This is a genomic window from Brevibacterium sp. UMB1308A (assembly GCF_030230605.1).
GTDB lineage: Bacteria > Actinomycetota > Actinomycetes > Actinomycetales > Brevibacteriaceae > Brevibacterium.
Genome location: NZ_JASPDO010000015.1, coordinates 1 through 56,911, shown reverse-complemented (window position 1 = coordinate 56,911; position 56,911 = coordinate 1). Strand labels below are relative to the sequence as shown.

General features: G+C 56.5%; 55 protein-coding genes (1 of these 55 cut by a window edge). 17 read left to right on the top strand and 38 right to left on the bottom strand.

Going from position 1 to position 56,911, the window contains the following annotated elements; genetic code table 11:
* The 3 genes in view from qcrA to ctaE are tightly spaced (at most 38 nt apart) and all read right to left on the bottom strand, a layout consistent with a single transcriptional unit that may run on beyond the window.
* A protein-coding gene (gene qcrA / locus QP868_RS07810) for a cytochrome bc1 complex Rieske iron-sulfur subunit (RefSeq protein ID WP_284926038.1) crosses the window boundary here: on the bottom strand, positions 1-377 show its 5' end (the start). Its footprint begins 673 nt before the window's first position; 377 of the gene's 1,050 nt are visible here — the first part of the coding sequence; the start codon lies at positions 375-377; its stop codon lies beyond the left edge, outside the window.
* A gap of 38 nt (positions 378-415) precedes the next feature.
* Positions 416-1,201 carry a cytochrome bc1 complex diheme cytochrome c subunit gene (gene qcrC / locus QP868_RS07805; protein WP_284926037.1) on the bottom strand — a complete coding sequence of 262 codons (786 nt, stop codon included), beginning with the start codon at positions 1,199-1,201 and terminating at the stop codon, positions 416-418.
* A 38-nt stretch (positions 1,202-1,239) separates the two neighbouring features.
* A complete protein-coding gene (gene ctaE / locus QP868_RS07800; protein ID WP_083801478.1) occupies positions 1,240-1,914 on the bottom strand; it encodes an aa3-type cytochrome oxidase subunit III in 675 nt (224 codons plus the stop codon).
* A gap of 188 nt (positions 1,915-2,102) precedes the next feature.
* Here ctaE and trpD point away from each other — a divergent pair, with 188 nt between their 5' ends.
* On the top strand, positions 2,103-3,182 hold the full coding sequence (trpD, locus tag QP868_RS07795; protein ID WP_284926036.1) for an anthranilate phosphoribosyltransferase: 1,080 nt from the start codon (positions 2,103-2,105) through the stop codon (positions 3,180-3,182).
* Here the strand turns inward: trpD and QP868_RS07790 are convergent.
* The 3 genes from QP868_RS07790 to QP868_RS07780 are packed head-to-tail and all read right to left on the bottom strand — an operon-like array spanning position 3,132 to position 6,075.
* Positions 3,132-4,853, bottom strand: coding sequence for a DEDD exonuclease domain-containing protein (locus QP868_RS07790; protein ID WP_284926035.1), 1,722 nt, complete (start codon positions 4,851-4,853; stop codon positions 3,132-3,134). The genes trpD and QP868_RS07790 overlap by 51 nt on opposite strands.
* Positions 4,854-4,909: 56 nt before the next feature.
* The gene (locus tag QP868_RS07785; protein WP_284926034.1) at positions 4,910-5,323 is read right to left on the bottom strand and encodes a hypothetical protein; all 414 of its coding nucleotides are present in this window, start codon (positions 5,321-5,323) and stop codon (positions 4,910-4,912) included.
* Positions 5,320-6,075 (bottom strand): alpha/beta hydrolase, encoded by a 756-nt coding sequence (locus tag QP868_RS07780; RefSeq protein WP_284926033.1) that lies wholly within the window; start codon positions 6,073-6,075, stop codon positions 5,320-5,322. The genes QP868_RS07785 and QP868_RS07780 overlap by 4 nt, the downstream gene beginning before the upstream one ends.
* Positions 6,076-6,132: 57 nt before the next feature.
* On the opposite strand from QP868_RS07780, the gene QP868_RS07775 reads away from it, so the two are divergent.
* A complete protein-coding gene (locus QP868_RS07775; protein WP_040348593.1) occupies positions 6,133-6,840 on the top strand; it encodes a lysophospholipid acyltransferase family protein in 708 nt (235 codons plus the stop codon).
* A 235-nt stretch (positions 6,841-7,075) separates the two neighbouring features.
* Entirely contained in the window at positions 7,076-7,639 is a 564-nt protein-coding gene (locus QP868_RS07770) for a MerR family transcriptional regulator (RefSeq protein WP_284926032.1), read from the top strand.
* A 79-nt stretch (positions 7,640-7,718) separates the two neighbouring features.
* Here QP868_RS07770 and QP868_RS07765 read toward each other — a convergent pair whose 3' ends face one another.
* The 3 genes from QP868_RS07765 to QP868_RS07755 form a co-directional block, all read right to left on the bottom strand.
* On the bottom strand, positions 7,719-8,807 hold the full coding sequence (locus QP868_RS07765; RefSeq protein WP_350309988.1) for a ParA family protein: 1,089 nt from the start codon (positions 8,805-8,807) through the stop codon (positions 7,719-7,721).
* Positions 8,808-8,892: 85 nt separating this feature from the next.
* Positions 8,893-11,868, bottom strand: coding sequence for an AAA family ATPase (locus QP868_RS07760; RefSeq protein WP_284926031.1), 2,976 nt, complete (start codon positions 11,866-11,868; stop codon positions 8,893-8,895).
* A complete protein-coding gene (locus tag QP868_RS07755) occupies positions 11,865-12,971 on the bottom strand; it encodes an exonuclease SbcCD subunit D (RefSeq protein ID WP_284926030.1) in 1,107 nt (368 codons plus the stop codon). The genes QP868_RS07760 and QP868_RS07755 overlap by 4 nt, the downstream gene beginning before the upstream one ends.
* A 160-nt stretch (positions 12,972-13,131) precedes the next feature.
* Here QP868_RS07755 and QP868_RS07750 point away from each other — a divergent pair, with 160 nt between their 5' ends.
* Positions 13,132-16,533 carry a pyruvate carboxylase gene (locus QP868_RS07750; protein WP_284926029.1) on the top strand — a complete coding sequence of 1,134 codons (3,402 nt, stop codon included), beginning with the start codon at positions 13,132-13,134 and terminating at the stop codon, positions 16,531-16,533.
* Complete coding sequence (locus QP868_RS07745) at positions 16,526-17,020, top strand: peptide deformylase (RefSeq protein WP_284926028.1); 495 nt, start codon at positions 16,526-16,528, stop codon at positions 17,018-17,020. The genes QP868_RS07750 and QP868_RS07745 overlap by 8 nt, the downstream gene beginning before the upstream one ends.
* 13 nt (positions 17,021-17,033) lie before the next feature.
* On the opposite strand, the gene QP868_RS07740 is transcribed toward QP868_RS07745, so the two are convergent.
* Positions 17,034-18,266: an aspartate aminotransferase type Ic gene (locus QP868_RS07740; RefSeq protein ID WP_284926027.1), complete on the bottom strand. Its 1,233-nt coding sequence runs from the start codon at positions 18,264-18,266 to the stop codon at positions 17,034-17,036.
* 49 nt (positions 18,267-18,315) lie between these two features.
* Here QP868_RS07740 and QP868_RS07735 point away from each other — a divergent pair, with 49 nt between their 5' ends.
* Positions 18,316-19,293, top strand: coding sequence for an endonuclease/exonuclease/phosphatase family protein (locus QP868_RS07735; protein WP_284926026.1), 978 nt, complete (start codon positions 18,316-18,318; stop codon positions 19,291-19,293).
* Positions 19,293-20,021, top strand: a complete 729-nt coding sequence (locus QP868_RS07730; RefSeq protein ID WP_284926025.1) for a class I SAM-dependent methyltransferase — start codon at positions 19,293-19,295, stop codon at positions 20,019-20,021. Before QP868_RS07735 ends, QP868_RS07730 begins: the two co-directional genes overlap by 1 nt.
* 47 nt (positions 20,022-20,068) lie before the next feature.
* Here QP868_RS07730 and QP868_RS07725 read toward each other — a convergent pair whose 3' ends face one another.
* From QP868_RS07725 to QP868_RS07710, 4 genes are all read right to left on the bottom strand, one after another.
* On the bottom strand, positions 20,069-20,485 hold the full coding sequence (locus tag QP868_RS07725; RefSeq protein ID WP_284926024.1) for an Hsp20/alpha crystallin family protein: 417 nt from the start codon (positions 20,483-20,485) through the stop codon (positions 20,069-20,071).
* 201 nt (positions 20,486-20,686) lie between these two features.
* On the bottom strand, positions 20,687-21,484 hold the full coding sequence (locus QP868_RS07720) for a septal ring lytic transglycosylase RlpA family protein (RefSeq protein ID WP_284926023.1): 798 nt from the start codon (positions 21,482-21,484) through the stop codon (positions 20,687-20,689).
* Positions 21,485-21,518: 34 nt separating this feature from the next.
* On the bottom strand, positions 21,519-22,175 hold the full coding sequence (locus QP868_RS07715; RefSeq protein ID WP_284926022.1) for a transglycosylase family protein: 657 nt from the start codon (positions 22,173-22,175) through the stop codon (positions 21,519-21,521).
* Between the two features lie 272 nt (positions 22,176-22,447).
* Entirely contained in the window at positions 22,448-22,723 is a 276-nt protein-coding gene (locus tag QP868_RS07710) for a hypothetical protein (RefSeq protein WP_284926021.1), read from the bottom strand.
* Positions 22,724-22,832: 109 nt separating this feature from the next.
* On the opposite strand from QP868_RS07710, the gene QP868_RS07705 reads away from it, so the two are divergent.
* Positions 22,833-23,174, top strand: a complete 342-nt coding sequence (locus tag QP868_RS07705; RefSeq protein WP_005884750.1) for an RNA polymerase-binding protein RbpA — start codon at positions 22,833-22,835, stop codon at positions 23,172-23,174.
* On the opposite strand, the gene QP868_RS07700 is transcribed toward QP868_RS07705, so the two are convergent.
* Both QP868_RS07700 and QP868_RS07695 read right to left on the bottom strand, forming a co-directional pair.
* A complete protein-coding gene (locus QP868_RS07700; protein WP_284926020.1) occupies positions 23,158-23,910 on the bottom strand; it encodes a polyprenol monophosphomannose synthase in 753 nt (250 codons plus the stop codon). The two genes, QP868_RS07705 and QP868_RS07700, sit on opposite strands and share 17 nt — an antisense overlap.
* Before the next feature lie 10 nt (positions 23,911-23,920).
* A complete protein-coding gene (locus QP868_RS07695) occupies positions 23,921-24,838 on the bottom strand; it encodes an amidohydrolase family protein (protein ID WP_284926041.1) in 918 nt (305 codons plus the stop codon).
* 49 nt (positions 24,839-24,887) lie between these two features.
* On the opposite strand from QP868_RS07695, the gene QP868_RS07690 reads away from it, so the two are divergent.
* Positions 24,888-26,498, top strand: a complete 1,611-nt coding sequence (locus QP868_RS07690) for a 5'-3' exonuclease H3TH domain-containing protein (RefSeq protein ID WP_284926018.1) — start codon at positions 24,888-24,890, stop codon at positions 26,496-26,498.
* Positions 26,498-28,750, top strand: a complete 2,253-nt coding sequence (gene secA2 / locus QP868_RS07685; RefSeq protein ID WP_284926016.1) for an accessory Sec system translocase SecA2 — start codon at positions 26,498-26,500, stop codon at positions 28,748-28,750. The genes QP868_RS07690 and secA2 overlap by 1 nt, the downstream gene beginning before the upstream one ends.
* A 29-nt stretch (positions 28,751-28,779) precedes the next feature.
* Here the strand turns inward: secA2 and QP868_RS07680 are convergent, their stop codons facing one another.
* Genes QP868_RS07680 through dop form a run of 11 tightly spaced genes read right to left on the bottom strand, consistent with a single transcriptional unit; the run spans position 28,780 to position 40,029 of the window.
* Entirely contained in the window at positions 28,780-31,464 is a 2,685-nt protein-coding gene (locus QP868_RS07680) for a DEAD/DEAH box helicase (protein ID WP_284926014.1), read from the bottom strand.
* A 24-nt stretch (positions 31,465-31,488) separates the two neighbouring features.
* Complete coding sequence (tatC, locus tag QP868_RS07675) at positions 31,489-32,235, bottom strand: twin-arginine translocase subunit TatC (protein WP_284926013.1); 747 nt, start codon at positions 32,233-32,235, stop codon at positions 31,489-31,491.
* Between the two features lie 35 nt (positions 32,236-32,270).
* Positions 32,271-32,525 (bottom strand): Sec-independent protein translocase subunit TatA, encoded by a 255-nt coding sequence (gene tatA / locus QP868_RS07670; RefSeq protein ID WP_284926012.1) that lies wholly within the window; start codon positions 32,523-32,525, stop codon positions 32,271-32,273.
* Positions 32,526-32,553: 28 nt separating this feature from the next.
* Positions 32,554-33,429 (bottom strand): helix-turn-helix transcriptional regulator, encoded by an 876-nt coding sequence (locus QP868_RS07665; RefSeq protein ID WP_284926010.1) that lies wholly within the window; start codon positions 33,427-33,429, stop codon positions 32,554-32,556.
* The gene (locus QP868_RS07660; RefSeq protein WP_284926009.1) at positions 33,422-34,393 is read right to left on the bottom strand and encodes a helix-turn-helix transcriptional regulator; all 972 of its coding nucleotides are present in this window, start codon (positions 34,391-34,393) and stop codon (positions 33,422-33,424) included. Before QP868_RS07660 ends, QP868_RS07665 begins: the two co-directional genes overlap by 8 nt.
* Positions 34,393-35,328, bottom strand: a complete 936-nt coding sequence (locus QP868_RS07655) for an FKBP-type peptidyl-prolyl cis-trans isomerase (RefSeq protein ID WP_284926007.1) — start codon at positions 35,326-35,328, stop codon at positions 34,393-34,395. Before QP868_RS07655 ends, QP868_RS07660 begins: the two co-directional genes overlap by 1 nt.
* 23 nt (positions 35,329-35,351) lie before the next feature.
* Positions 35,352-36,812, bottom strand: coding sequence for a Pup--protein ligase (gene pafA / locus QP868_RS07650; protein ID WP_284926006.1), 1,461 nt, complete (start codon positions 36,810-36,812; stop codon positions 35,352-35,354).
* Positions 36,809-37,540 (bottom strand): proteasome subunit alpha, encoded by a 732-nt coding sequence (gene prcA, locus QP868_RS07645; RefSeq protein ID WP_284926005.1) that lies wholly within the window; start codon positions 37,538-37,540, stop codon positions 36,809-36,811. The genes pafA and prcA overlap by 4 nt, the downstream gene beginning before the upstream one ends.
* Complete coding sequence (gene prcB / locus QP868_RS07640) at positions 37,537-38,334, bottom strand: proteasome subunit beta (RefSeq protein ID WP_284926004.1); 798 nt, start codon at positions 38,332-38,334, stop codon at positions 37,537-37,539. The genes prcA and prcB overlap by 4 nt, the downstream gene beginning before the upstream one ends.
* Positions 38,331-38,519 (bottom strand): ubiquitin-like protein Pup, encoded by a 189-nt coding sequence (locus QP868_RS07635; protein WP_005884723.1) that lies wholly within the window; start codon positions 38,517-38,519, stop codon positions 38,331-38,333. The genes prcB and QP868_RS07635 overlap by 4 nt, the downstream gene beginning before the upstream one ends.
* 1 nt (position 38,520) lies before the next feature.
* Positions 38,521-40,029 carry a depupylase/deamidase Dop gene (dop, locus tag QP868_RS07630; RefSeq protein WP_284926002.1) on the bottom strand — a complete coding sequence of 503 codons (1,509 nt, stop codon included), beginning with the start codon at positions 40,027-40,029 and terminating at the stop codon, positions 38,521-38,523.
* Between the two features lie 49 nt (positions 40,030-40,078).
* Between dop and QP868_RS07625 the strand changes: the two genes are divergently transcribed.
* Complete coding sequence (locus QP868_RS07625; protein WP_005884719.1) at positions 40,079-40,462, top strand: DUF3054 domain-containing protein; 384 nt, start codon at positions 40,079-40,081, stop codon at positions 40,460-40,462.
* A gap of 33 nt (positions 40,463-40,495) precedes the next feature.
* Here QP868_RS07625 and arc read toward each other — a convergent pair whose 3' ends face one another.
* From arc to QP868_RS07610, 3 genes are read right to left on the bottom strand one after another with little or no spacing between them, the layout of a single operon-like run.
* Positions 40,496-42,046 (bottom strand): proteasome ATPase, encoded by a 1,551-nt coding sequence (arc, locus tag QP868_RS07620; protein WP_284926001.1) that lies wholly within the window; start codon positions 42,044-42,046, stop codon positions 40,496-40,498.
* On the bottom strand, positions 42,043-43,059 hold the full coding sequence (locus QP868_RS07615; protein WP_284926000.1) for a tRNA (adenine-N1)-methyltransferase: 1,017 nt from the start codon (positions 43,057-43,059) through the stop codon (positions 42,043-42,045). The genes arc and QP868_RS07615 overlap by 4 nt, the downstream gene beginning before the upstream one ends.
* Before the next feature lie 44 nt (positions 43,060-43,103).
* Entirely contained in the window at positions 43,104-44,258 is a 1,155-nt protein-coding gene (locus QP868_RS07610) for a site-2 protease family protein (RefSeq protein WP_284925999.1), read from the bottom strand.
* 78 nt (positions 44,259-44,336) lie between these two features.
* Between QP868_RS07610 and QP868_RS07605 the strand changes: the two genes are divergently transcribed.
* Positions 44,337-45,173, top strand: coding sequence for a RecB family exonuclease (locus tag QP868_RS07605; RefSeq protein ID WP_284925998.1), 837 nt, complete (start codon positions 44,337-44,339; stop codon positions 45,171-45,173).
* Here QP868_RS07605 and QP868_RS07600 read toward each other — a convergent pair.
* From QP868_RS07600 to QP868_RS07585, 4 genes are read right to left on the bottom strand one after another with little or no spacing between them, the layout of a single operon-like run.
* Positions 45,124-45,789: an HAD family hydrolase gene (locus QP868_RS07600; RefSeq protein WP_284925997.1), complete on the bottom strand. Its 666-nt coding sequence runs from the start codon at positions 45,787-45,789 to the stop codon at positions 45,124-45,126. The two genes, QP868_RS07605 and QP868_RS07600, sit on opposite strands and share 50 nt — an antisense overlap.
* The gene (gene mshC / locus QP868_RS07595) at positions 45,786-47,021 is read right to left on the bottom strand and encodes a cysteine--1-D-myo-inosityl 2-amino-2-deoxy-alpha-D-glucopyranoside ligase (RefSeq protein ID WP_284925996.1); all 1,236 of its coding nucleotides are present in this window, start codon (positions 47,019-47,021) and stop codon (positions 45,786-45,788) included. Before mshC ends, QP868_RS07600 begins: the two co-directional genes overlap by 4 nt.
* 57 nt (positions 47,022-47,078) lie before the next feature.
* On the bottom strand, positions 47,079-47,852 hold the full coding sequence (locus QP868_RS07590; RefSeq protein ID WP_284925994.1) for an SCO1664 family protein: 774 nt from the start codon (positions 47,850-47,852) through the stop codon (positions 47,079-47,081).
* The gene (locus QP868_RS07585) at positions 47,853-48,416 is read right to left on the bottom strand and encodes a DUF3090 domain-containing protein (RefSeq protein WP_284925993.1); all 564 of its coding nucleotides are present in this window, start codon (positions 48,414-48,416) and stop codon (positions 47,853-47,855) included.
* 37 nt (positions 48,417-48,453) lie between these two features.
* Between QP868_RS07585 and QP868_RS07580 the strand changes: the two genes are divergently transcribed.
* Entirely contained in the window at positions 48,454-48,762 is a 309-nt protein-coding gene (locus tag QP868_RS07580) for a hypothetical protein (protein WP_284925992.1), read from the top strand.
* A gap of 38 nt (positions 48,763-48,800) precedes the next feature.
* Here the strand turns inward: QP868_RS07580 and QP868_RS07575 are convergent, their stop codons facing one another.
* Positions 48,801-49,697 (bottom strand): aldo/keto reductase, encoded by an 897-nt coding sequence (locus QP868_RS07575; protein WP_284925990.1) that lies wholly within the window; start codon positions 49,695-49,697, stop codon positions 48,801-48,803.
* 67 nt (positions 49,698-49,764) lie between these two features.
* Here QP868_RS07575 and QP868_RS07570 point away from each other — a divergent pair, with 67 nt between their 5' ends.
* Complete coding sequence (locus QP868_RS07570) at positions 49,765-50,589, top strand: undecaprenyl-diphosphate phosphatase (protein ID WP_284925988.1); 825 nt, start codon at positions 49,765-49,767, stop codon at positions 50,587-50,589.
* Positions 50,590-50,601: 12 nt separating this feature from the next.
* On the opposite strand, the gene QP868_RS07565 is transcribed toward QP868_RS07570, so the two are convergent.
* Positions 50,602-51,219 (bottom strand): histidine phosphatase family protein, encoded by a 618-nt coding sequence (locus tag QP868_RS07565; RefSeq protein WP_284925987.1) that lies wholly within the window; start codon positions 51,217-51,219, stop codon positions 50,602-50,604.
* Positions 51,220-51,268: 49 nt separating this feature from the next.
* Here QP868_RS07565 and QP868_RS07560 point away from each other — a divergent pair, with 49 nt between their 5' ends.
* Positions 51,269-52,225 carry a DMT family transporter gene (locus tag QP868_RS07560; protein ID WP_284925985.1) on the top strand — a complete coding sequence of 319 codons (957 nt, stop codon included), beginning with the start codon at positions 51,269-51,271 and terminating at the stop codon, positions 52,223-52,225.
* Here the strand turns inward: QP868_RS07560 and QP868_RS07555 are convergent.
* Positions 52,169-53,488: a M20/M25/M40 family metallo-hydrolase gene (locus QP868_RS07555; RefSeq protein ID WP_284925984.1), complete on the bottom strand. Its 1,320-nt coding sequence runs from the start codon at positions 53,486-53,488 to the stop codon at positions 52,169-52,171. The genes QP868_RS07560 and QP868_RS07555 overlap by 57 nt on opposite strands.
* A gap of 171 nt (positions 53,489-53,659) precedes the next feature.
* Between QP868_RS07555 and QP868_RS07550 the strand changes: the two genes are divergently transcribed.
* Together QP868_RS07550 and QP868_RS07545 are read left to right on the top strand one after the other, a co-directional pair.
* Positions 53,660-54,868, top strand: a complete 1,209-nt coding sequence (locus QP868_RS07550; RefSeq protein WP_284925983.1) for an NAD-dependent epimerase/dehydratase family protein — start codon at positions 53,660-53,662, stop codon at positions 54,866-54,868.
* A gap of 12 nt (positions 54,869-54,880) precedes the next feature.
* A complete protein-coding gene (locus tag QP868_RS07545) occupies positions 54,881-56,041 on the top strand; it encodes a glycosyltransferase (RefSeq protein ID WP_284925981.1) in 1,161 nt (386 codons plus the stop codon).
* Here QP868_RS07545 and QP868_RS07540 read toward each other — a convergent pair whose 3' ends face one another.
* Positions 56,042-56,656 (bottom strand): hypothetical protein, encoded by a 615-nt coding sequence (locus QP868_RS07540; RefSeq protein WP_284925980.1) that lies wholly within the window; start codon positions 56,654-56,656, stop codon positions 56,042-56,044.
* Between the last annotated feature and the right edge of the window lie 255 nt (positions 56,657-56,911).

The following is a 56,911-nucleotide window of genomic DNA, read 5'->3' as shown; positions in this document are numbered from 1 at the left end:
GCCTGGTCTTCTTCAGACCCAGCGATGCTGTGACGTTCCTCAACGACTTCTACGTCTGTGATCAAGTTTTTAGCCCACAGGACGATACCAATACCAATACCGGCAAGCGCAAGAGTTGCTCCCAGCCCCAGCATGGTGTTCTGCAAGCGCAGTGCTTCCATCGTCCCATCGAGTGGGAACAGGAAGTACGACACGATAAACCAAATGGTTCCAACCATCGAGGCTAGGAACCAGAAGGCAATCTGCCGTTCCGCTACCTTTTCAGCCCGTGGATCACTGTCTACAAGACGCGGCTTGTGTTCAGGCAGTCCAGGGTTTTCAAACCCATTTACCTGTTCCAGCTGGCCTGTTGTGCCAGTCAAATTCTTCGAGGTCATTCGCTTCCTCGTCTAGATCTCAATACGGTTTTCTTCGATCACTTTGCGCGGGCGGTTAGCCACACAGTGATCCCAACTACAGCTCCAAGGCCGAAGAACCAGATAAACAGACCTTCGGCGACTGGCCCAATCGAGCCTAACTTGAATCCACCTGGTGAGGTAGGTTCAGACACTGAGCGAACGTATGCGATCACGTCACGCTTTTGCTCAGGCGTCAGGTTCGCATCGTTGAAGATAGGCATGTTCTGCGGGCCGGTTTGCATTGCCTGGTACAGGTGCTTTTCGGACACCTCAGACAGGTTCGGAGCGTACTTACCGCGGGTCAGTGCACCACCCGCACCTACGACGTTGTGACACATCGCGCAGTTGGTGCGGAAAAGACCTCCACCGGCAGCAGGGTCACCCTTGGAAGCGTCCAAGTACTCTTCGTCGGGAAGCGCGGGTCCAGGACCGAGAGAAGCGACATATGCTGCCATCTGGTCAATTTCGTCCTGGCTGAACTGCGGCTTCTTCACCTGGCCTTGGGGCCCATGCATCTGAAGTGGCATACGACCGGTACCCACCTGGAAGTCAACAGCGGACGCACCTACACCAATGAGGCTTGGTCCGTTGGGGGTACCTTCTGCATTTGCGCCGTGGCATGTTTTGCAGTTTGAGATGAAGAGCTTTTCACCAGCTTCGATATCTTTGGTCGATGCCTGCTGAGCTGTTGCGGTTGAGTTGTTAGTGAACAGTGCATATGCACCCCCGGTCACTAACAGGCCTACGAGCAACAGGACGACCAGCGCCAGCGGGTGGCGACGGCGTTGCGCTAGAAGCTTCACGTTACGAGTCCTTTTCTGTCTGAGCTAGGTGAAATCTATTAGTGCAGGAGATAGATCACTGCGAACAGGGCAACCCACACGACGTCAACGAAGTGCCAGTAGTACGACACACAGACGGCGAAAGTTGCTTCACGGTGCCCAAACTTCTTAGCACCGTAGGCGCGACCAACAACCATCAAGAAAGCGATGAGTCCACCGATCACGTGAAGGCCGTGGAACCCTGTCGTGAGGTAGAACACCGATCCGTAGGCATTTGAGTTGAGAGCTACGCCTTCACTAACAAGAGTCGCGTACTCAAAAACCTGCCCACCGATAAAGATGGATCCAAGGAAGAACGAGAGGAGGTACCACTCGATCATTCCCCACTTGCCGATCTCAAAGATGCCACCGGTGCGAGCTGGCTTGAAGTGCTCAGCCTTGTGGACTCCGAATTGACAGGTAATGGATGAGATCACCAGGACGGTCGTGTTAGCCAAAGCGAAAGGCACAGCCAGCTTAGGCGTTTCTTCTTGCCACATTTCTGGGGCGACAGACCGGATGGTGAAGTACATGGCGAAGAGCGCGGCAAAGAACATCAGCTCACTACCAAGCCAAACAATGAACCCCACGGTTGAGGTATTGGGCCGGTTGATCACTGGATGAACTGGCGCTGAATGAGATGCAGTTGCTGTTGACACAGGCCTATTATTACCCAGTTGGCAGGGTAATTTCATCTTTTACTCAGGAAACGAGCTTGCTTCGCCTCCCACGTGACCTGGAAAGTCGCGTAGATAGAGGCTAAGAGGCACTTTTGAGAAAAGTGGGTGGGCGTGTCGAAAAATGGGTGCAGACTCATTAGCATTTAGACGTTGCTTCCCAACCCGGAAGCTTTCACATACAGATGACGATCAGAGGAGAGCGTATGAGTACAGCACAACCGGCCACAATGTCAGACGTGCGTAACTGGCCGGACCTGCTTGTTGGTCTCATGCGTGGCGATCATATGGACTCTGACACCTCGGCCTGGGCCATGGATCAAATCATGTCCGGTGTTGTGCCTGATGTGACGATGGCGTCGTTCTTAGTCGCTCACCACGCAAAGGGTGAAACTGTCGACGAGATCAACGGACTGGTCCGTTCAATGTATGAACATGCCGTGCGCATTGATGGTCTCGAAGACTCTGTCGACATCGTCGGAACCGGAGGGGATCGCGCCAGAACGGTCAACATTTCTTCGACTGCCTCGTTCATCATCGCTGCTTCGGGGCAACGTGTGCTTAAACACGGAAACCGGGCAACCTCCTCGGCGTCCGGATCTGCTGACGTCCTTGAGACCCTTGGCCTTCAGCTGGAACTTGGGCCGGAAGCCGCAGCTGAGCTTGCCCACCGCGAGAACATGGCGTTTCTTTTTGCGAACGTCTACCACCCTTCGATGCGATTCATTGCGCCGGTTCGCAAGCAGATCGCAGTGCCGTCCGCGTTTAACATCCTGGGCCCTCTTACCAACCCTGCCCACACCACGATGACAGCGATTGGTGTCGCTGATCCTGCGATGATCGACCTGGTGACCGGCGTTCTAAACAACCGAGGTGACCAAGCCGTAGTGTTTCGTTCCCGTGATGGGCTCGACGAACTGAGCAACACTGCCGTGAACGACGTGTGGGAAGTCCGCAACGGGACCATCACTCACTGGGAGTTCGACGCGACCGCGTTGGACTTGCCGCGTGTGACTAAAGATGACTTGCGTGGGGGAGACCCAGCGTTTAACGCCTCGGTCATGGAGCGCACGCTGTCAGGCGAGCGCTCACCTGTGCGTGACGTAGTGCTTCTCAACGCGGCGGCAGCCTTGGTGGCTGCTGACAGTGCCTCCGAGGGGTCGTTTACGGACAGGCTGGCTGCGAAGTTTGACACGGTCGCCGAGGTCGTAGATTCCGGGGCTGCACGCGCCAAGTTAGATGCGGTGATCCGTGCGTCGCAGGATCTTCGGAGCGCCCAGGGCTGAATCACTGAGGGCTCGCTGATATCCAATGGAAGGTTGACTGATTGGAGAGCCAAGATCCAAGAGGGTCACGCCTTCATTGGACAGCCAGTGGTAAATGAGTGAGCGTTCTTCCGCAAGTCCGCGGTAGTTGTGTGGAAACTGAGCCGCGGTAAGTCCCAAACTACGGCTCACTTCCTCCAGGTCAGCACCCCACGGGACGTGTTCAGTGGCCCCCAAAAGCCCGCGGTGGATTATTGCAACATCAAAACCGTTGTCGGTGATTAGGGCGGCGGCAAGGTGTTCAGTTTTCTCCACACTCTCGTTCTGCTCACCACGAGCTCCGGCCCGCAATACACTGATAGCCACGTCACGTGCCGTGGCGGCTTCTTCATAGCGCTCTTGGACAGCGAGCTGTTTCAGGTGCGTCATCGTGTGGCCGACGAATGCTTGCGGAGTTCCCTCCAACAGGGCTACTACCGGAGCAATTCCGCGCACATAGTCCTCCGGACGGGTAACACCGCTACACGGCCCGCCACACTTTCCCATTTCTCCAGCTGGGCATGGCCGGAAGTCAGCGCGTTCTGGCTTTGCTGTGCAGCGTTTCAACGGATACATGCGTTCCAGAAGGTCTTTCGCGGCGCGAGCTGATGCGTTCTTTCTAAACGGACCCAAAGCCAGGTCCTGTTGACTCGGTGGCGTACGCACTATCGATAAGCGCGGGTATTTCTCGTTTGTCAGCTTGAGCCACGTCTCACGTGAAGCACCTTTTGAACGCCGGTTATAAGGCGGTTGCAGCTCATCAATCAAACGAACTTCACGGACTCGCGCTTCGAGTTCAGTTGGGCACACGATCACACGGATACTCTGTGCCGCCGTCACCATCTCCGCCATGCGACCGCGAGATTCTGCTGCATTGAAATATGACGTGACACGGGAGCGCATGTCACGGCTACTGCCCACATAGAGAACCCGGTCGGACCCGTCCACAAACATGTACACGCCAGGCGCATGTGGAACATCGTTCGCTAAATGCTTTTTCGACTGCCGTACCTTCCACCCTTGTTGCTTGAGGCCTTGAAGATCTTCAAAAGTCGTCACACCCACTGCGCCAAAACGTTCAAACATGGACTGCAGAATGTGATGTGTTGCGCGGGCATCATCGAGGGCGCGGTGTGTTGGGGGAGTAGGCGCGTTAAAAAACGTCGCAAGCGTCCCAAGTTTATGGTTGCGTACCTCTTGCCGGGTCACACATAACCGCGCCAACCGCACAGTATCCACGACCTCGTATCCCGGCCATGGATAATCCAATCGCGCACACGCTTCTTTGAGGAATCCAACGTCAAAGCCCGCATTGTGCGCAACCAAGATACTTCCATGCGCGAACTCAAGAAACATGGGAATAACCGAAGCCAGTTCTGGGGCAGTCGCCACCATCGAGTTGGTGATACCCGTTAAACGCTCAACGAAGGGAGATATGACCGAACGGGTGGGCCTCACCAGCGTTTGAAACTCACCAATGATCTCACCGCCTCGGCTCTTGACTGCACCGATTTCCGTGATGTCACCTTGCGCGGAGTTTGCTCCCGTCGTCTCAAGGTCAACAACAGTGAACGTGACGTCGTGTAGATCAGTGCCAAGATCGGCGAATGTCATGGGGCCCCTGGTTTCGGGGCGATCAAACTGAAAAGTCATGGCCTACATGATTCTAGATAGCACTGACACAGCCTGAAGTATGTGCGCAGATTCATCTACACCTGGGCTCCACCGTCGTCATCCGCGCGCCTGTCCTTGGGCAATGTGAAGATCGCTCCCACACCGCCTCCAGCCGCCACTGCAACACACGCGACTGTTCCCCACAGAGGGACGGGACGCACAAAAAGTGCCACAACAATGATTGCCAGAATTCCACCAACCAGAGCGACGAGGGATACAACGCGTGCAGGTTGGGCATCACGGAGATCTACCTTGTCAACTACTGGTCCTTCCCAATCTTCACGTTGTTCAAGGTATTCAGTCACTTCTTCTGCTGAAACTTCTGAGTTGTACGCAGTTGAACGTCCAAAGTCAGCGACAATCGCGTCCCAGTCTTCGTCGCGTACACGTTCGTCTTCGCTCAACCGCTCCCACTCAGGAACCGCGTCGTCACTATCGCTATTTTTCATGCTTCTTCAACTGTCAGAGCACGCTCGATCTGCTGAATGATCGCAGGCGCATCATAGTCCAACGTGGCCACGTGAAAACTGTGACGCATAATCACACGCGTCACGTTCTGTGCTGTGCGCGCAATAAAGTCACTCGACCGCGAAGCAACCACGCTGTCAGTCGAAGACGACATCAGCGTCACAGGCGTTTGCAATGACCAGAGCCGAGCACGCACGCGCTCACATCCTCGGTACAACTGGGCAACTCCGCTCAACGGCGTGCGCGGGTAGGCGTATTCGTCCATGCCAGGACGTGCAATATCGCCACCGATTGACTTCACATCGGTAATGAACGGCGACAGCACACTCGCAAACCTCGCAAAAGGCGAATCAACGAACACAGCCGGATTGACTAGCACGCCGGAAGCCACCTCGGGCCGGGAAATCAACGTCTCCAACGCGAGCGTGCCACCCATCGACAACCCCGCGACGACCACGTGGTCATGACTCGCAAGCGCTGAATCGACGGCTTCCAGAGCGCAGTCCACCCAGTCTTCCCACGTGCAGTCAAGCATGTCCGTCCACACTGTGCCGTGCCCTGGCAAAAGAGGAACAGCCACCGAAGCACCTGTTGACGTGTGAACACGATGAGCGATATCGCTCCACACGTAGGGTGAGCCCGTAAAGCCATGCAGCATCACGACAGCTGCAGACGACTCTCCGCGCAATGAAATGGGGGACGACACAGTTTCAGTTGCCGTTAACTCAGTCATGTTTCCAGCATGCCACAGTGCCATATAGTTGATGCGGAACCGTCGAAAGGTGAGCGAGTGTTTTATTGGGTCCTCAAACGGATCTTGGTTGGACCGTTGCTTAAGATCCTCTTCCGCCCATGGGTCCGAGGAATCGAGAACATTCCAGAAGAAGGTGGCGCGATCATCGCTGGCAACCACCTTTCGTTCATGGACTCCATTTTCATTCCGCTCGTGGCCCCGCGGCCGGTTGTGTATTTGGCAAAGAAGGACTACTTCACGGGCCCGGGCATTAAAGGCCGCCTTGTTAGGTCGTTCTTTTTGGCAACTAACCAGCTTCCTATGGACCGAGGTGGTGGCTCCGCATCCGAAGCGTCGCTGAAGTCTGGTCTGAAGGTCCTCAACGACGGCAAGTTGCTTGGCATCTACCCTGAGGGGACGCGTTCCCCAGATGGTCGCCTGTACCGAGGTCGTACCGGTGTTGCGCGGCTCGTACTGGAGTCTGGGTGCCCCGTGGTTCCAGTTGCGCTTATTGGCACTGACAAAGTTCAACCGCAGGGAAGAATGGTTCCCAAGTTGCGCAGGGTCGGGATTGTGTTCGGTAAGCCTATTGACTTTTCTCGCTACCAAAACGTTCCCGAGGATCGGTTTCTTTTGCGTTCGATCACTGACGAGATTATGTACGAGATCTTGCGACTTTCTGGGCAGGAGTACGTGGACACATACGCTTCCACGGTCAAGACGCGATTGCTGGCAGAAAAGAAGGAACCCGAGCAGAACGGGTAGCCGCCTCCACGACGCGACCCGCGGTTCTTTGAGCTGACTGCACGCCAGGAAGCGTGTTCGATAATTGAGGTAACGGCGACACGCCAAATCGTTACCTACATGGTTGTTGAGTCGGAAACGTTGAGCGCATAGTTTCATACACGAAGATCATCCCGAAAGCCATGCGCGTGTAGAATGGAATAATTCCGCAAGCGCTTGAGCCCCGCTTCCCCCTGGGGTGTAAGGAGTAGTTGGTGTGAACCAGAGCCCAGAAGTAGCAGCGTCTCAATCTCGCGAGGCACAAGGACTGCTATTTAACGACGACTTACCCGAACTGAACGAAAAAATTGGGTACCGCGGTCCTGTTGTCGCGAACGTCATTGGCATTACGTATCGTCAGCTCGACTACTGGGCACGAACCAACCTGGTTCAGCCGTCCATTCAGACTGCTTCGGGTTCAGGCTCCACACGTCTTTACTCTTTCCGCGACATCCTGGTTCTCAAGATCATCAAGCGTCTTTTGGACACGGGTGTTTCCCTCAACCAGATCCGTGTCGCTGTGGCATCTCTGCGCGAACACGGCATCGACGATCTTTCAGAGATCACGCTGATGAGTGACGGCGCTTCAGTTTTTGAGTGCACCTCGGCCGATGAAGTGATCGACTTGCTTCAAGGTGGCCAGGGAGTGTTCGGTATTTCCGTTGGGCGCGTGTGGCGCGATGTGGAGGGAACGCTGGCAGAACTTCCTAGCGAAAGCCCCGAAGCTCCCGTTGCGCCTGTTGATGAACTTGCTCTTCGACGCGCTAAGAAGATTGGGTAGATCGAACCTAACGAGCTCTTATTTGGGGGATTTAAATAGAGCGGGGAACCAATTGGTTCCCCGCTCTGTTGCTTTTGCCCTAGTGCTTTGGCTTGTGCCCTTTGGCTTCTTTCATGGATTCGACCTTGCGTGACAGCATGGCGTCGAAGCCTGAAGTATTCGCATTGTGGTCGGATGCTTGTGTAGGCTCTGATGATTTCTTCTTAGCCTTGTCTGCCTGCGTGGGCGTGGACTTTTCTTTAGCCTGTGCAGGCATCTTTTCAGCCTGTGCGGGGTTCTTCTCAGTCTTTGCAGGATTCTTTGGCGTTTCCGCGGGCTTCTTAGGTTTCTCTGTGGGTTTCGCTGGCGCCTTCACGGAGTTATCGCCCGACGGTCCTCTTCCTCGCATGTTTTCGCTACGAAGGGCGCGGTCAAGAATCGAATCAAACGCCGAGGCAAGTTCGCTCGCGGGCTTCCCTGGCCATTCGTGAATAGGTCGTGCTGAACCCTGGGCTTGTTGGAGCACTGTGCGCTCCGAAAGTGGCGGGTTAAGCACAAGAGGACCGAACATGTCCTTGAGCTCTTGAATGCGGAAGCTCTGCTCGCGTGACGACGGGCGCACTCGGTTGACGACAATTCCTAACGGCTGAAGCTTGGCTGCACTCCGGCGACGAAGTTCGTCGGTCGCACGCAAAGCGCGGTCAGCAGCTGCAACAGAAAACAGACCCGGCTCAGTCACAATGAGAACGCGTTGGCTAGCCGTCCACGCCGCACGTGTAAGACCGTTGAGCGAAGGAGGGCAGTCGATAAGAACGAGCCGGTACTTGGAACCGTTTCGCGTGATGGCTTCGCGCAAGCGCTTGAGATACCGGTCTGAAAGCGACGGGCGGTCGAACTCTGCAGCTCGCGGCGAACCTGGGATCACGTCGAGCACGCCGTGTTTCCCTTCAACCCATCCGGAAGGGGTTATCGCCTGTTTGACGAGTTTGCTCTTGGGGGCAGCAAGGACATCCGCAATGTCGGCTGGCGTGGTGACGGGAACGTCCAGACCAGTCGAGGCGTCTGCCTGTGGGTCCATGTCAACGACCAGCGTGGGAATGCCACGACTCAATGCGGCTGAGGCAAGCCCCAGAGTTACAGAGGTCTTGCCGACCCCACCTTTAAGACTAGAAACGCTAAGAACAAGCACACTACAACGTTAGCGGATTCTGGCCGTTTAGTGTTTTAAGGTCGCTATGTGTGCACACATGACTGGTTTTCACGTGTGTTGTTCTCTAGGCGCCAGATGTCATGACCGAGGTGGTTGAGCCCGTTGGGGAAGGTGTCACTTCAAGCTTGCACGGGATTGACTGTTGCATTTCCTCCACGTGCGAAATGACTCCCACGGAGCGTCCGCGTGTGCGCAGTTCGTCAAGCACCGTCATAACAGCGTCGAGCGCTTGTGGATCGAGACTTCCAAAGCCCTCGTCGATAAACAGGGACTCAAGCTCAATGCCACCCGCATGTGCGGCCACGGTGTCGGCGAGTCCCAATGCCAAGCTCAGCGAGGCCATAAAGGACTCACCTCCTGACAGGGTTCGCGGGTCACGTTCTTCGGATGTGAAGGTGTCAACCACTTGTAGCAGCAGACCACCTTTTGACTGTCCAGTTTGACGTTCATAAGCGTGCTCGAGTCGATAGCGGTTGCGTGACATCACTTCGAGTCGTTCTGATGCAGCCTGGGTGACTTGAGCAAACATTTCACCCAGAACGTAGGACTTGAGCGTGACGCGTCGCGTGTTGGACGGGCTCGTCGCGTTGACGATTTGTGCGAGTTCCACAATGCGTTCGTTGTGCACAAGTTCAGCCTCGAACTCACGCTCTTGATCGAATACCTCTTCGCGCGCTTGTTGAGCCTTATTTCGTTGTTCTAGGGCGAAGTAGAGACGGTTGCTAGTCTCTTCATAATCTGTAGCGTGTTGCTCGCATACACGTTGCTGTGTACGAACAAGATCTGCCAACTGTTCAAGCGTTAGCGTCTCTGTGAGGCCACGTCGATACCATTCGGACGCCCGATTCTCCCGCAACACGATGGCTTGTTGTTCCATCAGGTGCAGTCGATGAGATGCGTCATCGACATCTGCGCTTCGGAGCTCTAAAAACTCTTCAAGTTCGCTAAAGATCGACGACGTGAATGCAGTTTCCCATTCGCTTTCCCGTGTGTGGAGGTCCGCGACCCGGGATTGAAGCTCACGTTCAAGTTGAGCGCTTTTGTTTACTTGTTCGATCAGCGACTGCACCCGCTCTTCAAGTGCCGCAGTTCCGGCGCCGTCAATAGGTGCGGGAACACCGACAACACCAAGTAATGAAGACGGCACCAGAATGTCGAACTCTACCTGCTTGAGGCGAGTTTCTACTCGGATGCTGTCTTTCTCACATTCTGACTGCTTTTCGCGCACTGCGTCCACGTCTTCCTCTGCTTTTTCAAGAGACGTGTGAAGCTTTTCGCGGGTGGAAATCAAGCGTTCGTAGTCCTCCTGGAGCCTGCGGTGCTCTTCTTGAACGTGTAGGCGTTGACGTTCGATTTCCGACGTTTCCGGGAACTGCTTCCGTTGCTTTTTGAGCTCTTCGAGGGTAGCTAGGTGTGTCGCGTATGTATTACTGAGTTCAGAGAGGCGTTCGGTTGCCTCAGACATGGCTGAAAAGGCCTGGTCCTCGTGGTCCTGCCCAAGAGCGCTCTGTTGGCGGCTCGCAGGGGACGGGTGTTGGGTTGAACCGCACACAGGGCACGCCTCGTCGTGGTGCAGTTCCGCCGCAAGTTCACCCGCGATTCCAGCCAGGCGCTCCGTTCTAATCTTGTGGTACGCCTCCCGCGCACCCTGAACGCGAACGCGCGCGTCTTCTACTTTGTCGCTCAATTGTTCACATATCCGCTCTACGCGTTGAAGCTCAGAAGAAACCTCCAACACACGCTCACGCACTGCTGTGGATTCTTCTAACGCTTTCTTTGCCTGTTCAAGCGTGTGCAAAAGCGTCTGCGGATCCTCTAACGCCCTAAGTTCGGCTCGTGTCTTCTCGACATGTTCAGTTAACGACTCCCGGCGCGCGGTGTATTCGGCCAGCTGATCTTCTAGCTTTTTCTTCTCAGCACTTAAACGCTCATGTTCGCTACGTGCAGAACGTGATTTGCGCGTCGCTTCGAGCAGTTCTTGCAGTTCGTGCGAACGGTTGTCGAAGGGCGATGCAGCCTCTTCACGTTGAGTACGTACGTGTTTAACGTGTTTCTGGGCTCGCTGATATTCGTCCCACGCTGGCGCGATTGTGTGAGCTTCCCGCATACGTTTCACCCGTTGCGCCAGCTGGGCATGAGCCTCAGGGCTGTACTGCTGTTCGATACCTCGATGCTTCACAAAGTACTCAGCGTCAGAGTATCGCTGGTTCAACTTTTCCAGTTGCAGCGTAGAGGACTCTCTTCGCTTCTGTGCAAGATTATTGACGTACTGCGCAGTATGCAGTCGATTCTCTTCCTCGATAAACGCAACCGTCGCAGTCGCCCCCACGTTCGTTAGGGAAGTACTCTTTGTCAATTGTGGAATAGAGGGTATTTGAGCGCTTTTGAGCATGGCTGTGATCTTCTCTGCCCGACGTGCCCGAATATCTGCCGTGCTTCTGTTCGCGTCCGTTTGCATTCCACTGAGAAACGACGCTGCTCGACCGAACCTTTCAGTTCCAAAGAGTCGTTCAAGGATAGTTTCGCGATCAGCAGCCTCTGCTCGGAGAAACGCTGAAAACTCGCCCTGTGGCAACATGATCACGCGCGTGAACTGTTCACCATTGAGCCCGACTGTATCTTCAACGATCTGACCCACCTCGTCATACTTTCTCGACCGACCGACCCACTCACCGCCGATATATTCGAGGTAGCTAACACTCGATGGTTGCGTTGTCATTCCGCTACCGCGCTGTTTAGGCCGCTCATAGGAGGGAGACCGTTCAATCTTGAAACGCTTGCCTCGTACTTCGCAGTCCAACGTGACTCGGGTAGGCGTGTCCGGAGTAGCAAACTGTGAGCGTAGTTGCTTGACCTTTCCCCTGCTACCGGGAACCTTTCCGTAAAGGGCAAAGCAGATCGCGTCAAGAATGCTCGTTTTCCCAGCGCCAGTAGGCCCTGAGATAAGAAACAGGCCCTCCTGTGTCAGATGTTCAAAATCAATCTGCTCTTTCCCTGCAAATGGCCCGAATCCTTCGATTGTGAGGTTCAAGATTTTCACGATTGTGCACCTCGCAAAGCGTTGTGGAAGAGTTCAACGTCTTCGCGTGAGGGATCATTGTCCGTGACGAATCGCATGAAACCCTGAAACACTTCGTCGTCCGTCATGCGTTTTATTGGAGCGTGCACGGCCATAGGGCGCTTCTTATCCTCTGCAACCCATCGCATATGGATAAGGTTGGGTATTTTCTCTTTCAGCTTTTGCAACGCCTGGGGGACACGCTTGTTATCAGTGAGTTCAAGTTCCACAAGGACGTCCTGATCAGACCAATCTGCTGTCAGTGCCTGTTCAAAACTGCACCGAATACTTTCGGCGCGTACAAACTGAGGAAGCTCGATCGCCTGATACGACACACCATTTTCATCAATCTGCACGTCATGAACAGTTTTAGGAACCCGTGCTTCGCCAAACGAGTAGGGGATTGGAGACCCGGAGTACACGACGCCGTCCGTAACCTCTTGTGGCCGGTGCAGGTGGCCTAGTGCCGTATATGCAATGCCTTCGAAAGTGTCGCTACCAACGTTGCCCACGCCTCCCACTCCGATTTCACGTTCTGACTCTGAGGGAGTTGCTCCGGTCACAAATGCGTGTGCCATCACGACGATAGGAATGCCCGGGAAGTGTTTAAGAGCATGCGCACGGATGTCCTTAACGCAACGTGCAATGACTGCCTGATGTTTGCGTGCAACGTTCAGATTTCTCCACACCAATGCGGGCTCCAAGTAGGGGATCGCGTACACCACACAGTCGCCTAAGTCGACGGGCCACAAAACGTCCTCGAGGTGTGTACGGAGGTGAACTCCCACCCGGTCCAACTGGCGCCGACTAAAACCCAGTCGATGAAACGAGTCGTGATTCCCGCTCGACGCAATGACACGAATCCCAGCATCCGCCAGACGAGCAATCGTGTGGTCGAACAGATGAAGCGCGTCGATGGGAGGAACCGCGCGGTCATACACGTCGCCACTCACGATAACCGCATCATAAGATCCCTCAATTGCCATCTCGACGAGGTGCTCAGTAAAGCGCGTTTGTGCCTCCGTTAGGTCGACGCCGTGAAACGTTCGCCCTAGGTGCCAGTCAGATGTGTGAAGAAACCGCATGTAATAACCCTAGCGAGAGGCACTGACACAGAAACTAGCATCACGACACCACACGCAAAGGTGCCCCCAGTGTCGTCTAGAACACATGTGCTTTTGTAGAGTAGAAGCGTAGAGAATAGCGTGAGGCGAACCCGCCTACGTGAAACAAGGAAGGGCCTACATGTTCAAAAAGGTTCTGGTTGCCAACCGCGGTGAAATCGCGGTTCGCGCATTCCGAGCGGCATACGAATTGGGAGCGTCAACCGTCGCAGTTTTCCCATACGAGGACCGCAACTCTGAGCACCGCCTCAAAGCTGACGAAGCGTACTTAATCGGAGAAAAAGGACACCCGGTTCGCGCGTACTTGAGCGTCGACGAAATCATTCGCGTCGCAAAAGAATCAGGCGCTGACGCGATTTACCCAGGTTATGGTTTCCTCTCCGAAAACCCAGATCTAGCGCGCGCGTGTGACGCTAACGGAATCACATTTATTGGGCCCGCCGCTGACGTTTTGCAGATGGCCGGAAACAAAGTCGATGCTCTTGACGCTGCTCGACGCGCCGATATCCCAACTCTGGCTTCGACACGTCCTTCGGCAGACCTCGACAAGCTCCTCGCCGAATCAGAAGACATGGAGTTCCCGCTTTTCGTCAAGGCAGTCGCCGGCGGTGGTGGACGCGGTATGCGCCGAGTGAACTCCCGCACTGAACTTGTCGACGCGCTGAAAGCGGCGATGCGCGAAGCCGAGGGAGCATTTGGTGACCCCACGGTGTTTATTGAACAGGCTGTTCAGCGCCCTCGCCACATCGAGGTCCAGGTTCTCGCCGACAACGACTCAAACGCAGTTCACCTGTTTGAGCGTGACTGCTCTATCCAACGTCGTCACCAGAAAGTCGTCGAAATTGCACCCGCTCCACACCTCGAACCGGAGATCGCGCAGGCACTGCACGAAGACGCCTTGAAATTTGCCCGCGCCCTGGGATACCAGAACGCAGGAACTGTGGAGTTCCTCCTTGAAACCGAAGGCCCACGTAAGGGTAAGCACGCGTTCATCGAAATGAACCCGCGAATCCAGGTGGAGCACACGGTTACTGAAGAAATTACCGACGTCGACCTCGTGCAGTCGCAGATGCGAATCGCGGCTGGCGCTTCGTTGGAAGAACTTGGACTGACACAGGACAAAATTCACATCAAGGGTGCTGCATTGCAGTGCCGCATTACCACTGAGGACCCAGCCAACTCGTTCCGCCCGGACACTGGAACGATCACGGCTTACCGCTCTGCAGGTGGTGCGGGTGTGCGTCTTGACGGCGGAACCGTGTATGCCGGCGCCGAGGTGTCTGCCCACTTCGACTCCATGTTGGTGAAGTGCACCACCCGCGGACGCACGTTCGAACAGGCTGCATCGCGCGCCAACCGCGCGTTGGCAGAGTTCCGTATCCGAGGTGTAGCTACCAACATCGGTTTCTTGCGTGCCGTCCTCGCTGACCCTGCGTTCCAGGCTGGCGACCTCGCTACTACTTTCATTGAAGAGCGTCCGTACCTTCTTGAAGCAAAGGTCGGTGCCGACCGCGGCTCGAAGCTTCTCGAGTACCTTGCGAACGTCACAGTGAACCGACCACACGGATCTTCGCCTGTTGCCCTTCAGCCAAAGGACAAGCTCCCTGCTTTCGATGTATCAGGTGAGGCTCCTGCAGGTAGCCGTCAGAAACTCCAGGATCTAGGTCCTGAAGGTTGGGCTCGCGCTCTGCGTGAGGACACGGCTCTTCGCGTCACCGACACCACGTTCCGTGACGCCCACCAGTCGCTTCTCGCAACCCGTGTGCGTACCCGCGACCTCGTGGATGTTGCACCGTATGTTGCACGGATGACGCCCGAGCTTCTCAGCGTCGAAGCATGGGGTGGTGCAACCTATGACGTCGCTTTGCGCTTCCTCGCAGAAGACCCATGGGAACGCCTCGAGAAGTTGCGCGACGCCATGCCTAATCTCAACCTGCAGATGCTCCTGCGTGGTCGCAACACCGTGGGATACACCCCGTACCCCACCAAAGTGACCGACGCGTTCATCGAGGAAGCTACGCGCACAGGTGTAGACATTTTCCGCATCTTCGACGCTCTCAACGATGTCAACCAGATGCGCCCAGCGATCGAGTCCGTGCGCAACACGGGAACGGCGGTTGCCGAGGTCGCACTCTGCTACACCTCGGACCTCAACAACCCCAACGAAAAGCTGTACACTCTGGACTACTACCTCAACCTTGCTGAGGAGATTGTTCAGGCTGGCGCGCACGTCCTCGCGATCAAGGACATGGCTGGGCTCTTGCGTCCTGCAGCTGCCAAGAAGCTGGTTGCTGCTCTGCGTTCCAACTTCGACCTGCCGGTCCACGTTCACACCCACGACACTGCTGGAGGGCAGCTAGCTACACTCATCGCAGCCGCTGAAGCTGGGGCTGATGCCGTGGACGCAGCCAGCGCATCGATGGCCGGAACAACCAGCCAGCCTTCGCTGTCAGCGCTGGTCGCCGCGTTTGAAAACACCGAACGCGACACCGGTTTGAACCTGCGTAACGTTGAGGACCTCGAACCGTACTGGGAAAGCGTTCGCAACGTTTACAAGCCATTCGAATCGGGGCTCCCTGGACCAACCGGACGCGTGTACAAGCACGAAATTCCGGGTGGACAGCTCTCCAACCTGCGCCAGCAAGCAAATGCTCTGGGGCTGGGTGAGAAGTTCGAAGAAATCGAAGACTTCTACGCTGCAGCTGACAAGATCCTCGGCCACCTCGTGAAGGTCACTCCTTCGTCTAAGGTCGTGGGTGACTTGGCCCTGCACATGGTCGCAGTGGGCGCAGATCCTGAAGACTTCGCTGAGAACCCGCAGAACTACGACATCCCAGACTCTGTTGTCGGATTCCTCAGCGGCGACCTCGGTGACCCACCGGGCGGATGGCCAGAGCCCTTCCGCACTAAGGCGCTGGAAGGACGTACGCACAAGGCTCCTGTGAGCGAACTTGCTCCTAGTGACTCCAAGCTTTTGGACGAACCGGGTGAAGTCCGCCGAGACACTCTTAACCGTCTGCTCTTCCCGCAGCCGGCCAAAGAGTACCTCAACATGCGTGACACTTACGGCGACCTTTCTGTTCTCAACACCACCGAGTACTTGTACGGTATGGCCGAGGGTGAAGAACACGCCGTTGTCATCGACAAGGGTAAGGCTCTGTTGCTGGGCATCCAGGCTATTGGTGCGGCAGACGAGCGCGGTATGCGCACCGTCATGTGTACGCTTAACGGTCAGTTGCGGCCGCTGTCGGTGCGCGACGAGTCCATCAAGGTTGACGTTGCGGCCGCAGAACGCGCCGACACATCCAACCCTGGCCACGTGGCGAGCCCGTTCGCTGGAGTTGTCACCCTTCAGGTGAAGGAAGGCGACGAAGTCAAGGCTGGTCAAACGGTTGCCACGATCGAGGCCATGAAGATGGAAGCCTCGATTACCAGCCACATCGATGGAACGGTCTCCCGCTTGGCGATTGGCCCAGTCGCTCAGCTTGAAGGTGGAGATCTAGTCGTTGTGATCGATGGCTAATCGCACGATTCGGACGTTTGGGGATCCGGTTCTGCGCACTGTGTGTGAACCGGTGACCCAGTTCGGTGAGTCAACCGTGGCGCTGGCTCAAGACTTGTTGGACACCGCGGCGCCAGAAGGTCGCGCCGCGGTGGCCGCCCCGCAGATTGGGGTAGCTGTGCGCGCGTTCGGGTACGACTTGCACGGTCGTAGGGGAGTGGTTTTCAATCCCGAGGTCGTCACTCGTGGCGAGCGTCGCGATATTGACGAAGGTTGTTTGTCAGTACCTGGTTTGTTTTTCCCAACGCCTCGCTACGAGTTTGCGACCGTGCACGGGGTGGATGAACACGGACAACCCGTCGAGATTTCCGGCGACGGTGTCTTTGCGCAGATGCTGCAACACGAAACCGATCACCTCAACGGTGTTGTCTACGTTCAAACTCTTCCGTCGGAACGGCGCAAAGAAGCCATGCGCCAGATTCGTCAGTCTGACTGGTTTATGAAGTAGTCGCGAATCCGGTCTACTTGTCCGCCCGTTCTGCCACAGCTAGGCGGACACATGCGACGAGCCCTTCCACCGCCGCTTCGAGTTCTTCCAGCGGAGGCATGGATGGTGCCAGACGGATGATTGAGTCAGTGGGGTCCTCACCGTACGGGTGTGTGGACCCCGCTGGTGTGAGTTTGACCCCAGCCTGTGCGGCGAGTTCGATTGTGCGGGTCGCGGTTCCGTTGGGTACGGTCAAAGTGATGAAGTAACCACCGTGAGGTTTGGTCCACGAAACACCTTCAACGTTCCCCAGGTCACGGTCCAAAATCTTCTCTGTCACCTCAAACTTAGGCTGGAGAATCGCAGCGTGTGCCTGCATGTGGGCGCGCACACCGTCAGCGTCACGGAAGAAACGTGCGTGACGAAGGTGGTTGATCTTGTCGGGTCCGATGGACGTGGGAGAGAGACACGCTTCGTACCACTCCATGTTCTGTTGCGAAGACCCGATGAACGCCACTCCTGCGCCTGCTTGAGTGATCTTGGATGTGGATGCGAAGATCCACGCGCGGTTCGGGTTGCCGGCCTTGTCACACACGTCGAGGATGTCGAGAACGGGCGCTTGGTCGTTTTCACCCAAGTGGTGCAGGGCGTAGGCGTTGTCCCACAGAAGCTTAAAGTCAGGTGCCGCCGGAAGCTCAGCAAGCGCTTTAGCTCGTTCAGGCGACACATTGACGCCCGTGGGGTTCGAATAGGCGGGGACCACCCACATGCCTTTCACGTCTTCGCGCTTGGTGTATTCGGCGACTTGTTCGAGCACAGGCCCTTCGTCGTCCATCTCAACGGGAATGAGTTCAAATCCTAGACTTTCAGCGAGTCCAAAATGCCGGTCATAACCAGGAACGGGGCACAGGATTGCGCGCTTCTGACCAGCCCATGCAGAACCGTCTGGCGAGTCGTGTAGAAGGTGGAACTGCAGGATCTGGCTCATGAGAACAAGCGAAGAGTTCCCTTGTGCATACAAATGTTCGGTTGGTACGCGCAGGAGAGGGGAGAAGATGTCCCGCAGTTCTGTCAGCCCCTTTAGACCGCCGTAGTTTCGGGTGTCCACGCCGTCTGCCGAGGTGGCTGTTTCGTTGGTGACGTTGGTCAGCAGTTCGGCGGAAAGGTCGAGTTGCTCGGCTGATGGCTTTCCGCGTGTGATGTCTAGGGACAGCCCGCGTTCTTTGAACTCGTTGTATTCCGCTTGGGCTTGTGCGAGATTTTCCATGTTAAAACCCTGACTTTCGTGATCCACTACATTCACTATCCTAAGCATCATGCTTCATGCGTTACGACGCCCCTCAGTTGTTTTCGGTGCCGGTCTTGGGGTTTTAGTGAGCTTGCTGTGCTTCTTCCCCGCAGTTTTTAGCCTTCACACCGTTACTGGGTTCGTTCACTTCACTGCTATGCGACCGTTTGCGCTGGCCACGGTGGGTGCCGCGGTGCTCGTTGGTTTTCTTGTGTGGGCGCTGTTCCGGTCTCCCATGTTGCTTTCTATGCTCGTGGTGGTGGCTCTATTTACGGCAGGTGTGGGCGTCCAGTGGGCGTCAAAAGGTTTGCGTAATTGGGCCGAGGTGGCAGCACCTTCTGGGGATTCGCTCACCGTGGTGAGTGCGAACGTATTGATTGGAAACAATTCGTATGACCGGTTGTTTCAGCGGATTCGTGATACGGATGCTGACATTGTCGCGATGCAAGAAGCTGCTCATACAACTGTTGAAGACAAGCTCGAGAAGTACGGGCTAGCTGACGAGTACTTGGTGACCCCAGAAACCCCGACTGCTTCGCCTACGGACGCTGATTCTCTGCTACTGGTGAAGAACAACTTGAAGCCTCAGGTCATTGACTCGCACACCTTGCCGTTTGCTACGGCGGGTGTTCGTACCTCAATTGGTGAGGTCTATTCGGTTCATGCCCACGCGCCCGTGCAACGTACTGTTGATCAGCGTAATTGGGCCCGAAGTGTCAAGACTGAGCGTGACTTGTGTGAACATGCGACATTGCTCGCTGGAGACTTCAACGCAACCACTGATTCACCGCTCATGCGCACGGGCCGGTGTGTAGATGCCGCGGATGAACTCAAAATGGGAGCCCGAGGAAGTTGGCCGTCGTCATGGTCAAGTCTGTTAGGGGCACGTATCGACCACCATCTGTATAACCCCAACGTTCTCACTCCTTATAAAGGTGAAATGTTCGTGGTTGACGGGAGTGATCACCGGGGTCTGGAATTTTCATACTCGGTGCAGGGGAACTGATGGTACAGCCAAAGATCACAAATCGACTTCATGGGCGAAACTTTGGTCAATCTCCTCACGAGTATGACCAGTTTCGTCCAGGTTATCCGGACGAAGCGCTTGATTTTTGTGTGAATGCAACGCCCGGCCCACGCGTGGTCGACGTGGGTGCCGGGACAGGGAAACTCAGTACGGGCCTGCGTGATCGTGGCCTGGACGTTGTGGCGATCGATCCAGACACCTCGGCCTTGGAACTCAACCCGTGCCATTCGCTGGTGGGCACAGGCGAGAACATCCCAGTACCTAACGCGAGCGCCGACATGGTGACGTTCGCTCAGTCGTGGCACTGGGTTGACCCAGACTTGGCCACTCAAGAATGCGCCAGGGTATTAGCGCCTGGGGGAGTAGTGGCAATTCTGATTAACCAGTTGGACGTTTCGCACGACTGGGTCATGCGGATCGCGCGAATCATTCACGCGGGCGACGTGTATCGAGAGGAATGGCGCCCCAAACTTAGCGATGCTTTTGGGGACGTTGAGGCTCATGTGTGCACGTTTACTCAAGAGGTCACCTTTGACGATGTAGTGGGTCTCGCGTCTACGCGTTCGTATTGGTTGCGTTCGGGACAACAGCAGCGCGATCGGATTGTGAGCAACTTGCGGGATTACTTGTTCCGCGAAAATCCCATGGGGGAGAAGCTTCAACTGCCATATGTATGCCTCACCTACGTGGCGAGGTTGAATGCATAAAGTTCGGGTAAGGATATATCCCTACCCGAACTTTTGCTGAAGACGGGTCAGTTGTCTGCCGAGGTGGTGTTACCGCTGTGCGAGATCGAAATTTTGCGTGGCTTAGCTTCTTCTGAGACCGGGATGGTGAGTGTCAGAACGCCATCTTTAAAGTCTGCAACGATACGGTCGACAGCAATCCGGTTGCCCAGGGTGAGCTGACGAGCAGCGGTACCGGTTGGGCGTTCGCGGGTGAGCCATTCAATCCCGTCGCTGACTTCAGCATCACGTTCTGCGCGCACTGTCAGGGTGCGGTCTTCAACGTCAACGTCGATGCTTTCAGGGCGTACACCTGGCATGTCGATGCGTGCCACGTAGTTCTCGCCGTCACGGAAAAGGTCCATGGGCAACGCAGTCGAGTTGCTACGGGTAACTTCAGAGATGAAGCGGTCAATGTCGCGGATTGGGTCAAAGCGAGTAGCCATAGAAGGTCACCTTCCTTGTTATGAACTCTGTACATTGAGCCTAACGCACTCAACTTTGAAAATATTCCGCGCGAAGGTGAACACTACGCAAAGTTCAGAGCACAAAGGGGGCAGGCGGGAACATTAACTTAACATAATGTATATTATCGGCTATTTACCCATGGCTGGGGTTAGTGGGCTTAGCCGGCAAAGTCAGTTTCTTTAAAGAACCTCGTATGACACCGAGATGACACCACTGCTGTATCCGCCCACAGACTTCATGGCGGCGACGGAAAGATCCAAGCAACGCCCACCGATGTATGGCCCACGGTCATTGATGCGAACAACAACCGATTTACCATTAGCCTTGTTGGTGACTTTCACGCGACTGTTCATCGGAAGCGATTTGTGAGCTGCCGTCATAGCGTTTGCGTTGAAACGTTCACCGCTAGCCGTAGGCCCACCGTGCGTGCCATCACCATTGCCGTACATGGATGCCTTGCACGTTCCGCCCTGTCCCGAAGCCTTTGTGTTGTGTGGCTTGTCCGAGTCGTCTGTTGAAGCGCCCTTAGAGCTCGCCTTAGAGCCGCCCTTAGAGCCGCTTGATTGTGACGATTTACTCTCAGATTCTTGTTCTGGAGCTTTCGCTTTTGCGACAGATACGGCCGCCTTGCTCTGCTTCTTGGCCTCTTCTTCGTGCTTCTTCACTTCAGCAACCTGCTCAGAGTCGCTTTGAGGCAGAGCAAAGTCAGGCTCATAGTAGTCGTGACTAGAAGCCTGCGCTTCAGTGTCAGAGCTGGGCTCCCCCTGGCCGTTATTCACAACGCCAGCTACAGCAATCGTGGCAATTGCCGCCGTCGGGATAGCAATTGCCGCCATAACGGGCGTGCGTCGCCCAGAGGCCAACACGCCTGCAGCCGATGCAGGCTCACCGTGACGGCCACCCGATGACTTACGGCGAGCAAACAGATCTTTGAGTGAACCTTGCGTAGCCGATTTTGGTGCCGAGTGCTTACCCATATACGTTCCTTAATACCTCTAAAACTTGCGCAGACTAAGCGCAGGACCACTGGCCCCAGCCGGCTTTAGCCTGCAGCATTTTTGCACGCTTGAACTGTTCACGCGGGTGGGCATCAATAGGATTGCCCTTGCCCCCAACTGATCGCCATGTGGCCAACTTAAACTGGAACAGACCAAAGTGTGCGCGGTTGGACTTGTTGATGGCTCGCGGGTTGAAGGTGGATTCACACTTGACGATTTTGTACCAGCGTGATCCGGGACCACCCAGCATGGCCTTGATCTCGGCTGTGCTCATTGGCGATGAGTAGTCGCCGCTTGCGTCGCCTGCGTCCGCATCAGATGACCCACTGGAGCTCGATGGGCCTTTCTTCGACGAACCCTTCTTCGATGAGCCCTTCTGTTTTGAGCCTGAGCTTTGCGAGGAAGAAGATGACGATGCCACAGGCTCGTCCTCTTCTGGCTGTGGCATGGCCAAAGATACCTGGCCGTGAGATGCGACATCCTTCGACTGATCTTCGGCTGTCTTGAAGTCCTTTTCGTGTTCACTGGAGCCGGACTGCGGCTGTTCAACAGCAAGCGTTTCAGGCTTTGTGAAAGCCTCCGCCGAGGTGTCTCCCCCTTGGGGTGCAGCAACAACTCCCGCAACAGCCACGGCAACAATGGCTACCGTTGGCACCGCGATGGCTGCCATCACTGGCGCTCGGCGTCCAGATTCTAAAACCGTCGCTGCCGAAAGTTTCCTTGATTTTTTAGGTTGCGAGTGGCGACCTGCTTTTTTGGTACGAGAAAAGAGATCGAGAACAGACCCACGAGTTTTCTGCGATGCGTGCTTGCCCATGTGAAATGCCTTTACAATCTCGTTACCATTCCGTGACAGTTGTAAAGCATATATAACAAACTGTTACTTTTTCAAGCCACGAGAGTGTGAGTTACATTGACATGCGTGTATCAGCACACAAGCCATTATTTACGCGAAAAGAGGGCAACTCCCCTGCGGGTAAGGTCCGCACTCTTAGAAACGCCATTAGCAGTGAGCTCGCTAAGGAAGTCGACACCGTTGTGAAGGGCTTCGCGCACGTTTTCGACGCCCTTGTTGAGTCGTTCTTCAGACGCATCCACAACATCAGCAGGTCGCGTGCTTCGTATCCGTACGCGCGTCGAGTGAGCGGTAGTGGCCACCCGTTCGCGGATTGTGCGTGATGTAGCGTCCTGAACATCTGACTGCGTTGCGTTTGTCATATCTCTATTCTGGTCGCAAGCCCCTGTTGGGTCAATATGTGCAGGGAATAAAAGGCCGCGGTACGATGTTCTGGTTGTATTCCCTTCCGCTACTTTTGAAAGGATCTCGATGAGCGAACGTAGCTTGCGCGGTACACAGCTGGGATCTCGGTCGTTAGAGTCTGAAGTCGGCGTTGAGCCGGCGCCCCGCCAGCACGTCGAGTATGTATGTGAGGACGGGTACACGTTCACCGTTCCTTTTTCGATCGACGCTGAAGTGCCTGCTACGTGGGATTCAGGAGCTCACGGAATCGGTGTTCGCAGTGGCGAACAGGAACCAGACGAAGAACCAGAAAAGGCTGCACGTACGCACTGGGACATGCTCTTGGAACGCCGTAGTTTTGAAGAATTGCAGGTTCTTCTCGACGAACGTCTGGCTATTCGTCGCGGTGAAGCTACTCCGGAGATCTAGTAGACACACGGCTTACAAGAGCCTTCACTTGAGATGTGCGCCGGGACGCTCCCCATACAGCCACTCGAGTGAAGGCTTCTTTTATGATTCCGCCGTCCATCTTCGACTCCCCCAGTTCACGTTCGACAAAAGTGATTGGGACTTCGACGATCGAAAAGCCGGCCAGCGCAACTCGCATGGTCATGTCAATTTGAAAGCAGTAACCCGCCGATTCCACCTGCGTGAGGTCAATCGTCTCTAAGACCTCGCGCTTGAACGCACGGAAACCAGCCGTTGCGTCGTGAACACCTAAACCTAAAGCGATATTGACGTAGACGTTTGCTCCACGCGACAACACGTGGCGGTTACGGGGCCAATTCACTACTGCTCCCCCGGGAACCCAACGTGAACCGATTGCCAAATCTGCGCCACGCGCCACTTGTGTCAACAACTGTGGCAAATCACGCCCGCGGTGTGAACCGTCAGCGTCCATTTCACAGATCACTTCATAGTCACGTTCGAGCGCCCACGTAAACCCAGCGATATATGCTGGCCCTAATCCGTTCTTCTCTGTGCGTTGGAGCAAGAACAAGGTGGAGTCATAGTCGGCCGATTGCCGTACCCACTCCCCTGTTCCATCAGGCGAACCGTCGTCGACAACCAGAACGTCGACGTCGTTGTACTTACGGATCGCGTCAATCGTGATGGGTAATGACTCGCGCTCGTTGTACGTGGGGATGACGACTAAAGTTTTCACTTCTGCAATGCTACACGGACTCACTCGGCACGTCGTATGACCGACCGCCTACCCAAATTGTTCGCACATGGGGAAAGGCCTCGTTCAAGTCAGGGAGACCTGGGGTTCCCGACCTGGGATCTGTACTCCACGCGGCGACCCTGGGATCGGCAACCTGTACCACCAGCGAGGTCGCCGACCACCGAACCATGTCTACGGTGCTTCCAGGTGCGAGAACACCACCTTCAAACTGGCCCAGGGCTCTGAACCCAAAACGCGTCGATGCATTAAACGCCGCGCGTGCAGAAAGCCCATTCTCTACTCCGGCACGAACAGCTCCCCAGGGGTTCCCGGTCAAAGAAAAGCTCACCTGCGCACCTGCATTGAACAGTGCGTGCAAGTCACGTGTGTGATGTGGGTTCACGGTCACAGCAAGTCCTGAGCCGCCCCACACCTCGGGATCCACTTCAGTGTCGCACCCAACCATGACACGCAGCCCCGCGCGTTGTGCGGCGGTCTTCCACTCACTGTCACGCACTAAACCTTCGAGCTCTGCAAGCTCCGAGGCAGAATCAACACAAACAAAAACTGGGTCCGTCACATCGCTAGCTTCACGGACATCCTCGACCCGGACTGCGCGGCGTCCTTCGCGCGCGTCAGTAGGGTATGCGACAACGTGGGGACCTGAAACTGCTTCGCACTGTTCGCTGGTTCCGATCACATGAACGCTTGTCACACCACACGCTAAATAGTCGTAACCGTCCGTGTTTCGAAGGTCCACAGCTGCGTCGACAAAACCTGGGGCCACGAAGTCGCCGCTAAGTGGCGTACCAGAACTCACCGCCTCATCAGATCCCACCCACACAACAGTGTCACCGTCGTAGGTGATCGCCGTTGCGAACGGGTCGGCACTCGAATAAACGTCTCCACCAAATAAAGTTTCATTCACGGGCCACACATTAACGCACTTTCAGGTGTTCACATGTAGGGTTTAGTGCGTGACTGGCCTTGTAATCATCGACACGCCCGCGCTCTACTACCGTGCGTTCTACTCCGTCCCCAGCTCATTGACGAGCTCAGACGGTACGCCCGTGAACGCGTTACGCGGCACGCTCGACGCTATTGCAACCCTGGCAACTCGGCTGAACACTACCCGTTTCATTGCCGCCAGCGATGCCGCGTGGAGACCCACGTTTCGGACCCAGCTTGTGCCTACTTATAAGGCGCACCGGGAACGCGAAGACAAACCTGGCACCGAGACGCCTGACGAACTTATCCCCCAGATTCCGCTCATTTATCAAGCGTGCACGCTCCTGGGCATGCCCGTGGGGCACATCGAGGACACAGAAGCCGATGACGTGATCGGTTCCGTGGTCCACCAGTGGGACGGCCCCATTACGGTCGTCTCCCCCGATCGCGATCTCTTATCGCTTCTCAGCCCCGACAAACAGGTCACGCTGCTACGACCTCGGCCGCGGGGACAGTGGGAAGAGACCACTATTCACGACCTTCCTGAGCTTTACGGAATCCCCAACGGAGAGCGGTACCGCGAACTCGCTGCTCTGCGTGGCGACCCGTCGGATGGCTTGGAAGGCGCTGCCGGAATCGGCGAGAAGACCGCTGCGAAACTGCTGGCCGGGTACGGAACCCTCGACAATGTTTTCGAAGCTGCCAAACGAGGAGTGAAGGATCACGGCCTGTCGCCCAAGCGCAGGGAGAACCTGCTCGAAGCCGAAGACGCGGTTCGCAAGAACGTGGAGGTTATGACCGTCCTTACTGATTTAGACGTCGGCAACCTCATCGAAGCCTCTGCCACAATCACCCCAAACATTGCGGGTCTAGAAGACTTCGCCCAGTGCTACGGGGTTGAAAGATCAATTGGCCGACTCACAGATACCTTCACGTCGCACGCACCACAAACGGCACCGCAAACGTCGTGGGCGGACGAACCCATGTACGCATTTGACCTTGAAACCACCGGTCGTGACCCCCACACAGCGCACATCGTGAGTGCTGCACTCATTGACATGCGCACCCACGAAACCTGGGAATGGCTCATCTACCCAGAAGGCGAAATCCCGGCAGAAGCGACAGCGGTCCACGGGATCACCACTGAGTATGCCCGCGAGAACGGTATGCCACGAGCACAGGCAATCGCCCAGATGCACCAGGTTTTCGCAGAACGCACTCCCGCGTGCATCGTGGCCCACAACGCGCCGTACGACCTCACGATCTTCGCCCGCGAATGCGCACAGTACGGCCTGACCCTCCCAGACTTCTTCGTCATTGACACGCTTGTGATCGACAAGCACGCTGAGCCCTTCCGCAAGGGGCCCAGGACGTTGGACGCCGTGTGTGCCCGTTGGGGAGTTTCACTCGATAACGCTCACGACGCAACGGCAGATGCCCGCGCCTCGGGCCTGGTGGCCCTGGCAATCGCAGACGCCTCCCCAGAAATCGCCCAACTGAGCGCGGAACAGATCCACGGCGCGCAAAAGGAATGGAAACGCGACCAAGCTGCGCGTCTGCAAGAATATCTTCGGACTCGACGCAACCCCAACGCGGTCGTTGAGCATGAGTGGCCCTTTCTAACCCGAGGAGAACACTGATGGGAATTTTCGACAAACTCGTCAATAGACCCGGTTCGCAAGCCAAAAAACGTGTTGGCTGGTTCGAAAAGGTCCTCAAGGATCTGCCTGAGTCTGAGTACGAAGACCTCGAACGCTCGGAGTTTCCTTCCACTGCCACCAAGATTTTTGAAACTGGCGACAAGCGCGAACAGCTCACCAAGTTCGCCGCTCTTGTTCGAGTGGCAGCCGAAAAGACCCTTGAACAGCGACCCTACGACGTGCAGCTCCGTGGCCTCGTGGCGCTTCTTGACGGCATGGTTGTCCAAATGGTCACTGGTGAGGGTAAAACCCTGGTGGGTGCGATGGCGGCTGCTGGGTATGCCCTCCAGGGACGCTACGTACACGTAGTGAGCGTCAATGACTATCTGGCGGCGCGTGACGCTGAGTGGATGCGTCCGCTGTTTGAGCTTTTAGGTGTGAGTGTTGCGTCGATTCAGGAGTCAGACGACGATGCCACGCGCAGGGAGGCGTACAGCGCCGAGGTCGTTTACGGTTCCGTGCAAGAAATCGGCTTTGATCTGTTGCGGGACAGATTCGTGGAGGATGACGCGGATACTCGGGTACCACCTCGGGATGTGGTCATTGTGGACGAAGCCGACTCAGTTCTCATTGACGAGGCGCGTGTTCCCTTGGTCCTGGCAGGGTCGACGAACGTTGAGGAAGCAAACTTCGAGATTGCTCGTTTTGTCGAAAAACTTGAAGATGGCGTTCACTTTGAGGTGAGCGACGACCACAAGGCAGTGTCCCTGACCGATGAGGGCATCGACCTTGCAGAGAAAACGCTCGATGTTGATTTGTTCGGCGACGATGCTGACACACTCGCTGCAATCAACCTGGCACTGTATGCGCAAGCGCTCGTCCACCGGGACGTCGACTATCTGATTGTCGACGGGGCCGTGAAACTCATTTCGGATTCCCGAGGTCGTGTTGCTCAGCTTCAAAGGTGGCCCGATGGCCTGCAAGCCGCGGTTGAGGCGAAGGAGAAACTCGAGACCAGTGAATCCGGAGAAATTCTTGACCAGATGACCGTTGAAGAGATGATTCACGGCTACCCCACCGTGTGTGGCATGACGGGAACAGCACTTGCGGTGGGCGATGACCTGCGCGAGTTCTACAACCTTGAAATCGCTGCGATTGAGCCTAACGTGCCCACGATTCGCGAAGACGAACCTGACAGGTTGTACACGTTCCAAGAATCTAAAGAGCGCGCGATTGTCGACGAGGTTCTGGACCAGCACAAGAGGGGCCGGCCCATTCTGATCGGAACGCGTTCGGTCGCCGAATCGGAAAGCTTGGCTTCCCGACTGCAAGCACGCGGAATCGACAGCGAGGTTCTGAACGCGAAGGACGATTCGCGAGAAGCCGAAATCATTTCACGCGCCGGTGCCAAGGGCGCCGTCACCGTGTCCACCCAGATGGCCGGGCGCGGTACCGACATTCGCTTAGCTGATGAAGAAGTCGCTGACCTGGGCGGTCTTTTGGTAATCGGTGCCGGACGGTACCCGTCCTCGCGTTTGGATGACCAGCTCCGAGGTCGTGCCGGCCGTCAGGGCGACCCCGGCACCTCGGTGTTCTTCACCTCCCTTGAAGACAGCCTTTTGGACCGGGTGCCGGACGCACAGAGGTTCGTAGAAGACGGCGATGAAACCGGGTTCATCGACTCAAAGCGCGCGGCTCAAATGGTTGAGCACGCACAGCGCATTGCCGAGGGTGAGAACACCGCGATCCACCGTGACACGTGGCGGTTTAACGAACTCATGGCAAAGCAGCGACAACTGGTTCTCAAGCGACGCGACAAGGTACGTGAGGGCGACGGTGTTGCCGAAGTCCAGGCACGTCTTGACGAAGAGTTTGTGAAGCGTCACTCCGATCTCGATGACGCAATCGTGGAGCAAGCGATCACTTCAGTGTTGCTCTTTAAGATCGACGAACGTTGGGTCGACCACCTGGCGTATCTCAACGATCTACGTGAAGGTATCCATTTGCGCACGCTGGCGCGCGAAAAACCACACGAAGCGTTCAACTCTGAATCCGTGCGCGTTTTCTCTTCCTTCTGGGACGACGTTGTTGACGGAGCCGCCCAGGTTCTCAACGACGCCACGATCACCGAAAAAGGTTTGGACTTGGACACCTACGGTTTGAAACGCCCGTCGTCCACGTGGACCTACTTGGCAGCGGAATCAACCTTTGGTTCCGACGTCGAAAACATCGTCAAGCGCGTGCGCAAGTAGAGAAAAGCTTCGTCAACGTTGCTGAGCAACTAGCTGTCCAAAACAACGCCTCGACGGATCGACATGGCGGCGCGTTTGATGACTTTTGTAGTGCTCGGTTCGACCACGTTCTCCACTTGGCCCAGCAGGTCCAGGGTTTGCTTCGCCCAGCGGACAAAGTCACCTGCAGAAAACTCGGCACTGCCCATTGCGCTGCTGAGAGTTTTGCCTTCGGTCCATGCGAAGATGGCCTTCATCATTCCAGGATCCGGTTCAGGCGTAATAGGTAGACGCGAATCGGTTTCGATGTGGAACAGCTGATTCCACAGTTGCTGAAGCTCACCAAACGCTTCCTGCAGCTGCTTTGACGGGAGCCGAGGAACCCCTGCCTCTTCGCGACGTGCCTGATACACCAGGCTCGAGGCCAGTGCGGCAACTTCGGGTTCGGTGAGACGGTCCCATATGCCTGCACGTACCGACATTGCGGTGAGCAGGTCACGTTCGCCATAGATTCGGCGAAGAATCCACGAATCGTCGGGCAGGAACTTCAACGTGACAAGAACATTGCACACCCGGTCGAACACGTGGGCAATCGACGAGGTGCGACCCTCAATCTGGTGGGTGAGGCTGGAAAGCTCTTTCTCCACCTTTGCCGCCCGTTCTGCCCATCTGGCGTGGGTTTCACGGTCTGGGCACTCATGGCACGGGTGGTCGCGCAACTGCTGGCGTACCAGTTGGATTTCATCTTGGCCCACGGTAGGAGCTTTGTGCTTGGAACGCGGAACCGCAGCGTGGTCCTTCAGCCGTCCTTCATCCAGGGCCGTTTCGACGATGGCTTGCACTTGCCTGCGGTGAGCTACCACACGGTGGTTGAACTTCTTAGGAAGCTTAATACGGCCGAGCTTTACGGCCGGCTCAGTGACTTCGTGGGGGCGCAAGTGCCACACTTTTCCTGATTCCGTGAGCACCGTTGGCAGACGCACACCATGGTCGTCGTTGCGTAACGCTTGCAAAACGACGCACGCGCCAAAACCGCGACGACTCGGAATGAAGATGGTGTCTCCCACGCCCAGGTGAGAGAGCGATTCGATGACATCGCGCTGGCGTAGCTTGCTGCGCTGATTGCTTGCACGCTTCTCGAGTTGCGCAATCGTCCTGCGCAGGCCCGCGTACTCGGAGAAGTCTCCGTAGGAACACTCCATAGCGGACTCGTACCCTGCGAGCGTTTCTTCCTTTGACCTCACACGCCGGGCTAGACCAACCACAGCGGCGTCGGCCTGGTACTGGGCAAAGGACGTTTCCAAGACCTTTTTAGCGTCTTCGTTCGTCATGCGCGCAAGCAAGTTCGCAGCCATGTTGTACGTGGGGGTGAACTGGCTCTTGAGCGCATATGTTCGTTTGGACGCAAGGGCCGCGATATCGGCAAGCTCAATCTGTGGGTTCCACACAGTGACCGCGTGCCCTTCCACGTCGATCCCCCGGCGTCCCGCACGACCGGTCAGCTGTGTGTACTCCCCCGGCGTGATCTGCACATGGGATTCGCCATTGAACTTGGTGAGTTTCTCTAGCACCACTGTGCGCGCTGGCATGTTGATACCCAACGCAAGTGTTTCGGTAGCAAACACCACTCGCAAAAGCCCGCGGACGAACAGCTCTTCAACAATTTCTTTAAACTGCGGAATCAGGCCTGCGTGGTGAACCCCAATTCCCTGCATGAGGCCAGCGGAGAAGTTGTGGAAACCTAAAACGCCTAAGTCTTCAGAGGGTAGTTCTTCGCTCAAGTCATCGAGCCGTCGCGCAATTTCCTGCTTCTCACGGCTCGATGTGAGGTCCACTCCCCCAGCTAGACACTGATCAAGAGCATCGTCGCAGCCATTGCGGGAGAAGATAAAGAAAATAGCAGGGAGCAGGTTTGCGCTTCCCAAAGCCTCAATGACACTACTTCTCGCAGGGCGACGGAAGCGGGTGAAGTAACGACCTCGGCGGCGGTTGCCCGGGGACGGTTGGAAACGTCGCACATACCTTTCCAACTCTTTATTCACGTTATAACCGCGCGGAGCAAACAACGGGAAGATGTCCGTTCCCACGCACGCGTGGTTGTGCAGTGGGACGGGGCGGTGTTCCGACACGATTACGTCCGTGGAGCCACGCACTTCTGCCAGCCACGCCCCGAATTCTTCGGCGTTGGACACGGTTGCCGACAAGCTCACTAACAGCACGTGGATGGGCAGGTGGATAATCACTTCTTCCCACACTGGCCCCCGGAAACGGTCGCCCAGGTAGTGAACCTCGTCCAGAACCACAAACCCGAGGTCGCTTAAGTCGGTTCCGGAATAGATCATGTTGCGCAACACCTCGGTGGTCATCACCATGATCTGAGCGTCGCGCCGGATTGACACGTCACCGGTGAGCAGTCCCACTGACTCTTCACCATACGCATCGCACAGTTCGTTGAACTTCTGGTTCGACAGCGCCTTGATGGGTGCCGTGTAAAACACGCGAACCCCACGGCTCACAGCGAGTTTGACGGCAAACTGGGCAACGATGGTTTTACCCGCCCCAGTTGGGGCAGCCACCAAAACAGAACGCCCGTCGTTCAGAGCAGAACAGGCTTGCAACTGGAAGTCGTCGAGTTCAAAAGACAACTCGTTGCGGAACTCTGCGAGAGGACCAGTCATGGTTCCTTTTTTAGCTTGGAACTGCGCATATGCCTCTGCGGGAGTGGGGTGGTCCATATCCTCACTCTAACCGACAGGCCGTCAGTCCTCTTCGACCCACGTACCCTGGGCGATCATTTTCCGTTTGCGACGCTTGTCATTCACCGCACACACGATCCATGCCAGGAAGAACATGAACAGCATGGGGACCATCAGATAAAACATGGAGATCGCGTCTGGTGACGGGGTGGCGATGGCCGCGAAGGTGGCCGCTAACATGACGACCCAACGCCACGAACGGCGGATCATTTTAGCGCTAAGCACGCCCATGAAGTTCAGCCCCACCAAGATCACGGGCAGAACAAAAGCGATCCCAAACACCACGATGAGCAACATGGTGAACGACAAGTAGTCCTGGGCGGGAACAATGTACGACGCGCCTTGCGGAATGAGCGAGCCCAGCGCCTGGATCGCTTTTGGAAGCGCAAAAAAGGCCAACGCTGCGCCGGCGAAAAACAGTGGCAGGGCGGCCGCGAGAAACCCGAATACGTATTGACGTTCCTTCTTTGTGAGGCCGGGAACCACAAATGCACACAGTTCGTACAGCCACACCGGGGCCGTCACGATGAACCCGATAAAGACAGACACCTTGAGTTTGAGATCGAAAGGTGAGGCGATGCCTGCGAAGTTCAGTTCGGCAGTACGGCCCTGGGACTCTGCAACGTCGTCCAAGGGCCTTTTTAGAAGCACAATGACAGGGTCATATAAGAACCAGCCCACCACGGCTCCTATCAGGAGCGCGATGAGCGCCACGATCATTCGATTGCGTAGTTCTTTAAAATGCCCCATAAGGGGCATGGTTCTGTCAGGGTTTTTCGAACGTTTCACTTATCGGTGTCGCGTACCGACTGCGTCGAATCTACGTGCGAGCGTGCAGCTTTGTCTGTAGCGTCTTCGGAACGGGAGGACTCAAGTTCGGCTGGAGTTTCGTTCGAGTCGTCGTTCATCGACTTGACTTCGTCGCGGAAGATTTTGGCCGACTTCCCCAGGTTCCGCGCCAACGATGGCAGTTTGGAAGCTCCAAACAGCAGGATAATGATGACCAAAAGTATGATGATGTGGGACGGCTCCGGGCGCATAAAGCATTCTCCTTATTTTCGATCCACACTATTCTAAACGCTCAAGCGCGGCACGTGCATACTCCGCCGGTTCAATAGCCAACACGTGTCGCCCGTGCATCATGAGCAGTTGCACGATCCAGTCTGCGGAGAACACGGTCAACTCAAGTGTGACCGTACCGGATCCGTGCGTGTCAAAACTCACAGCCCGAGGTGTCAGTTCGTCAACGAGCCACGCCCCTTCGCGTGCAAAGGTGATTCGGCAGGTCTCCCCGTTGTTGTTTTCGTCGTTGCCCTTTTGTGCCGGTTCCGAGGTGGTTTCCCAGTTGCGAATGTAGTCGACACGAAAGGATCGATGACCTTGTTTGTCGTGACAGTAGGCGTCTAAATACCACTGACCGTCAAGGTTGAACTCGATGGGAGAAATAGTGCGGGTGGTGATTTCGTCCCGGCTGCGAACGTAGTAGTCGATTGTGAGCGCAGTGTCCGTCTTCAGCGCTTGGGTGACGGCTGAGCGCAACTCAGGGGACACCTCGGCGGGTTCGAAACTCACCGCATCCGACTCCCACTCCCCCACGGCGTTACGTAACTTCTCAATGACAGACTGGGCGACCTCGGGGGTTTCTGATCCTGCGGACTCTAGCGCCATGAGCAAAAGGTGCGCTTCCAGACTGGACAGACGAACCGGAACGTCTACGCCTTCTGTGTTGCTGAGCGACACGATTCCGTCGTTTTCCCACACGTCGATTTTGGCGCCATAGTCGCCGGGCATGCCGCTGACCAGCAGGACGTCGAGGTAGTCGCGTACCGTACTTTCCTTGAGACCAAAAACCGCGGCGAGTTCAGCGATGGGCACTTCTTCTTTTTTGGTGATGTACGCAACCAGGCTGATCAGCGTTGTCACCACTTGTGGCGTACTACTCACCGGCGAGCTCCTTCAGGCGTTCAACCGTTTGGCGGTAGCCGTCTTGATATGCCTGAACGAGTTCGGACGGCTCCAGCGGTTTCACAAATGACCCCAGACCCAGCATTTCAGATATGAATGCGTGCGTGTCTGTCACGTCCACGGTGAGGCGGTCCCAGTCATCATCAATATGCGTGACGTTGTCAGCTCGCGCCCTCAAGTCTTCACCGCGCCCCCGAGCAACAGCTACTGTCGCACTCACGGTGGGATCGGACCGCACATAATCACGTGCCGAAAAATCATGTGGAATGTCGTACGCGCCTGCACGGTATTTGGGGTGGTGCTTGACTTTTCCAACGATCCGACTGAGCCTAAACACCCTGATCCCTTGGCGGTCCACGTCATAGCCCACGACATAGACTCGCGGGCCCCGGCTGAGAACCCCGTATGGGAAAAGTGTGCGGACTTCTGGCTGTCCACCCGCCTTACGGTATGTGAACGTTTGGGGCCTGCGCTCTTCAACCGCGTCGATAAACCGGCCGGTGAGCTGAGTGTTGGTAGCAGCCGCCGGAACAGGGACATCGCGTTGAGTGAGGTCTTCACCTAGACCCGTGAGTTTAGTGATAGCGCGCGCTGCTGGCCCGGTTTGTGGAAGCCACACGGACGCTGCCCGGAGCACCTCCACCTGAGCGGGTGTCAAGGATATTTCGTCCAAGGCATAGTCGGCATCAGTAATGCGATAGCCGTACACCACATCTTCATTGGGGCGGTTGTTCCAGCCGGTACTGGAGATGTTGATCCCCATGCCTCGCAGTGTTGCTTTATCACGTTCAAACATACGGTTGAACGCGTCATCGCTCAGGTTTTCGTACCCTTCAACATGTTCGCGGATCTGCGCTTTGCTCATCCATGTTCGCGTATTGCGCAGCGCGAAGAGCAGGTTGAGAAGCCTTTCATACTGCTTGCGAACCGGAGCCGCAACCATTAGCCCACAGCAGCCAAGATGTCGACAACGAACACCAGGGTTGCACCACCTGGGATGTTGGGCGGTGATCCAGCGTCACCGTAACCCTTATCGGCGGGAACGACCAACAGAATCTGCGAACCGACCTTTTGACCCGTCACGCCTTCTTCCCATCCGGCGATGACTTCACCGGCACCAGGGGTAAAGGAAAACGGTTGTCCACGATCCCAACTTGAGTCAAACGGTTTGCTCGTGTCATCCCACAGCCACCCCGTGTAGTGGACGCTGACCTTCTGACCTTCTTTGACCACAGGCCCGTTACCCTCAATTGCCGGCTTAACCGTCAGCTCTTTCGGTGCGTCGCCCTTTGGTTGAGTAATCGATGGTTTTCCATCCTTATCCCGTGTCACTTGTGGCAGGTCCCCGGGAATCTCTTTCTCTGTTCCTTCAGCCTTCGACAGGATCTCCGGCATCTTGTCGACCTTCACAATGTCCCACACGTAGATGAGAGTCTGGTTTGGCTGGTTTCCGCCCGGGCTGGCGTTCTCCACCATAAGAACACGGCCACCTTCTTGAACACCCACAATGGCGTCAAAGAGGCGCTTGCTAATCTGTTGGTCATCCACGGGGAAACCAGACGGCTTCGAGTCATATGACGATTCGACTACCTTGCCGGACTCACCAGAAACCACTGTGTAGTGAGCAGTCACCTGAAGGCCTTTGTCTGCCTTCTTCCCCGATCCCTGCTCCAGAGTCTTGTGTGCGTTTTCAGCCGCAAAAGGGGTTTTGACTTCGACTTCTGGCTTCTTGTTGGTTTCGCCAGAAACCTTGATGTCGTCAATTGACCCGTTCTGTTTCTGTTCTTGTTGATCGGTTGACGTGGGTTCGTCTTCTTTGCCACCGCAGCCGGTCAGGACTAGAGCTGAAACGGCGACCGCGCACACAAGTTTTTTCACTGGCTTCCTCTCTATTGCCCTAGTTATGCTAACTCAGAACCATTCAGACACGCGATGAGTTCATCTGCGTGTTCGCTGGTAGACACAAAGGGATCGCGAAGCGTCACGGCACGTTGCGCATGTGCGTTAAGACGCAAGTGCACCCAATCAACCGTGAAGTCGGCACGGTGATCCACGGCTGCTTGAACAAAAGCGCCACGAATCTTTGCCCGCGTGGTCTGGGGTGGCACGTCCTTGGCAGTTGCGATGTCGGTGTCACTCACGGTTCGCGCAATCAACCCGCCTGCTTGCATCTTCTCGACCAGCCCCACTCCTGGGGTCACGTCGTGATAGGCAAGTTCGAGCCTACGAATCCGCGGGTCGCTCAGTTCAACGTCTGAACGGTCCATGTACCGATCTAGGATCTTCTTTTTAATTACCCAGTCAATTTCGGTGTCGACTGCAGAGAAGTCCTGTGTGCGGACCGCCTCACACATGCGTCCCCACAGGTCGAGCACGTCACGCGCGGTCTGGTCATCGCCCACGCTGTGGTCCCCGCGGTCCACAATCTTGGTGGCCGCTTCCAGGTAGATTTCGAGGAGATCCAGTGGTGTGAGAGTTCCCCCGGCTTTCAGCTCCAGCGGGGTTGTACCCGTCAGGTCACGGGCAATCACGCGGATGTCGTGAATGGGGTCCGACAGCGTCAGGTCCCGGAGTGGCACACCGGTTTCGATCATGTCCAGGATCAGGGCTGCCGATCCGACCTTGAGTTGCGTGGTGGGTTGCGCCATTGACGAGTCCCCCACGATCACGTGCAACCTGCGATACTTTTCAGCGTCCGCGTGGGGTTCGTCGCGTGCGTTGATGATGGGGCGCGAACGCGTGGTCGCGCTGGACACTCCCTCCCACATGACATCGGATCGGCCGGAAAGACCAAAGACCACGTCCGAGGCGGGAGTGGCTACGGTCTGTGCAGCATGGGGGTTGGCGCGGTTAGTCTGCGCGGCTGGCATCGCCGTGGTGATGTGGCGTGGAATGATGGCGCCGGCCCCCACCATGAGCTGCCGTACCACGAGGAAAGGTAAGAGCGTACTGGTTAAGTGGGCGAAATCCATGTTCCTGCGGATGAGGAAGTTTTCGTGGCTTCCGTACGAGTTGCCCGCGGAGTCAGAATTGTTCTTAAACAGGTGCGGTGTGCCGTCATAGCCGTCGTCGTTGAGGGCTTGGTTTGCCCGGTTCAAGAGGTCCTGCATGATGACGGTTCCAGCACTGTCTTGTGCGATCAGGTCATCGAGACGGTCACATTCGGCGGTGGCGTATTCCGGGTGTGAACCTACGTCCAAGTACAGACGGGAACCGTTGGGCAGGAACACGTTTGAGGACCTGCCCCATGCCACAACGGGCTTGAACAGGTAGCGGGCAACTTCCTCTGGGCCCAGACGGCGACCGCCTGATGGAGCGTAAGCAATCCCGAATTCTGTCTCTAAACCGAAAATGCGTTTCATTCGCCGGTCTCTTCCCCAGGTGTTTCGTCTGTTTGCTTGCTGTCTTGCCCCGCCCGTTCGAGCGCCTGGCGAACTTGGTCTTCTGTGAGTCGAACAAATGTTCTGCGCGTTTGAGTGTTGCGGTCCAAAACAGCAGCTTCAACATGAGCTGCGACAGGATCCTCGTCTCCGAAAAGCGCACGGACCGCAGTGTTGATTGTGGAATCTAGATCCTTAAGACCCGGTGTGAGGTGCATGCGTTGCGCGGTGACTTCGGCGTTCCCGCCAATGACCACGCAGTCGCTTTCGTCGGCGACCGATCCGTCATAGGAGAGTCGGTAGAGGCGGTCCTGAGTGGGAGTTTCACCCAGCTCTGCTACCACGAGTTCTACTTCGAAGGGCTTGGATTCGGTGGTGAATACGCTTGCCAGCGTCTGTGCATACGCGTTGGTCAGTCCGCGGGCCGTGACATCGGCGCGGTCATACGAGAACCCGCGAAGGTCGGCGTAGCGCACGCCTGCCTGTCGCAGGGTTTCGAACTCGTTGTACTTACCCACCGCCGCGAAAGCGATACGGTCGTAGATTTCTGCGACCTTGTGCAGTGTGGACGACGGGTTGTGCGCAACCAACGCAATTCCGGAGTCGTACCGGCACACAATGACCGAACGACCTCGGGCAATTCCCTTCCGCGCGAACTCCGCGCGGTCTTTCATCAGCTGTTCTGGTGATACGTAAAACGGTGCGGTCATGAGTTGTTCCGTCCAGTCACAATTGAGCGAGCAATCTGAAGCACCTGGTCAGCTGGCACTTCCTTCACCCCGTCGCCATCGACGGTCATCACCTGCGGTGCAATGTTGCGCACCAGGTCTGGGCCACCCGTGGCGGAGTCGTCGTCGGCTGCGTCGTAGAGGGTTTGTACGGCGACGCGGACCGCTTCCTCGTCATCCAGCTGCGGTTTCCACAGTTTTTTCAGAGCGCCACGAGCGAACCCTGCACCGGAACCGATCGAGTGGAAATCGAGCTCCTGGTATTTCCCGCCGGTGACGTCAAAGGAATAGAGAGCGCCCGAGGTGGTACCCGGCACAGTGCCGGCAAAAAGCGGGACGACCGCGAGGCCCTGCAGGGCGAGACCCAAATTGCCTCGGAGCATGGAGGCCAGCCGGTTGGCCTTACCTTCGAGCGAAAGCGGAGTGCCTTCGATTTTTTCGTAGTGCTCAAGCTCGAGTTGGAAGAGCCTAATCAGTTCGAGCGCAAGCCCCGCGGTGCCCGCGATTCCAATCACTGAGGCAGAGTCAGCTGCGTGCACCTTCTGAATGGTGTGGCTTGCGATGAGGTTGCCCATTGTCGCCCGACGGTCACCAGCCATGAGCACTCCACGTTCCGTTTTCAACGCGACGATCGTTGTACCTACCGGAGCGTCGAGTTGCTGCGACACTACCTGTGCCGGAGCCTGTGGGAGTACGTGCGGGCGCACGCGTGAGGCGAACTCAACAAACGAGTTGGTGGTCGCATCCAAAAAGTGCTTGTCAAAACCTGAGTTCACTGGCCACCCTTTTGCACGAAGTTCTTCACGAAGTCTTCGGCGTTCGTTTCCAACATGGAGTCGATGTCGTCCAAAATGTCGTCGACACCCTGCGTGTTGATCTGGGCCTGGCCTGCTTCGACGAATTCATCCGATTCGTCGTTGTTTCCTTTTCCGCCACCGGCGTGTTGCTGAAATTGGCTCATCTCATTCCCTTTCGTTGTCTGACAGTTTAATAAGTGACAGTGCTTTGAACAGCGACTGGGCATCAGTCACGTCCGCTAACGCCTCTTCTGCGAGCTCCCGTGTTCCAAGCTCTGGATAGCGCATAGGAATACGCACGTATTCGCTTCCGAGGTTGAGAACAATCGTGTCCCAGCTTGCGGATTCGACGAATTCCCCAAAACGCGAAACCAAGGTTCCACGCAACCACGCTCGAGTGTCTGCTGGCGGGTTTTCGACTGCGTGTTCAACGGCTTCGGGCGTTGTCAGCCGGCGAATTCTGCCCGAAGCTTCGAGCTTGTAGAACAAGCCTTTTTCCGGGCGCACATCGTGGTACTGCACGTCGATGAGCTGCAGTTTCGGGTGATCCCACGGCAGGTTCTGCTTGCGCACATAGCCCTGAAGCAGTTGGTACTTGGCAACCCAGTCGATCGAATCAGCTAAGGACAGCGGATCGGACGCAAGTCCCTCAAGGAAACGCTCCCACTCTGCAACGACCTCGGCGGTGGCCTCACAGTCAGGATCCATGTGGGTCTTTACCGCGTCCAGATACGCCCGCTGAATCTCAAGCGCTGTCGTCTCTCCCCCGCCTTCCAGCGGAAGGCGCGCAGACAGCCCGAGGTCGTGAGACACGGTGTACAGAGCCTCCACTGGGTCCTTGAGAAGGATCCGAGGCGCCAGGCCCTTTTCAATGAGCGCCAGCACGAGCGAGGTGGAACCAAAGCGCACCAGGGTAGCCGGTTCAGCTAGGGTTGCGTCGCCAATGATGACGTGCAAGCGGCGGTACAGCGACGGTTCGGCGTGGGGTTCGTCGCGCGTGTTGATGATGGGCCTGCGCAAAGTGGTTTCCAGGCCCACGCGTTCTTCGAAGAAGTCTGCGCGGGAGGAAATCTGGAAGCCCGGAACTGAGGCTTCCTGTCCGATGCCTACCCGCCCGGACCCGCACAGAATCTGGCGGGTAACGAAGAACGGGGTGAGCCCTTCAACGATGTGGTCGAATTCGACTGCCCGGTCCACCAGATAGTTCTCGTGGGTCCCGTATGAGGCGCCCTTGGAGTCGGTGTTGTTCTTGTACAGGTTGACCGGCTGGTCCGTGTTCGCGAGGTTGCGCACCGAGTCGAGTGCCACAAGGTCACCGGCCCGGTCGTAGAGCACAACGTCACGGGGGTACAGGCTTTCTGGGCTGGAATACTCCGGGTGAGCGTGGTCAACGTAGAGACGCGCACCGTTTTCCGTCACCACATTGGCAAGGTATTGCGCTTCAGGTTGAGAATCCGGAAGGTGCGTGAGCTGCGAAATGTGCGCGTCGTCCACGCTCATGAGGAAACCGCGGGCGTCGGCCAGGGGGCTTTCGGCAGAAAAGTCCCAGAAATTCTGGCTTGATCTCAATCCCCGAGGTTGTGCGTAGGCATCGACAACCCGCGCCGAATCGCGCATGGGGTTGGCTTTGGGGTTGCCCGGTTGCCATACGCCGAACTCGGTTTCGGCACCCATTACACGCCGAACACTAATCACGTGAACCTCCCTGGCTCGCATCTACACTATGAGCGTGTCACGAAAATCAACGTCTCATCTTCTTATCACCCTAGTCACCGACGCCGTCCTCGTGTGTCTTTTTGCCGTTGTGGGTTATTACACCCACGCTCAGAACCTTGAGTTCTCTGGAATTGTGCGCACCGCTTGGCCGTTTATGGCAGCACTCGCGATCGCTTGGCTGGCCAACGCGGTATGGACCGCGCCTTTAGCTCCGCTTCGCACCGGTGTGGGCATCTGGGCGACAACGGTCTTGGTGGGAATGATCATTCGAATCATTCTGGGCGAAGGCACCGCCGGCCCGTTCATTCTGGTTGCTTCGGGTGTCAACCTGTTCACCCTGGTTGGCTGGCGCGTGCTGGCCAGCCAACTCGCAGGAAAAGGCGCCCGCTAAGCCTCAAGGCATCGCGCCTTGTGACCGCACGTGTCAGAACATTGACATGTGGGTGATGCGTTCACCCTTCTTACCAGAAACCCGTGCCCACTCGTCGGGGTTCGACGTGTTGGGCAGGTCTTCGTGTTCCCGGAACTCTTCGCGAATCGCAGTGTGAAGGTGTTCCCACGTGATGCCGCGTTCACCCGTTGACAGCAAGGACTTGATCGCATGTTTTTTGGCGCGGTCAACCACGTTAGAAATCATGGCACCGGAGATGAAGTCGCCAAAGAACAGCGTTTCTTTCTTTCCAGAGACATAGGTAACTTCGACGAACCGGTTTTCATCCGTTCGTGCATACATGGTTTCCACGCACCGGTCGATCAGGTCTTTCACCGCTTCTTCGACTGTGGTTTCGACCGTATGGATCGGCAGTTCAGGCGTGAGGTACTTGCTGAAAATATCGCGCGCGCCGTTTTCGTCTGGCCGTTCAATGCGGATCTTGACGTCCAAGCGGCCGGGGCGCAAAATCGCAGGGTCGATAAGGTCTTCGCGGTTTGACGCACCCACCACAATGACGTTTTCAAGTTTCTCCACACCGTCAATTTCCGCTAAGAGCTGCGGAACAACAGTGGTTTCGACGTCAGACGATTTACCGGTTCCACGGGTTCGGAAAAGTGATTCCATTTCGTCGAAGAACACCACAACTGGCGATCCGGCTGTAGCCTTTTCCCTAGCGCGAGCAAAAATCTGGCGGAGCTGACGTTCGGTTTCACCCACATACTTGTCCAAAAGCTCTGGACCTTTGATGTTTAAGAAGTACGAACGAGTGGACGTGTCTTTCCGCCTCTTGGCCAAAGAGTTGGCCACTGCTTTTGCGATGAGGGTCTTTCCGCATCCGGGAGGGCCGTACAGAAGAATTCCCTTTGGTGGTTTGAGTCCGTGTTCCGTATACAGTTCCGGGTGTTCAAACGGCAGTTCGACTGCGTCCTGGATCTCCTCAATCTGGTGGTCCAGTCCCCCGATGTCGCTATACGAAATGTCTGGAACAGTTTCGAGAAGCAACTGGTTCGATTCGGGCTTTTCAACGTATTCGAGCGCAAACTGCGTTTTTGAATCCACTAACAGGTGGTCCCCGGGACGAATCGTGATCTCCTGCAAAGGTGCGGCCAGCGAGTAGATCTGTTCTTCGTCATTCACGCCACCCACAAGCACGCGGTTGCCCAGTACTTCGCGCACAGCGACAACAGTGCCTGCAGCATGGAAGTCCAGCGCTTTCAGAACCACCAGGCCCTCGGACAGCAACACGGTTCGGCCTGCTTGCAGGTCGCTCGCTTCCACCTCGGGCGCGACCGCCACCCGCATTTTGCGGCCCGCGTAGTGAACGTCGCACCGCAGGTTTTCACCTGGCACGGCTTGCACCACCGTCGCGTACGAGTTGGGCGGTTCGGTGAGAGCGTTAGCTTCTGCGCGAATACGTTCAAGTTCGTCACGCGCTTGACGCAGGGTTTTTGTCAGGGCTTCATTGCGTTTCGAAGCGTTAAACAGCTGCTGGCGCAGGCCAGCTAGTTCCTGACGCACCTTGGGCAACTCTGCTTCTGTCATGATTCCTCCTGACCAATGATCTGGGCTCGCTTTCCTGCTTCTCGAGCAGCTCTGCGGAGCTTTTTACCTGTTGTGTTGGGGATTCCCAACGCCTCGTCTGTCACTTCGCCTGACTGCCACGCATCAATGTCTTCTTGTGAGGGCTGTTGGCCCTGCGGACGTTTCTTTTTCTCAAGTGGCGTTGTGCCCGGTGCCAGGCGCCTCGCGAAAACCAAGAAACCTGTGTGGCCGATCATTCGGTGTTCTGGGCGAACGGCCAGCCCTTCGACGTGCCAGTCGCGCACCGTGCTTTCAAGTGCGCGTGGTTCGGTGTAGAGACCACTTGCCTTGAGCGCATCAACCGTGCGCGACATTTGTGGAACAGTGGCCACGTAGCACACGACAACTCCCCCGGGACGCAGTGCGTGCGAAACCGCGTCAATGCACTCCCACGGTGCGAGCATGTCGAGAACAACCCGGTCGACTTCGCCGGGCTGGTATGCATTCGGAAGTTCGTGCGCGAGGTCGCCAATGCTGAGCTTCCATGCTGGGTGCGGCCCGGCGAAGAAATCTTCAATGTTGCCCTGGGCGATCTGAGCGAATTCCTCGCGTCGCTCAAAACTGTGGACGACACCCGAGTCTCCCACGGCGCGCAAAAGAGCAAGCGTGAGCGCTCCGGATCCAACGCCTGCCTCGACGACGGTGGCACCTGGGAAAATATCACCCAGGGTGACGATTAGCGCAGCATCCTTGGGGTAGATGACCGCAGCACCTCGAGGCATGGACAGCACGAAATCTTCGTACAGGGGGCGCACCACCTGATAGTCAACGCCTGCCGTGTTGGCAATCACCGTGCCTTCAGGCTGGCCGATCAGATCGTCATGAAAAAGCTGGCCCTTGTGGGTGTGGAATACGTGGCCCGGTTGCAACATGATCGTGTGGAGCCGACCTTTAGGGTCGGTCAATTGCACTTTGTCGCCAGCACGAAAGTGTCCGCGACGATCCTGGGCTCCTGTTGCGTGTTGTGAAGTCACCCCATCAACTCTAGCGTGTCCTGACAACGGACAGCGGAGCTGTTCTATACGTGGAGCAATTCGTCAAAGAATTCTTGCAGGTCGATGACTCCGGTGAGCGTGCTGTCGTGCATGACAAGGCAAAACTGTGCTTTAGGGCGGTGCGTGAGGGATTCCAGAAGGTGCGGAGCACTAATGTCCTCCGGGACGCCAATCCAACCTCCCAGTGGGTTCGCGTAACTGTGCACCAAATCATCTGCAGCATTAGTGTTCACGATCGCTTGGGTTGCCGCGTGGCGGTCAAGCAGCCCGTACGGTAGGCCCCGTTCGTTGAGGATCACGACGATTGTGGACGGGCCCGCAACCGAATCGGCGTACTCTAAGGTCGCGTCAATGCTGGCGTTCCACGACGCTGCAATTGCCGGTTGGATGACCTTCTTCAGATCATAGGTTTCCATTCGCCGGGCTCGCTGGGCGTGCTTAGCTGCATCGGCTGCCGAGAACCACAGCATGATGGCGATCGCCGAGGTCCAAATCAGTGTGATGATGTCTGGCTTCCGGCCAGCTATGAGGGGCCCAACGATTGCTCCCACGATGAAAAGGACGGCGATGATACGGCCAATGAGAGCCGCCATGATGGTGCCGGTGAACTGAGAACGGGTCAGGCGCCAGATGAGTGCTTGAAGCGCCCAGCCCCCATCGAGTGGAATACCGGGCAGAAGGTTGATGAAGCCGAGCGCCGCATTTGCAAAAGTAAATGCCAGGAGAAGCAGCCACAAGACTGAGCCCTGTTGAGTGGAAGACATCCCCCACAATCCCAGGGCTGCGAGTCCGATATTCACGAACGGGCCAACGATCGAAATAATGAAACTGTGGGTCGCAGCTCGAGTTGAGTTGTCGTCCGTGCGAGGTTCGAAACGGGTGAAGCCGCCCCAAATGTTGAGTTCGATCGCCGCAACCTTTTGTCCTGTCAACGTTCCCGCGATCGCATGTGCAAGCTCGTGTAAGAACACAGAACTAAAGAGCAACAATGCGTACGTAAACGCGACAAACCACGCACCGACCCCTAAGTCTGGACTGAAGTGTCGCACCCACGGAGTAAACAGCATCGTGATGACAGCGGCGGCAACGAACCACGACCACGCCAAAATAATTGGGGTGCCCAAAAAACGGCCAATGATCAGGCCGTTTGATGCTCCCTGTTGTTTGGCGTGTGGCATGGCTTTATCCTATCGGCCCGAGCGTCTCTGGGTGTGCTATTTGGTCCCTGCGTGGCTCGAAGTCGCTATTGTTGTTCTATGGCTGAACTCATCGCACTTTCCCCGTCGCGGGCAAATGACTTTGTTTCGTGCCCTCTTAAGTTCCGGTTCAGAAGCGTGGACAAGATCCCTGAACCGCCGTCAGCAGTCGCGTTTAAAGGAACGCTTGTACACGCGGTTCTTGAACAGCTCTTCGACGTGTCCTCCCACGAACGCACGCTCGACCACGCTACCACCCTTATCGAACCCACTTATGCGTCACTCGCCCAAAAGAATTCTGACGTTGCAGATCTTTTTCCGGAACAGAGCGACAGGGACAGGCTCTTTGCAGAATCGCAGGCGCTTGTCCGCGCGTACTTTACTCTGGAGCTCCCGGAGAACTTGGAGCCTGATGCCCGTGAAAAGTTTGTGCAAACAGAACTTCCTGGCGGCTTGAAGCTCCGTGGTTTTATCGACCGGGTCGACCGTGCACCTGGCGGTGAAGTACGTTTGGTGGATTACAAGACTGGGAAAGCGCCCAAGCCTCAGTATTCCGGTGACGCTGACTTCCAGATGCGGTTCTACGCGCTTGTCCACTATTTGCTCACCGGCGAAACGGTGCACACGTTGCAACTGATGTATTTGGGATCTGGGCATGTGAAAGAGCTCCAGCCCACTATGCAGGACATTCAACGTACGTTTTTCCAGGTTGCTGACGTGTGGAACGACATCACTGGATGCGCTGAATCTGGTAACTGGAGGCCCAAGAAATCGCCACTGTGCAACTGGTGTTACTTCAAAAACTTATGCCCTGCGTGGGGCAATGAAGCCCCAGAAGCTCCAGAGATTACGAACCTTGCAGAGGTCGAACCAGATTTCCCAAAGATTCAGCGTTAAGCCCGTCCAAGGTTTCAATCAGAATCGCACCAGGCTGTTCTTCCAAAGGGACGTGGTTAGGGATTCCCACGGTCAACGTGCCTGCGGCAATTGCGCTTGCCATTCCGGGAACCGAGTCTTCCAACGCGATACAAGCGGCGGGATCGACACTCAAGGACGCTGCCCCTGTGAGATATGGTTCGGGGTCAGGTTTTCCGCGAGAGACTTCGTCCCCTGTAATCAACGTGCGAAAGGTGCCTTCCGGAAGCCCGTCGACCACCGCTTGAGCAAGTGTCCGGTACGACATTGTGACAAGTGCCATGGGCACGTCAGCCGCCTTCAACGACGCGATCAGTTCCTGGGCCCCTGGTCTAAACGGAATACGCTCGTGGACCCGTGCGATGACACCACGCAATAGGGTTTGGACCACTTCGTCGGTGGCCAGCGGCAGACCGAAGGATCGCATGATGTCTGCTGACTTAGTCAGCGTGTTACCCACCATGAGCATTGCTTGTTCGTGCCTCCACTCAAGCCCGTGAGCCGCCATGAGTTCGGTTTCAGCTGCCATCCAGTACGGCTCTGTGTCGACGAGAGTTCCGTCCATGTCCCACAGCACGGCGTCGTAATTGAGGCTCATGCCAGCTGAATCCCCAGCAACGCGTCAACGGCTTTGACAACTGCTTCCGATTCACTCTCAGAAGTGTTTTGATCGCGTGCGGCAGCCCAGTCGTCAATAAGAGAAAGTGCGGTGGGTGTGTCGAGGTCGTCAGCCAAGCATTCCCGCAGTTCCCGGACAACGTCCTTTGAGATGTAGTGGCTTCCACATTGTGCGGCACGCCTCCACTGTTCTAAACGTTCCGTGGCTTTGGCCAACGCACCGTCGTCGTACATCCAGTCAGACCGGTAGTGGTGGTCAAGAATTGTGAGACGAATGGCCATGGGGTCCACGCCTTGTTCACACAACTGTGAAACCAACACCAAATTGCCTAACGACTTGCTCATCTTTTCGCCTTCGTAGCCCACCATTCCGGTGTGCATATACGACTGCGCCAGCGGAGTATCGAGCCACGCGGCTGCGTGGGCTGCACCCATTTCGTGGTGCGGAAACGCCAGGTCGTTGCCACCTCCCTGAACATGCAAAGGCAGTCCAGCGTATTCCTGGGCAATAGCGGTACATTCGATATGCCACCCAGGGCGTCCTGCAGGTAGCCCGTCAGGGTTCCATGACGGTTCGCCTTCACGCTTGGCACGCCACAGAAGTGGGTCGAGTGGGTTCTCTTTTCCGGCAACGTCCGGGTCTCCCCCACGCTCGGCGAAGAGCTTGGCCATGGTATCTGCGTCGTAGTGAGACACTGAGCCAAAAGGCGGTCTGTACGACGAGTCGATCCTGAAGTAGACGTCGCCGTTATCTAGGCTGTATGCGAATCCCTTGTCTAAGAGTTCAACCACGCTGCGAGCCACAATATCCATGGCTTCAACTGCCCCGATGTAGTGCGTTGGCGGGATGACTCGCAGAGCTTCCATGTCGGAACGGAAAAGGTCGATTTGTTCGCGTGCAAGTTCTTGCCAGTCAACGCCTGTCGCCTGAGCACGTTCGAGGAGTGGGTCGTCGACGTCGGTGATGTTTTGCACGTACGTGACCGAATAGCCTGCGTCGATCCACAGACGGTGAAGAACATCAAAGGCAACGTATGTGGATGCGTGACCCAAGTGCGTGGCATCATACGGCGTGATACCGCACACATACAGTTTCGCTTCGTCTCCACGTACCAGTTTGCGGAGCGGCCCACGTGCACTTGTGCAGTACACGGTGGGGGGTTCGCTTGATCGTACAAGCGCAGGAACATGTGGTGGTGTCCAAGATTTCACACAGCCAGCATAACGTTCGTACGCGTTCTGTGCTCGTTTGTGCGCGTTGTGGAGCGTTTACAGGGGCGGCCAGGGAATCGGAGTGCGGTTGACAGGCGGATACGGGAACTGACCAGAGCTAAGCAAAGCGCGTGTACGCGCGTGTAAAGCGCTCGTTTCCTCCTGCGTTGTGCCCAGGTCATCGGCCGTGAGGGCCAGCGTGCGTTCGCACGCGTCAAAATGCCGAGGTGCCAGCGAGGTTCCTGCAAACCCCCACAGCACTGTGCGAAGTTTGGGTTCGGGGTGGAAACTCAGCCCGTTGTCGATCGCCCAAATAGACCCTGATGTCTCGCCAGGCAATTGCCCATCGATCAGGTGACTCCCCTTCCGGTCAGCGTTGTTGGCTACGGCGTCGAACACTGCGATATCGGCAAGCCGCTCGCTTAAACCATGCCCCACGGCGACCTCGGCCCCGTCACTGTTGTACCCCCGGAACACAGGGACAATATCTTCCGGAACGTGTTCGCTGAGCCACGCGTCAACAACAGGGTCACCTGCCAGGTCCACAAACAACTGCACTGAGCCCGTGCCATGCGGCAGATCGGAACGCATGACGGTAGGAGGCACACAGTGAAGGCCACTGAGATGACTCAACCGGTAGGCCGCAACCTCACGCCTGGCGAGCTCAGAAAAGTCGTGTAAGAACGCTTCGCCTCGGCTGGGTTTGTAAACGGCTTTCAGCCCCACTCCCGTGGGCGGGTTTAGGACAATCAGATACGTGTCGTTACTCGCGTCTGGAATCAGGCCCAGAACCGTGGCCGGCAACGTGGAAATGTCGTGTGTAAGGCTCACTCAGCGCGCAACCCCGTTTGCACGCGGACATATATGGCCTTCTGGGTCCAATGGAAGCGAGCAGAACGGGCAGTCGGCACGCCCTGCATTGACAACAAGTTCCGCGTGACGAGCAAACTCACGGGCTTGAACCGCATCCAATGTCACGCGTAAAACATCTCGTTCTGTGTCTTCATGAGGTTCGGCACTGATACCAGCTTCACGATCTGCTTCTGACAGTTCGAAGCACTCGATCACCAAGCGGTGAATGCGCGTGTCCCACCCCAAACTCATGGTGCCCACACGGAACTCGGAATCAACCGGCATCGTCAGTCCTGAGTTGTCTACATAGTCAGGGAGTGCTGTAACCGGAATATTGCTTTCACCCATGCTTTTTGAACGCACCGTGTCAAGTAGTTCATTGATGCGTTCACCCAGCATTTCAACCTGTTCCTTTTCGAGAAGAACAGATGTAATAGTGGTGCCGGAAACAGCTTGAAGATAAAACGTTCGACCTCCAGGCATGCCCACAGTGCCGGGAATGAAACGGTCGGGAGATTCGTGCTCAAATACGTGGCCGGACATATTCCTAGCCTACCGTTTTCACGTATAAGATGGAGCCATGAGTCTCGAACCGGAAGTTGCATTAGAAGAGTTCCTCTCGGCAGTTCGTGCACACTTCTCTGCTGCCGCACACCGTACCTCTGACACGGATGCCCGCGTCGAGGCCACGTATATGGCGCTCGCCGACGCTTTTGAGATCTACGAAGACGCCTTGTACAACGCGTTTGACGAAGTCACCCCATTTGAACTCTTTGACGACATCGAAGACGCGAAAGACGATGACGACGACACATATGACATGGACGACTTCGATGACGACGATCTAGGCGACTTTGACGATGATGATGAGGATGACGACGAGGATTAAGACCGTCGCTGATTCTCCCTGCGGGTAATTGCGCTGACCTAACTCGAAATCTGTGAAAGCGCGTCGCGGATTTCTGGCTCCAGAACCAACTCTGACTCAAGCAACTCCGTGAGTTGCCGGACAGTCCGAGGCGCCACAATCGAGCTGGCTACTCCCAGACTGCGATTCCACGCCAATGCGATATCGATGGGACGAACTCCCAGCGCCTCGGCAGCTTTGTTCACACCTTTAAGAATGGGCTCATAGTCCGGCCCCAGATATGCACCAACGTAATGCCCCAGATCGTGAGCAGCACGAGAATCTGCTGGCGTACCCGTTGTGTACCTGCCAGTCAGAACGCCACGTCCCAGAGCAGCCCCGGCAATGACACCCAAACCCATGTAGTCACACGCCGGTACAAGATCGTCCTCAGCGGAACGGTTCACCAACGACAGTTCCGTAAACGCACACACAACATCCACCTCGGCGCGCATGAGTGCAACCTGCCACGCACTATGGTGAGCCACCGCGACATAGCCGATTTCACCTCGGGACTGCAGGTCACGCAAGGTGAGAGCAGTTTCAGCCAGAGGTGTGTGCGGATCGAATGCGTCCACGATCAGCACATCCACACAGTCACGGCCCAGAGTCTTCCGCAGGCGGGCAACCTGTTCCGTGATCACGGTTCGCGAGTTACTGATCTGGAGCTCGCCACCAACCAATTCGATCCCGACACGAGCAGCCACACGCAACGTGGAGGGAATTTTCATGGAACCGACAAGTGCATGCGCACTCGACATACACGCAGACAGCTCAAGCAGTGTCCCACCAACGTCAACATACGCGGACATCAGCTCAAACGCTGTTTCTTGATCGATCCTGCTCCCCCACTCAAACGTCCCGAGAGTGAGGTCCGAAACAGTGAAACCAGACTGACCAACGCGGTTGTGCAACATAAGTGTTGAGGTTACCGGAATTTTCCGAGTAGTGTAACGCCTGGCCGTGTAAGCAAAAGGGGTATTCATGGACTGGCTTGTCGCCATCATTATGGGAATCGTGCAGGGACTCACGGAGTTCCTACCCATCTCTTCGTCCGCGCACTTGCGCATTGTGGGCGAATTCCTCATGCCGGGACGTGAACCGGGAGCATTCTTCACCGCGATCATCCAGATCGGCACGGAAGCCGCAGTGCTTGTGTACTTCTGGAAGGACATCGTGCGGATCATTACGAAATGGTTCAAAGCGCTGGCAGGCAAACACGACCGACGCGACCCCGACGTTCGGCTGGGTTGGCTCGTCATCATCGGTTCGATCCCAATTGGCGTGCTGGGGCTTTTGTTCCAAGACATGATTGAAACGACGTTCCGAAGCTTGTGGATCGTGGCCACCATGCTCATTGTTTTTGGTCTGCTTTTGGGCCTAGCCGACCGCGTTGGTCGCAGGGAATACACTTTGGACCAAATGACCTGGGGGCAGGGCCTGCTTTACGGTGGAGCGCAAGCGTTGGCCCTCATTCCCGGTGTTTCACGCTCAGGTGGAACGATCATGGCCGGTCGTCTGATGGGCTTCACACGCGAGGCTGCCGCCCGCTATTCGTTCCTGCTCGCTATCCCCGCGGTGATGGCTTCAGGTTTCTATTCGCTAGCCAAAGCCGCCAGCGAACCTCTCACCTTGGGGTGGGGGCCCACTGTGCTGGCGACCGTCGTGAGCTTTGGCGTGGGTTATGCGGTGATCGTTGGGTTCCTCAAGTTCATCCAGACGAAGTCATTCGCGGTGTTCGTGTGGTACCGCGTGGCATTGGGAATCGTGATTTTCATTCTGCTGAGCACCAGAGTTCTCAGCGCGTAAACGCTTGAGCGCTTAACACTCACCGCCCAAGGTGGCGCTGGATATTCTGCTCCCACCCAGGCCCAGCATGATCGTCTGTTCATGTACATGTAGGACGCAATACTGGGCCGGTTGGATTCCAAAACGTTGGAAGTTATTCAGCCCAGCCCCCACAACATACGCGACCATCGCTTTAATGACATCGCCATGGGACACAATGAGACCGGTCTTTCCGGGCCCGAGGTCGTGTCTGAGTGAGGTGAGTCCCTCAACTGCCCGTTCGTACACGTGACTCATCGCCTCACCGCCTGGAAACTGAAAATCCTGCGGTGACTTTTGCACGCTCTCCCAATGAGCGCGTGTTTGCAGATCATCCAAAGGCAGGCCGGACCATTCGCCGTAGTCAACCTCGTCGAACCGTGAGTCCTGTGTCATGTGAGCGTCACGGCCATGCGCCACAATACGCGCAGTGTCTACACAGCGGTCGATCGTGGAGTGCCGGATCACATCAATGTGTGGCAGTTCCTGCGCCACCCGCGCAACCTGTTTACGACCTCGGGCAGTGAGCTCAACACCGGGACTGCGACCAGCGAGGATGCGCTGCACGTTCGCTGTGCTTTCGCCGTGGCGCAACAGTATGATCGTCACCATGGCTTAAGACTACGGAGGTTACGCGGTGAGGGGCAACAGTTGGTTGGCCGTGAGCGGCGCGTTCATGGTCGGTACAGCGATTGCTATTCAGGGCTTAGTCAATGGCGCTTTGTCCTCACGAATCGGGGTCGGAGTTTTTGCCGCAACGGTTGCGTTCTCAATCGGTTTGGTTCTCATCTCGGTCATCACGGTGAGCAGTCGTACTGCCCGCCGAGGTGTCGTGACCGTTTTGGGTTATCTGTTTTCTGGTTTGATCCCGTTCTGGTTGTTTTTGGGTGGCGTCGCAGGTGGCTCTGTCGTCATCGCACAGGCTCTGACTGTCCCTGTTATTGGTGTCACGATCTTCACTACGTCCATCACCGCCGGCCAGTTGGTAGGTGGTCTTCTTGTCGACGCCACCCGCATCCCGCCTGGAGGGAAGAAAAACATTACTGCCAGACGGGTCGTGGGAGTTCTGATCGTGATGGCTGGGGTTGCCGCGTCGGCCGCTGGTTCGGCCTCTTTGGGCTTCGCGTGGTGGTGGCCGCTGTTTCCCTTTGGGGTAGGAACTTTGGTTGCCGTTCAACAAGCTTTCAACGGTCGGATCAAAGTCATCAGCGGCTCAACTTTGGCAGCGACGTTTGTCAACTTCACAGTGGGCACCACGTTCTTGAGCCTGTTCTCGCTCGCGTTGGTGTCGATTGGTTACACGTGGACAGCGGTGCCAGGAATCAATGAGCTATGGATGCTCACCGGAGGCATTTTGGGTGTTTTCGTGATTGGGATGTCAGCGTTTGTTGTCCAGGGTTTGGGCGTGCTCACCATGACCATCATCATTCTTTTGGGAAACATGGTGGCATCGGTCGTCATCGACATTGCCACGGGACACGCCCAAACTGCCTTAAGCCCGCTCACCCTGTTGTCGCTGGGGCTGGTGGCTACCGGCAGTCTGGTCGTGTCCACTCGAGGTCTACGCCGAAACCATAAACCTCACAAGGGTACGCGCACCAAAATCGAGGGCCTCTAGCGGAACGCGTTCGTCTACACCGTGGAACATGGCTGGGAAGTCCAGATCACCAGTCAGTTTAAGCGGGGCAAATCCGTACCCAGTGATTCCCAGCTCCGATAGTGCCTTGTTATCAGTTCCGCCAGACAACGTGTACGGCAACACGGTGGCGCCAGGATCTTCTGCTTCGATTGCTTCTCGCATCCGGTCGACCAAGTCACCGGTAAACGGAGTTTCAAGCGAGACACCGGAAATGACCTGTTCGACAACAACATCAGGTCCGGCCAGTTCCTTCAGCGTCAGAAGAGCGTCCTCGTTACGTCCTGGCAACGGGCGGCAGTCAATGAGCGCCGACGCCTGGCTGGGAATCACATTGTGCTTATAGCCTGCATCCAAAGCGGTAGGGTTAGCGCTCGTTTGGAAAGTCGCTCCGACGAACTTCACTGCTGAACCCAGTTCGGCTAAGAGCTTGTCCCGGTTCTCTTCCGTGTTCTCGATCCCTGTCAGTTCAGCCACTCCAGCGAGTAGCTCTCGTGTGGCCGCAGGTGGTTCACTTGGCCATTCGTGCTCACCAATGCGGGCCACAGCGGCTGCCAACTTCACAACAGGGTTGTCACGGTTGATCTGCGAACCGTGCCCAGCTGAACCGTGCGCTGTCAACCGGACCCACTCAAGACCCTTCTCGGCAGTCTGGATCAAATACGCACGCTGCCCGCGAATGTCCACCGAGTATCCACCCACCTCGGAGATGGCTTCAGAGGCACCTGCAAACACCTCGGGGTGGTTCTTCACAACCCAGTGCGAACCGTAGGTTGAACCTGCCTCTTCATCAGCGAAGAACGCAATGATCAAATCCCGGTCAGGTTGCACATTCTGACGGACCAGCGCACGAACACCAGCAAGAATCATGGCGTCCATGTTCTTCATGTCAACGGCTCCACGTCCCCACACGCAACCGTCCTTGATGACCGCTGCGAAAGGATCCACGCTCCACTCAGACGCGTCAGCCGGGACAACGTCGGTGTGGCCGTGCACGACCAAAGCCGGACGGTCTGGGTTCTTCCCCGGGATCCTGGCAAACAGATTGGCGCGCCCCGGAGCCGACTCTAGAATCTGGGACTCAACACCCACCTCGGCGAGCTTCTCAGCAATGTAATCGGCGGCAATACGTTCAGGGTTCGCCTTGCCTTCGCCCCAGTTCTGGGTATCAAAACGAATCAGATCCTGACACAGCTGTACAACCTCGGACGCTGCCTCATCACACACTTTGTCTAACACGCTCATACAACTCCTTTCCTCAAATCAGTGTAGAAGCGTACCGCCACACGTGTTGACCTGTTCGTGGTTTGAACAAACTTCATGTTCTCTTCACCCCTGTTCACCTGTCACCAGCGATAACAGGAGCACGCAAACGATAAGCTGAGAGAACGCATATTTTGCCAAAGGAGAATCCGAGTGAAGATTATCGTTTTCGGTGGAGACGGCTTCTGTGGCTGGCCCACTGTTTTGCACCTGTCTCAGCGTGGCCACGACGTCATGATTGTCGATAACCTTTCCCGTCGCAGAATTGACGATGAACTCGGAGCACAGTCCCTCACCCCAATCACGTCGATCGAAGAACGCATTGCGGCGTGGGAAGAAATCTCTGGCAAGAAGCTTCAGTTCCGCAACTTCAACATGGCAACTCAGCCCGACCAACTGTTGGAAACGCTGGTGGAGTTCGCGCCGGACACGGTCATCCACTTTGCACAGCAGCGGTCCGCCCCATATTCCATGAAGCGGCCGGACAACAAGCGTTACACCGTCGACAACAACGTGAACGCCACGAACAACCTGCTCACAGCGATCGTCGAATCGGGTCTGGACATTCACCTGGTGCACTTAGGGACCATGGGTGTGTACGGATACGGAACAGCCGGCATGAAGATCCCGGAGGGCTACCTCGACGTTGAAGTACCCAACGAAGAGACCGGTGAAAACGTCCACCAGCAAATCCTCTACCCCACGAACCCAGGGTCCATCTATCACATGACCAAGGTTCTGGATCAGCACTTGTTTGCGTACTACGCCAAGAACGACGCCCTGCGGATCACCGATCTCCACCAGGGAATTGTATGGGGAACCAACACGGAAGAAACACGAAGCGATGAGCGTCTCATCAACCGGTTCGACTACGACGGCGACTACGGAACCGTGCTCAACCGGTTCCTCATGCAAGCAGCTGTTGGCTACCCACTCACGGTTCACGGAACCGGTGGCCAGACGCGCGCGTTCATCCACATTCAAGACACCGTGCGCTGCATTGAGATCGCGGTCAACAACCCGCCGGCGTCAGGTGATCGCGTCAAGATCTTCAACCAGATGACTGAGACCCACCGTGTACGTGACCTTGCCAAGCTCATCTGTTCCATCACGGACGCCCGCATGGAACTGGTGAACAACCCCCGCCACGAGTCCGCCGAGAACGAATTGCACGTTAAGAACGACACGTTCTTGGACCTCGGCCTGGAACCCACCACGCTGTCGGAGGGCCTCCTGCTGGAGGTTGAAGAAACTGCTAAGCGCTATGCAGACCGTGCCGATATGTCGAAGATTCCAGCACGGTCACTGTGGACAAAGAATCAGTCCGCAGGAGTTCCGACCGAAGCCCCCGCAGTGAGCTAACTGTCACACGTCATGCGGATCGCAACTTTCACCGAGGTTTTTCTTCCAAAAATCGACGGTGTCGTCACTCGCTTGCTGGGTACCTTGGACCAGCTTCGCGACATGGGTCACGAGGCTGTGGTTTTTGCTCCCGGGCACCCACCAGCGCGCTATGCAGGGTTCCGAGTAGAACCTGTCCGGTCGATCTCGTTTAAACCGTGGTATCCCGAACTTAAGCTCGGGCTACCCACGGCCCGGATCGCAACCACCATGGAGCGGTTCAACCCGCACGTTGTTCACGCGGTGAATCCTGTGTGGCTGGCCGCGTGGGGAACCATGGCGGCCACGCGACGCAATCTGCCTTTGCTGGCTTCGTTCCACACCGATGTGCCGGAGTACGCCACCCGGTTGGGGCTCGAGTGGATCACCGACACGTCTACGCGTTGGGTGCGGTACATGCACAACCGCGCCGAGGTGAACCTATGTACGTCTGGCCCCATGGTGAAGCGGGCGCAGGAGGCGGGGATCCGCAACGTTGGCTTGTGGCCGCGGGCGGTCGATACGCAGACGTACTCGCCTGAGAACTATTCGCACAGCATGCGTGAGCGGCTCACGGGCGGTCACCCGGACGACCCGCTTGTGCTGTATGTGGGCAGGCTTTCGAAAGAAAAAGACCTAGACGTGTGTCGGGGCATGCTGGAGCATCTTCCGCCAAACACGCGGCTAGCGATGGTGGGGTCCGGGCCGCACCGGGCGCAGTTGGAGTCGATGTTCGCAGGGACGAACACGGTTTTCACTGGCTACATGTCTGGTCAGGACCTGGCAGCGGCCTATGCGAGTGCAGACGCGTTTGTTTTCCCGTCGACGACTGAGACGCTGGGGCTTGTGGCGTTGGAGTCGCTGGCTTCTGGTGTTCCTGTTGTGGGGGCACGCGCCGGGGGTATTCCGTATGCAGTTGCGGACGAACGTACAGGGTTCCTATTTGAGCCGGGAAATGCCGCCGAGGCGGCCCACAAGATTGCTTCGCTGTTGGACAACCGCTCGTTGCGGGAAAAGATGGCGCGCGCTGGTCGCGATCAGGCTCAGGAGTGGGGCTGGCGGAGTGCTACCGAGGCTCTTGTGGGCTTTTATGAGTCCGCGATTGACCTGCACCGCTATGCCCCTAAATCGCTGGTGGGGCGTTTACGTTCGTAGTTACGTCGATACGTGGCGCATGGCTTCGCTCCACGAGCCAAACGTGTTACGCACCGTGGCCCCAGCGGGGCGTTCACGGCCCTGTTCGCGTTCTGTTTTCACCCACTTTTGATATTCGCTGTAAGAAACGCTTTCACTTTCTTCGCTGAAGTCGGTGAGCGCCTTGCGGAAGTCTGCTGAACTGAAATGGCTCGTGCCACGCGCTCGCCCCGTTTTGGCAGTTGGGATTCCAACGGCGTGCAAGGCGTCGTTCCATGCGCCATTCCCCAGATGAGCGCGCACGGTTTGGCTAGTTGGTGGCCACAGTTTTACTCCGGCATCTCCGCTTCGAGGCATACCGGCGACAAGTTTTGCGCGCTCTTTGTCATATGCCGCTGCACTCAAGGTTTTGTTTGCGGGCTGACGCAGAGCCCGCTTGGCTGCCGTGGCCAATTGCAAGATGTTTGTTGCGTCGAGCGTTCTCGCTTTTTGTTGTGTCAGCACGGCAGAGAGTTGTTCGTGGGTATCTTCGCTGTTCTCGCTGTGGTCGATGTGGTCGGCAGGAGCAATGTCGTGCACCAGGGCGTATATGTAAAGGGTCGCTATGACGGTCAACTGGTGCTCAGGCTGTGGCATGTGCTCCTCCGTGCTCACGGTGCGGTTCCCGGGTTTGATCATCTCACACTTGGGTGTTGGAACACCTGCACTGCGACAACCGTTCACAATAGGAGGCACTAGCTACATGTGCACGCTCCTATAGAACGTGCTTAACCCTGCAGGAGGTACACCCATGTTGAAGCCCTCATTCCGTCAGGTTCTACGTGATGCAGACCTTCCGTGTGTGGGATTGTGGAACGCGACTGCCAGCCCGGTAGCGATGGAGATTCTCGC

Coding starts and splice junctions, on each gene's coding strand:
- ctaE (WP_083801478.1), bottom strand. CDS start 1,914: ATGAAATTACCCTGCCAACTGGGTAATAATAGGCCTGTGTCAACAGCA.
- trpD (WP_284926036.1), top strand. CDS start 2,103: ATGAGTACAGCACAACCGGCCACAATGTCAGACGTGCGTAACTGGCCG.
- QP868_RS07790 (WP_284926035.1), bottom strand. CDS start 4,853: ATGACTTTTCAGTTTGATCGCCCCGAAACCAGGGGCCCCATGACATTC.
- QP868_RS07785 (WP_284926034.1), bottom strand. CDS start 5,323: ATGAAAAATAGCGATAGTGACGACGCGGTTCCTGAGTGGGAGCGGTTG.
- QP868_RS07780 (WP_284926033.1), bottom strand. CDS start 6,075: ATGACTGAGTTAACGGCAACTGAAACTGTGTCGTCCCCCATTTCATTG.
- QP868_RS07755 (WP_284926030.1), bottom strand. CDS start 12,971: ATGCGGTTTCTTCACACATCTGACTGGCACCTAGGGCGAACGTTTCAC.
- QP868_RS07750 (WP_284926029.1), top strand. CDS start 13,132: ATGTTCAAAAAGGTTCTGGTTGCCAACCGCGGTGAAATCGCGGTTCGC.
- QP868_RS07745 (WP_284926028.1), top strand. CDS start 16,526: ATGGCTAATCGCACGATTCGGACGTTTGGGGATCCGGTTCTGCGCACT.
- QP868_RS07740 (WP_284926027.1), bottom strand. CDS start 18,266: ATGGAAAATCTCGCACAAGCCCAAGCGGAATACAACGAGTTCAAAGAA.
- QP868_RS07735 (WP_284926026.1), top strand. CDS start 18,316: ATGCTTCATGCGTTACGACGCCCCTCAGTTGTTTTCGGTGCCGGTCTT.
- QP868_RS07730 (WP_284926025.1), top strand. CDS start 19,293: ATGGTACAGCCAAAGATCACAAATCGACTTCATGGGCGAAACTTTGGT.
- QP868_RS07725 (WP_284926024.1), bottom strand. CDS start 20,485: ATGGCTACTCGCTTTGACCCAATCCGCGACATTGACCGCTTCATCTCT.
- QP868_RS07720 (WP_284926023.1), bottom strand. CDS start 21,484: ATGGGTAAGCACTCGGCACCAAAATCGGCTACGCAAGGTTCACTCAAA.
- QP868_RS07715 (WP_284926022.1), bottom strand. CDS start 22,175: ATGGCAGCCATCGCGGTGCCAACGGTAGCCATTGTTGCCGTGGCTGTT.
- QP868_RS07710 (WP_284926021.1), bottom strand. CDS start 22,723: ATGACAAACGCAACGCAGTCAGATGTTCAGGACGCTACATCACGCACA.
- QP868_RS07705 (WP_005884750.1), top strand. CDS start 22,833: ATGAGCGAACGTAGCTTGCGCGGTACACAGCTGGGATCTCGGTCGTTA.
- secA2 (WP_284926016.1), top strand. CDS start 26,498: ATGGGAATTTTCGACAAACTCGTCAATAGACCCGGTTCGCAAGCCAAA.
- QP868_RS07680 (WP_284926014.1), bottom strand. CDS start 31,464: ATGGACCACCCCACTCCCGCAGAGGCATATGCGCAGTTCCAAGCTAAA.
- tatC (WP_284926013.1), bottom strand. CDS start 32,235: ATGGGGCATTTTAAAGAACTACGCAATCGAATGATCGTGGCGCTCATC.
- tatA (WP_284926012.1), bottom strand. CDS start 32,525: ATGCGCCCGGAGCCGTCCCACATCATCATACTTTTGGTCATCATTATC.
- QP868_RS07660 (WP_284926009.1), bottom strand. CDS start 34,393: ATGGTTGCGGCTCCGGTTCGCAAGCAGTATGAAAGGCTTCTCAACCTG.
- pafA (WP_284926006.1), bottom strand. CDS start 36,812: ATGAAACGCATTTTCGGTTTAGAGACAGAATTCGGGATTGCTTACGCT.
- prcA (WP_284926005.1), bottom strand. CDS start 37,540: ATGACCGCACCGTTTTACGTATCACCAGAACAGCTGATGAAAGACCGC.
- QP868_RS07635 (WP_005884723.1), bottom strand. CDS start 38,519: ATGAGCCAATTTCAGCAACACGCCGGTGGCGGAAAAGGAAACAACGAC.
- dop (WP_284926002.1), bottom strand. CDS start 40,029: ATGGGTGCCGAAACCGAGTTCGGCGTATGGCAACCGGGCAACCCCAAA.
- QP868_RS07625 (WP_005884719.1), top strand. CDS start 40,079: ATGAGCGTGTCACGAAAATCAACGTCTCATCTTCTTATCACCCTAGTC.
- arc (WP_284926001.1), bottom strand. CDS start 42,046: ATGACAGAAGCAGAGTTGCCCAAGGTGCGTCAGGAACTAGCTGGCCTG.
- QP868_RS07610 (WP_284925999.1), bottom strand. CDS start 44,258: ATGCCACACGCCAAACAACAGGGAGCATCAAACGGCCTGATCATTGGC.
- QP868_RS07605 (WP_284925998.1), top strand. CDS start 44,337: ATGGCTGAACTCATCGCACTTTCCCCGTCGCGGGCAAATGACTTTGTT.
- QP868_RS07600 (WP_284925997.1), bottom strand. CDS start 45,789: ATGAGCCTCAATTACGACGCCGTGCTGTGGGACATGGACGGAACTCTC.
- QP868_RS07585 (WP_284925993.1), bottom strand. CDS start 48,416: ATGTCCGGCCACGTATTTGAGCACGAATCTCCCGACCGTTTCATTCCC.
- QP868_RS07580 (WP_284925992.1), top strand. CDS start 48,454: ATGAGTCTCGAACCGGAAGTTGCATTAGAAGAGTTCCTCTCGGCAGTT.
- QP868_RS07575 (WP_284925990.1), bottom strand. CDS start 49,697: ATGTTGCACAACCGCGTTGGTCAGTCTGGTTTCACTGTTTCGGACCTC.
- QP868_RS07570 (WP_284925988.1), top strand. CDS start 49,765: ATGGACTGGCTTGTCGCCATCATTATGGGAATCGTGCAGGGACTCACG.
- QP868_RS07565 (WP_284925987.1), bottom strand. CDS start 51,219: ATGGTGACGATCATACTGTTGCGCCACGGCGAAAGCACAGCGAACGTG.
- QP868_RS07555 (WP_284925984.1), bottom strand. CDS start 53,488: ATGAGCGTGTTAGACAAAGTGTGTGATGAGGCAGCGTCCGAGGTTGTA.
- QP868_RS07545 (WP_284925981.1), top strand. CDS start 54,881: ATGCGGATCGCAACTTTCACCGAGGTTTTTCTTCCAAAAATCGACGGT.
- QP868_RS07540 (WP_284925980.1), bottom strand. CDS start 56,656: ATGCCACAGCCTGAGCACCAGTTGACCGTCATAGCGACCCTTTACATA.